Here is a 57,671-nt window from a genome sequence, read left to right as displayed (position 1 = left end):
CAAGGCGGTTTTCTGTATAAAAAAATATATTCTTCTACAGCAGCTAATTTTAGAAAATATATTGTAGGATCAGCTGCCGAAAGAAATGATGTATTCTTTATGAGAACTTCACAAAACACCATCATATTAAGATATTCTGATGTTTTACTAATGAACTCCGAAGCTATTCTGGCCGGAGCGCCTTCTACTACTTCTGCATCTGCTTTAAGCTCTTTTAATGAAGTAAGAGCAAGGGCTGGCTTACCTGCTAAAACAGTATTGACAAGAGATGAATTGTTTAACGAAAGAAGAGTTGAATTTGCACTTGAAGGACAGTATTTCTTTGATTTAAAACGCCGCGGTCTGGCCGAAGCAACAGCAATCATTTCACAGCAGGAAGTTGGTTTTTATTCAGATGATGCCAGAACAGATTTGATTTCGAGAAAAATAACTCCGGGAAGCAATTATTTTGAACTGCCATTACCGCAGTCTGCTATTGATACTAACCCATCATTATTAGAGCCTCCGGTTCCTTTTAACTTTAACTAACTTATTATGATCAATAAAATAAAATATACAATTCTAATTCTTTTCGCATTGACTGCTTTTACAGCTTGCGATAACGACGATTCGGTTACTGCAAACGTAGATGCAATGGTTGCAGAACCGGGAGATTTACTTAATCAGGCTTTTCCATTAAATAAAGTCAGAGTAGAAGGAAAAGGTTTAGAAGGATTAAAAAAGATTACGCTGGACAACAAAATTGACATCAGTTTCAATCCAAACTACAATTCAGATAAATCGTTTATTTTCACTATTCCTTTTGATGAAAAACTAGGAAGCAGATTTGGAGTACAGCCTATTACATTTGTAACCGGATCTGGTTCGCTGACCAAAAACATTGAAATTTTACAGCCTGTTCCAACCATTACAAAAACAATTCCAGCTGTAGCAACTCCGGGATTTCCGTTAGAAATTGAAGGCACATGGTTTTATAATATTTCATCGATAACCTTAGGAGGAAAAGAGCTGAGTTATACGGTAAAATCATCTACTTCTGTTATTATCGGTTTACCTGCAAATGCAGTTTCAGGATCTGAACTGGTGATTACTACACCGGGAGGTGCCGCCAAACAAACAATAAATTTTGCTACAATCGTTTTGGTGTCTGATTTTGACGGAAATGGTGTAAGAACCGAGTGGACTTCTTATGGAGATATAGAGAGTTTTAATGCTAGTACTCCCGACGGGCCAACAGGAAATTACACCACATTAGTTTGGGGCGGTTCAACTGCAAATGGTTATAACGGAAGCAGTGCCGGCGGCGGAGCTGGTTTCCTAAGTTCATCAAATACAGATGCGACAAAAACTTTTATCGATATTGATGTAAGTGCAAATGTTGTCGGTGCTCAGTTTGCTATTCAGCTAAATACTATCGACGGTGTAAACTATGGTTATAATTTTAAAATCACCGATGTAAACTGGGCTACCAAAACCATATCAATTGCTGATTTTAAAGATAATTACGGTTTCGGTTCAAACACTGCTGCTGCACTAAATGTTTCTAAAATTAATGAAATTAAGGTAGGAGTCGCTCAGGGAGATTCGCCTAATCCAAGTGCTATTAAATTTGATAATATTAAAATTCGTTACCAATAATTGATTGGTTTTGTATTTAAACTTTAAAGAAGAGGCAGCGATCAAAAGCACCCTCTTTATAAAAAGTAAACCAAATAAATAACTATAAATAAGGACATTCTCCCTAAAAGAATATTCTATAATAAAAAACAGTATGAAAATTAAATTTTTATTAATGCTGACCAGCGTCGTCTTCTTTTTAAATGCCTGCTCAAAAGACGACAATGAAGTTGTTGAAACTTTAGAAACACCAGTTGCAAACGCTCCAAAAGATGTAAATGATAATGGTTTTAAAGCAAAATGGAATTATGTTTCCAATTCAAAAAGCTATCTTTTGGATGTTTCAACCACCGAAAATTTTGCGAGTTTTGTCCCAAATTACAATGCAAAAGAAGTTACTGATTTAAACGAAGTTGTAACAGGTTTAACCGGAGGAACTCAATATTATTACCGAATAAGAGCTAAAAATGAAACAGAAATTTCAGGTTATTCAAATGTAATTAGTGTTGTAACGACTGGTTCAAGCGGAATTCCTGAAGATCCTACTTTTTTAAAGGTAAAAGCAAATAAATTATCCAATCCGTTTTTTGTAGGTATGGCTATAAAAGCTTCTCAATTAACCAATGGAAGCCCTTATGATATCATTTTGAAAAATGAATTTAGCAGTATTTCTGCCGAATACGAAATGAAAATGGATCAAATTTCGACTTCAAGCGGTGTTTACAACTGGACTGTAGCTGATAAAATCGTGGCTTACGGAAATGCCAATAATATCAATGTTCACGGACATGCTTTAGTTTGGCATAATTCGGTACCGCAATGGCTAAAAGATTTTTCTGGTACAGATGCCGAATTTGCAGCTGAAGTAAAAAAATACATTACGGATGTTGTTACGCATTATGCAGGAAAAGTAAAATCATGGGATGTGGTTAACGAAGCTGTAGATGACAATGGCGGTACTATGAGAAATACTATTTTCTTGCAGCGAATGGGACCTAATTATGTAAAAGACTGCTTTCAATGGGCAAGAGCTGCTGCGACTGCTGCAGGCGACACGTCTTTATTATTATTTTACAATGATTATGCCACCTCAACTAATATTGCAAAACAAGATAAAGTTTTTAGTATTGTAGATGATTTAAAAGCAAATACTGTGGTTGATGGTCTTGGTTTCCAAATGCACAACATATATTTAAGCCCGACAAAAACTCAAATAGAAACGGATCTTAACAGAGCAGTATCAAAAGGATTGAAAATTCATGTTTCTGAATTGGATATACAAGTAAACCAGTCTAATGACATCTCTACTTTTACAAACGAAAGAAGATTAGCCCAAAAAGAGAAATACAAAGAAATGGTGAAAATTTATAATGGGCTTCCAGCAGCAAATAAATATGCCTTAACCATTTGGGGAATGAAAGATAATGAATCATGGATTCCATTTAACGCAGAACTGAATCATCCAGGAAATGACTGGCCTTTATTGTACGATTCTAATTTTGCAATCAAAAGTTCACATACCGGATTTCTTGAAGGTTTAGACTAAATTTGAGATTACTTATTAAAAATGAAATAAAAAGTAAAAGCCTGCGAAACATATATTTCGCAGGCTTTTTTATTCAATAAACTGTGTTTGTTTAGCTATTCTATTAGATTGGTCTTTTGTAAACCGTAACATCATCTACCCACATCATTACAGTAGTAAATAAGTTTAGTTTATTAGGATCTATAAAATTCGAATCTTTTGAACCTACATTCACATTAAAAATAATCGAATGTGCTCCGAAATTATTAAAATTAAGATTCGATACACTGCTATTTGTATAAGTTGCAACTGTTACATTATCAACCTTAATGGTTACGGTAACTACGTTGTTTTGCATTTTCCAAAAAGATTCATATAAATGCCATCCGTTATTTCCGTCTACATTAAAATTAGCCGGATAATTTCTTTCGGCTGAATTTCCTAATAAGTTGTTTCCAACAGAAGTTCCGTAAAAAATATTCGAAGTAAAACGACTTGCATTGGGCGCAAACGAATAACCTTCCATGATATCGATCTCCCCTTTTGTCGGCCAGGCATTTCCTTGTACAGACCAAAAAGCCGGCCACGCACCATAAGTATCTTTAAAAGACTTATAAGTCCCGCCATCCATCGCTATTAATTTAATATTAGCCGAAAGCATATACTCTGTGTTATTTTCTGGTTTGTATTGGTAATTAGAAGTAATGAAACCAGATTGGTATTTGTACGTGCTTAATTTTGTAGTCTTGATTTCTAAGCATTGTTTTCCGTCTCGCCATTGTGTGGTAGGAACTGAACTAGCATAGTCACAATACCAGGAATTGTAATCTGCTCGTTGTTCTTTTGTCCATTGTGAGAGAGTGGAGCCTACATCGAATGTATCTTCAAATTGTTTTACCCAGGGCGATCCAGCGACTTTTTTAGTACTCCCATTTGTACTCATTTCAGCCGGATTTTTTTCTGTTACAGAATTTTCAGCGCAAGAAGAAAATCCTAAAACGCATGTCAGCAATAATGTAATGCTACTTAATTTTTTCATAATTTGTGGTTTAGACGTTAGTAATTAATCCTAATACATTGCTGCCTTTTGATTTCTTTTAATTTCAAAATCAACAGCAAAAGTATTAGTGATAAAAGTAAGTTTATACGAAAAAACTGAATAGAAAGTTTGAAGCAGTTAATAGCATAGATGTTGTATTTTAATGCCGCAAACTTCAAAACTACCTTGTATAAGCTTCACACAGTAGTTTAAGTTATAATATTAGGATACTTAACATCAAATCTACAATTCAAATCTTTAAATGCCTTTGTTCAAAAATTTTCTAACTACATTTGTTTCACTTTTCTAAACAATTATGTCAAAAATATGCTTTCAATATCAAATTTGGTTGTAGAAGAAGAGATTAAAAATTCATTCTCTATACTTTTTCTTGAAGACAAGAAATATACACAGAAATCAACGTACAGACTTCTTTATAACAGAATTTTACTGATTGAATCAGGTATTGGGGAAATAATTATAGACGACCAGATTTTTCAAATTTCATCTTCACAATTATTTTTAGCAGCAAAAGGACAATTTATAAGTTTTAATACCGAAACAAAATTTACAGGTTACGAACTTAGTTTTGGCGATTGTTTTTGGGAAAGAACACCTTCTAGTGCCAACAACTGTAAAGCTGTTTTGTTTAATAATGCTTCTGCCAATCAAACTATTCCACTAAATCAACAAGATAACATCGAACTTATTTCTATTTTTAAGTCTTTGTGTTATGAATATCAAAAGGAGGAATACATCAATCAATTAGATGCACTGGCTGCTTATCTAAAAATTATAATGATTAAGATTGCAAATGTAAATCACTCACTCTCAAAAGGATTTGACAGCTACGAAAATCAAATCTATACACAGTTTTTAGAATTAATCAGCAAAAACTATAAAACTTCCAGAGAAGTTGCAGACTATGCCGGGCTTTTAGGAATTTCGGCGCGTAAACTAACTGATTTATGCAAACGCTGCAGCAACAGAGGTGCAAAAGAATTAATAAACGGGCAAATTATTGCAGAAGCAAAAAGAGCATTGCAATTTACTTCTAACCCCGTAAAAGAAATTGCTTTTCAACTCAATTTTACTACTGCGGAGCAATTCAGTCATTTCTTTAAAAAGAATGCTCAGGTCTCCCCTCATGAATACAGGTTACTTTTTTTAAATATTGGAAATTAACTCCTCAACAATACTCCTGTAGCTTTTGACATGCGCTTGACGTAATTTGACATTCCTCAAACAAGTTTCTCACGATACCTTTGAAAAAAACAAATTATCATGTCAGTAAACAAACTAAAAACAGTTGCAGGAATAATTATTCCGGACAGTTCTATTGCGCAGCAGGCTACAGAACTTTTATTAGAACACGGCACAGAATTTATCTACAATCATTCGCTTCGTGTATTTTTATTTTCTTCTTTAAACGGAAAAAGAAAACAGCTTAAATATGATGAGGAATTATTGTATGTAGCTTCCATTTTTCACGATTTGGGTTTAACAACACAGTACAGCAGTACCGATCTTCGTTTTGAAGTAGACGGTGCCAATGCAGCCAGAGATTTCCTGAAAAGTCATAATTTACCCAAAGAATCGCTGCAATTAGTTTGGGATACTATCGCACTGCATACCACAATTGGTATTGCTGAACATAAAGAACCAGAAGTCGCCCTTATGTATTCCGGAGTGGGTTTGGATGTTATGGGAGAAGGATATGAATATTTAAGTGATGAAAACAGAATTTCAATTCTGGAAGCTTTTCCTCGTAATGATTTCAAGAAAAAAATTATTCCCACTTTTTTCAGCGGATTTGAACACAAAACAGAAACTACCTTTGGAAACATAAAAGCGGATGTCTGTGCTTACATGATTCCGAATTTTCATCGCAAGAATTTTTGCGATTGTATTTTACATTCTCCTTGGAAAGAGTAATCAATTAATTTACAAATAAAAAGATGAAAATTTAATAACCCATTTTCAAAATTGTATAAAATAGATAGCAGTAAAAAAATTAATTTTAAGTTATTCTAATTGAAAAGTTAGATAAATCTTAAGCTATAAATTTAAACCTATCAATTATGATTTTTGACGATTACTATTATATTCCTGAAGAATCTACAGGTGATATGACTTCTTACGAAGAACAGCTGCTTTTGAATTATGATGATTACTTACAAGGAAATCTTTCCAACACCTTAACATCTCATAAACATTTCAATCTTGAATTGGATGATCTTGAAGATGAATTCCTCGACGATGATATGGAATCTGAATACGACGAAAATGACTGGGAAGAATTGGAAGACGAGCAACCTGAAAACAATGAAGATGATGCTGCGCCTGAAACTTTTTTAATGAAAAGCTGAACGTGGATGGACAAATATTGGTAAAGGAGCCGATGAAAATATTCTTTGGCTCCTTTATCTTATAAATTAATTATGATTGAAATTATACCAATGAAGTACCTCCATCAATAATTAAAGTCTGTCCTGTGCTATATTCCTGCTCCAATAAATACACAAATGTTTTAGCAATATCTTCGGTCTCACCTACTCTTTTTACAGGCAATGCGTTTCCAATATTAGCATACATTTCATTTCTTTCATTTTCAGACATACCGCCCCAAAGCTCTGTTTTTACAACTCCAGGCGAAACAATATTCACTCTTATTGGTGCTAATTCCATCGCTAATGCTCTTGTAAATCCTTCCATAGCTGCGCAGATACTGGCACCCAATGCCCATCCTTTATTAGGTCTGTTGCTTGCAATACCGCTCGTTAGTACAATTGAACCTGTAGAATTGATAAATGGCGCTGCATATTTTACGGCTGTAAAAGCACCCCAATAACGAATATTAAAATAATTTTTCGCTGTTTCCAAAGCAGTATCTTCAACATTTGAAAGCATAATATTTTCGCCCGCAGTAAAAATCAAATGATCAAACGGGCCAATTTTTTCAAAAAAACTTTTGACTTGAAATTCATCAGTCACATCAATAACAAAACCATTTGCCTGATCTCCAATTTCCTGTAAAGCTTTGTGTATACGTTGTTGATTACTTGAAGCAATAATTACATTTGCTCCTTTTTGTACAATTGATTTTGCTGTAGCCAAACCAATTCCGGCACTTCCCCCTATTATAACTACTTTTTTGCCTTTTAGATTTTCCATTTCTTCCTTGTTTACTATTATTAACTGAACAAAAGTAGAAAGTCACTTATGGAATGGATTTAACAAATGTTAAAAAAGAAATTAGAAAGCATTTTTTTTAATTCTGCTTAAGGATTGTTTGGCGATGCCAAGATAAGAGGCAATATCAGTTTGTGACACTCTGGATGCAATATTGGGTTGTCGTTCTATAAACTTTTGATAACGTGATGTTGCATCCGTACCAAGATAAAAATTACGCAGTTCTACTTTATTAAGCAAAGCTTGCTGAAAAATAGTATCCAGCATTGTTTTGAAATAGGGCAAATCCTTAATCAAAGAATCTAATTTATTTTTTTTAAGAACAATTATTTCTGAGTCACAAGCAGCCTGAACAATGTCTTGAGATACTATATTTTCGGTAAAACTTTTTAAAACAGTACAAAAATGATTTTCGCTGAAGAAGAAATGGATAACTTCATTTCCTTTTTCATTAACATTCATAATTTTCAATACGCCATTGCAGACAAAAAAGATTTCGTTTGCTATTTTATTTTCTTCAATTAAGACCTCTCCTTCTTTTACGCTTCTATATTCTAAATATTGTCCAATACTATTTCTATCTTCTAAAGTAATTTTATGAAAAAAATCTAAATGGCTACAGAACTGTTCCAGCATATTATTACAATCTTCTTTTAGCATTTTCAATATGTTTTTACTTTATCAAAGTTAGAAATATTAATCATCATTGGTCAAAAAAAAATCCAAATCCCAATTTTAAGATTGGAATTTGGATTTTAATACTATTGGAATTTTATTATTTAGTCCAGAATAAAGCTCACACTAACATTTGCAGTAATTTCGATTTCTCCAATTGCTAATGTTTCGTTTGAAGCTCCTGCATTATCAGCTTCCATTGATTTCATAGCTGCATACATTGGCTGTGGATGATAAATTTGTGAGTTATCTGAAATAACATAAGCTTTACCTACTTTTTGACCTAAAACCGAAACATAATCTTCTGCTTTTGCTTTAGCATCTTTCATCGCTAATTTTCTGGCTTCTGATTGTAATGATGTTAATTTAGAAGATTCAAAAGAAACTCTGTCAATACGATTAATTCCTTGCTGCACTAAACCTTCCATCAATTCATCATATTTAGATAAATCTTTTAAAACGATTTCTACAGTTTGTGTTGCATTGTAACTTGTTTTCTTTTTTTCGTAATCGTATTGCGGATTAAGTGCAACTTGTTTTGTTTTGAAATCTGCTGTTGGAAGATTCATTTTTTTAATGAATTTTAAAACCGCATCCATTTTTTCGTCATTTTGCTTTTTGACATCTTTAGCATTATTCCCTTTTGTTTCAACCGTAGCTGAAATACAAACCTGATCAGGTGCTACTTTTACTTTTCCTTCTCCATTTACATTAATTTGAGGAATTTGTTTGGTTTCTTGGCCGTAAGACATAGTCATAAACATGATTGTTAAAAATAATACTAGTTTTCTCATTTTTGTGATATTTTAAGTTATTGATAAAGGCATTCAAAAGTTATGCCAGCATTATAATTTTCCCAATTTAGCCATTCCAAAAAGAATCAAAATTGGGACTAAAAGTAAAACAACAATAAAGGTTTGATCGTAAACTAATGAAGGTTCTTTTATCAAAGTAATTAAGTATCCGCCAATTGCACCTCCAAAGTGCGCTGTATGTCCAATATTATCATTTTTAGCTTTCATTCCATAAATAGAATACAATAAATAAAGAATTCCGAAAATATAACCTTGAATGGGTAAAAGTCCATATATCCACAACTCATTATTTGGTTCTAATAAAATTGCTGAATATAAAACTCCAGTTACAGCTCCTGAAGCTCCAACAGCACGATAACTATAATCGTTTTTGTGAAATATCATAGTAAGAAGACTTCCGAAAATCAGACTTCCAAAATATACTAAAGCAAAAGAAAAATTTCCAAGTCCATTAATAACTACTGGTGCAAAAAACCAAAGTGTCAGCATATTAAAAGCCAAATGCATAAAATCAGCATGCAAAAAACCAGACGAAAGCATTCTGATTTGCTCTCCGGCACGTATGCTCCCAATATGAAATTCGTATTTTCTAAAAAAATAAAGATCGTTAAAACCTTTATAACTAATCAGTACATTGGCCACTATAATTCCAATTAAAATGATATTCATAAATAATATTTAATGTGAAGGGTAAAGATAAACAATATCAAACATAAGTTGATGAGAATCCAAAATATCGAGCTTATTCATTTTTACATTATATTTGTAGAAAAAAATTTTAGATGCAATTTATTGTTTATATAATAGCCTTCCCTTTACTTTGGCTAATCTCTATACTCCCATTCCGCTTATTTTATTTATTTTCAGATTTCGTATACTTTCTCGTTTACAGAATTATTAGATATCGTAAAAGTGTAGTACGCGAAAATCTGGCACTTACTTTTCCTCATTTAAGCAAGGCTGAAAGAAAAGTCATTGAGAAAAAATTCTATCACCATATGTGTGATATGTTTTTAGAGATGGTAAAAACAATAAGCATTACACCTGAAGAAATGGAAAAACGATTCCAAGTAACTAATATCGAATTAGTTCAGGATTATGCAAAACAGGGTAAAAGTGTAATTCTTGTCGCTTCACATTATGCAAGTTATGAATGGCTTTTAACAATAAACCGTAAAATTGGTTTTCAGGGAATTGCGGTTTATAAAAAAATTGCCAATCCTTATTTTGACAAATTAATTAGAAAAATCCGTTCAAAATATGATACTGAATTAGTTGAAACCAGAAAAGCGATTCCAACAATGGCCCAAAATCAGCGTGACGGAAAACTAAGCATGTACGGACTTGCAAGTGATCAATCGCCTAAACTGGACAGAATTTTTCATTCGATGGAATTTATGGGAATTGAAGTTCCCGTGCATACAGGAGCCGAAATGCTTGCAAAAAAATATGACTTAAGCGTAATAATGGTAAAAGTTAAAAAGGTTTCAAGAGGTCATTATGAAGCTACTTTTTTATCTATTGCTGATAATCCGCATGATTATAAAAATTTTGATATTACAGAGAAATACCTAAAAGAAGTAGAAAAACAAATTCTTGAAGCTCCGGAATTTTATCTATGGACGCATAAAAGATGGAAACATCGCGTGAACAAATAATATACAAAAGAAAATCCAAAAAGTAATGACCGCTTTTTGGATTTTCTTTTTTACTGAAACCTGCAAATTTTCATCATGAGCTTTTAAAGACTTTAAAATATATCTTGATGGGTTTTTGTAATATTTTTTTTTGACTTAAAAACTATACAAACCACATAAATTTGGAGTTAACTAAATCGAATAAAAAAACCTTACCAAAATTTTAATCATGATTAAAAAGTTACTTTTTACATTTTCGCTAATAACCGTTTCAATTACAGCATTTGCACAAAGTCCGAAACGCGGAATTGCGTATGGAAATAATTCAACGGCTGATTTATTAGCACTTAAACCCGGAATTTCCTGGTGGTACAATTGGGGATCACTTCCTGAAAATGACGTTAATGCGAATTACGCAACTCTTGGAGTTGAATATGTTCCAATGGTTTGGGGAAAATTAAGCGATGCCGATTTACAGGCTTTTATAAATCGTATTAAACCCGGTGCTAAATATTTATTAGCCTTTAATGAGCCTAACTTTAATGACGGTGCAAGATTGACTCCGCAGGAAGCCGTTAATGCCTGGGTAAACGTAGAAAAAGTTGCAGCTGCAAAAAACTTAGAAATCGTAAGCGCATCTCCAGCCTTTAATGGTCCTGATAATTATGGCGGTTACAGCAGTCCTACCGCATGGCATGATCAATTTTTTCTTTTGTGCCCTACTTGTAAAGTCGATTATATTGCCTTTCATACTTATGACAGTTCTTCTGGCGCCGTTATTGGCGTAACCGGACTTCTAAAAAAGTACAACCGCCCAGTTTGGGTCACTGAATTTGCAAACCGCGTAATTCAGTCTGAAGCAGATAAAATTGCTTTTATGAAACAAATCCTGAACAGTTTTGAAAACGATCCCGACATTTACAGATATTCATGGTTTACAGGCCGTGTTCCTGCGGAATGGACAGATATGCAGGAAGGGCAATTATTAAGCCCGACAAGTGGTGTGTTAAAACCAATTGGAACAGAATATATTAATGTTAGCTACACAGCAAAAAAATTAAATGTTCCTGGAAGAATTACAGCTAATCAACATTACAGAAGAAAAGGAACCGGACTTCAAAACACTACAGATTCTGGAACGGGACAAAATGTATGCTTTATAGACAGCGGTGACTGGAACGAATTTATGCTTAATGTTGCCAATGCAGGAACTTATAATTTAACGTTTAGAGTTGCATCACCAACTATTCCGGGGAAATTTGATATTCTGGTTAATGATGTTGTAGTAAAAACAGATGAAACTTTTCCTGTAACTGGTGGATATCAGACTTATGCAGACAAAGTTGTAAACGGAGTTACGCTACCAAAAGGTGAAGTTTATTTAAAAATTAAATTCAAATCAAACGATATGAATTTTAATTATATTGATGTAGCTTCAGGGAACTTAGGAGTAAATGATCCTAAAACAGATAATGATTCTTTTACTATTTATCCAAATCCAATTAAAGTCGAGTCTACGCTTCATATAAAATCATTTACAACAGAACCTGTATCTCTAAAAATAGTGGATATGAAAGGAAGTATCTGCTTCTCTTCTAATGATTACTCAACAAATGAAGATATTAAGATTGGCGATAAATTAGCAAGTGGAATTTATATTGTAAATGTTTCGTATGGTTCGATTAAAAAATCAATGAAAATTATAAAAAACTAATTTTTAACTATACAAAAAGCGCCTTCCATAAATTTGAAAGGCGCTTTTTTATTTGGCTTTGCAAAAATTATATTCCTGCAATCTCTTTTATTTCATCAATAATACGAAGTGCTAAAGTATCTGCTTCTTTTTGTGAAGGCGCTTCTGTATAAATTCGAATAATTGGCTCTGTGTTCGATTTTCTTAAATGAACCCATTCATTGGCAAAATCAATTTTCACACCATCAATTGTCGAAATATCTTCGTTTTTGTATTTCTCTGTCATAGCCGTTAAAATCGCATCAACATCAATTTGAGGAGTTAATTCGATTTTGTTTTTACTCATGTAATATTCCGGATAAGAAGCTCTCAAGGCCGAAACTGCTATTTTTTTGTTCGCTAAATGCGTTAAAAATAAAGCAACTCCTACCAAGCTGTCACGTCCGTAATGCAATTCAGGATAAATAATTCCACCGTTACCTTCACCACCAATAACTGCATTATTTATTTTCATTAATTCAACAACATTTACCTCACCAACTGCACTAGCTTCATACTTTCCGTTATGTCCGTTTGTTACATCACGCAATGCACGAGACGAAGACATATTCGAAACCGTATTTCCAGGAGTTTTACTCAAAACATAATCAGCGCAGGCAACTAATGTATATTCTTCACCAAACATTTCACCATCTTCACTAATAAAGGCCAAACGATCAACATCTGGATCAACAACAATTCCTAAATGCGCTTTTTCTTTTACAACCAATTCAGAAATATCAGTTAAATGTTCTTTTAAAGGTTCTGGATTATGAGGAAAATGTCCGTTTGGTTCGCAGTATAATTTTACAACTTCAACGCCCATTTGTTCTAATAAATTCGGAATTATAATTCCGCCAGAAGAATTCACACCATCAACAACAACCTTAAACTTAGCATCTTTTACCGCCTGAACATCTACTAAAGGCAAATTCAGAACTTCGTCAATATGAATATCCATATAGGCATCATTAAGCGTAATTTCTCCAAGATTATCAACATCAGAAAAATCAAAAGCTTCAGCTTCGGCAATTTCAAGAATTTTAGCACCATCATCTCCGCTTAAAAATTCTCCTTTTTCATTTAATAATTTTAAAGCATTCCATTGTTTTGGATTATGAGATGCCGTTAAAATAATTCCTCCATCTGCTTTTTCAAGAGGAACTGCAACTTCAACCGTAGGAGTTGTCGAAAGTCCAAGATCAATTACATTAATTCCTAAACCTATTAAAGTATTTACAACAAGATTATGAATCATTGGCCCGGAAATTCTTGCATCGCGGCCAATTACAACTGTTAGTTTTTCTTTTGAAGTATTGTTTTTAAGAAAAGTTCCGTATGCCGATGCAAATTTTACAGCGTCAACAGGAGTCAGGTTATCTCCCACTTTTCCACCGATTGTTCCTCGTATTCCTGAAATCGATTTTATTAAAGTCATCTTTGTGAGTTATGGTTATTTTATTACAAATATAGAAAAGTTACTAATGTTCTGAGTCGCTAAGAGGCTAAGATTTTTTTTATATCGTAATTTTTCAGGTACAATGTCTGATTATTTTACAATAAATACCGAGGTTCTCAGATGTTAAGATACTAAGCTTTTTTAATACCATAAATATTTAAGTAAAATGCTGCTTATTTTATAGCAAAATGATTTAAAAAAGTTTTTATACATTTACTAAAATAACTTAGTGACTGAGTAACTCAGAACCTTAGCAACTTTAAAAAAAATGAATTTCTTAGCCCATATATATCTTTCCGGTGAAAATGATTTAATTAAAATTGGCAATTTTATGGCCGATGGCATTCGCGGAAAACAATTTGAACATTTTCCGCAAGATGTTCAAAAAGGAATTCTTTTACACCGTTTTATAGACACTTATACAGACTCACACGATATTTTTAGACAAAGCACAAGACGTCTTCACGAAAAATACCATCACTATTCCGGAGTGATCATAGATATTGTTTACGATCATTTTTTAGCCAAAAACTGGGCAAATTATTCAGATGAAAAATTAGAAGATTTCATTAATCGTTTTTACAATTCACTGCACGAAAATTATGCTGTTTTAACCGAAAAAACCCAAGGCTTAATGCCTTACATGATAGAAAGAAACTGGCTTTTAAGCTATAGAACTGTCGAAGGAATTCATCAAATTTTAACCCAGATGGACAGAAGGTCAAGAAATGTTTCAAAAATGCAGTTTGCCAGTGAGGAATTAAAAGAATTTTATACCGAATTTGAACAGGAATTCACTCTCTTTTTTGAGGATATTCAACAACAAGCCAAACAAAAATTACTTTCCTTATAAACCTAACCATTTTATAAAATATGTTCTTGTTATGAAAAAAATTTCACTTCTATTTTATTTTATATCCCTTTACAGTTTTGCACAGCATAGTGCAGCACCGACTGGTTTAACAGCTTCAAAAGCAATGGTCGTTTCGGCCCGCATAGAAGCATCAAAAATTGGTATCGAAATAATGAAAAAAGGCGGAAATGCATTTGATGCCATGGCCGCAACCGAGCTGGCTCTGGCAGTTGCCTATCCGTATGCGGGAAATCTTGGCGGCGGAGGATTTATGGTTTACAGAAAAGCAAATGGCGAAGTTGGAAGTTTGGATTATCGCGAAAAAGCACCGCTTGCTGCAACAAAAAATATGTTCCTTGATAAAGACGGAAATGTAATTCCCGGAAAAAGTACTGAAACTCCTTTAGCAATTGGCGTTCCCGGAACCATAGCCGGAGTTTTTGCCGTTCATAAAAAATTTGGCTCTCTGCCTATTTCAGAAATCCTGAAACCAGTTATTGCACTTGCCGAAAAAGGCGTTGTCGTAACTCTAAAACAGCAAAAACAACTTGAAAATTATCATGATGCTATTGTGAAGGCAAATGGACCAACTACCTTAATGGCCGGAAAATTTAAAGAAGGCGATACAATCAAATATCCTGCACTTGCCAGCACGCTTAAACGAATTTTAAAAGGCGGTAAAGACGAATTCTACAAAGGCAAAACGGCTCAGGTTTTAGTGGATTATCTTAAGAAAAAAGGAGGTATTATTACACTTAAAGATTTAGCATCTTACGAAGCAAAATGGAGAAACCCATTGCAGTTTGATTATAAAGATTTAAAAATTACTTCGATGGCTCCTCCAAGCAGCGGCGGTATTTGTCTGGCGCAGATTTTGAAAATGATTTCTCCATTTTATTTATCAAAAATGGGACATAATTCAGAGCAGTCTATTCAAGTTATTGTTGAAGCAGAAAGAAGAGCTTACGCAGACAGAAGCCAGTTTTTAGGGGATCCTGATTTTGTAAAAATTCCAATTAAAGGTCTTTTATCTGATTCTTATTTAAAAGAAAGAATGTCAAATTTTGACTCTGAAAAAGCTTCATTATCATCAGAAATAAAAGAAGGAAAAATTACGTATAACGAAAGTACTGAAACAACGCATTATTCTATTGTTGATCAATTTGGAAATGCTGTTTCTGCAACCACAACAATAAATGACGGTTTTGGATCTAAATATTATTGTGATGAATTAGGCTTTTTCTTAAACAACGAAATGGACGATTTTAGTGCAAAACCTGGATCGCCAAATATGTTCGGGCTGGTTGGAAACGAAGCAAACAGTATTGCACCTCAAAAAAGAATGCTCAGTTCAATGACGCCAACAATTGTTGAGAAAAACGGAAAACTTTTTATGGTAGTAGGTTCTCCGGGCGGGTCTACAATTATTACTTCAGTATTACAGACCATCCTGAATGTTTACGAATATAATTTAAGCATGCAGGCGGCTGTAAATGCACCACGTTTTCATCATCAATGGCTTCCGGATCTTATTACGTTTGAACCAAATACGTTCAATTATAATACTATCGAAAGTTTAAAAGCCAAAGGTTATTTGATTAACGAAAAAACGACGCCTGTAATTGGCAAAGTTGACGCCATTTTGGTTTTGCCGGACAATACTCTTGAAGGAGGTGCCGATTTTCGTGGTGATGACAAAGCTGCGGGATTTTAAAGCAAAAATATTTTAGTAGAAAAATTTGACAAAATCGAATGTTTAAAGCTAAATTTGTATTCTCCGTAACTTTTTAAAAACACAATGATAAAAAAACTTTTCCGAAGATTAGAAAGCATTATTGCTTTGGCTCAATCTATTTTGACACCAAAGCAATTCATTTTTTTATCCAGTGTTTTGGTCGGAATTTCTTGTGCATTTGCGGTAATCATTTTAAAAACATTTGCCCATAGCGTTTTTTCATTTGCCACTTATCTTAGCGGAATTTTAAAATTAGGTTTCATTAATAGTATTCTGCCCATAATTGGTATTTTATTGACTGTTTTGGTGGTAAAAAAAGTTTTAAACGGAACCATTCAAAAAGGAACTTCTCAAATTTTATACGCTGTAGCCAAAAAGGCAAGTATAATTCCGAAAAAGCAAATGTATGCGCAGATTGTTACAAGCTCTTTGACCGTTGGTTTAGGAGGTTCAGCAGGTTTAGAAAGCCCAATTGTGATTACAGGAGCTGCTTTTGGTTCAAATTATGCCCAAAATTATAAATTAGCCTACAAAGACAGAACTTTACTCATTGGCTGCGGAGTTGCGGCAGGAATTGCAGCTGCTTTTAATGCGCCTATTGCCGGAGTTCTTTTTGCGATAGAGGTTCTCTTGGTTGATGTTAGTATTTCTGCCTTTACACCTATTATGATTTCGGCAGCGACCGGGGCTTTGGTTTCGGCAATTGTATTAGACGAAAGCATTCTTTTATCTTTTAAAAAACAAGAAACTTTTGATTACCACAACATTCCTTTTTATATAGTTTTAGGCTTATTAACCGGATTTATAGCGGTTTATTACGCACGAAATTTTCAAAAAGTTGAGCACTATTTTTCAGAACTAAAAATGGGTCCTTATAAAAAAGCCCTGATTGGTTCTTCGCTTCTGGCGCTTCTTATTTTTATATTCCCAACGCTGTTTGGTGAAGGTTATGAAAGTATCAAAATTCTATCAGAAAGTGATCCCGGACAATTATTAGACAATACCTTATTTGCCAGCTGGAGAAACAATCATTGGGTTTTACTTCTTTTTGTAGGATGTACGATGATGATAAAAGTATTTGCTTCAGGGCTTACAATTGGAAGCGGTGGAAACGGAGGTAATTTTGCTCCTTCACTATTTTTAGGATCTTATCTGGGTTATTTCTTTTCTAAATTCATCAGCTTAACTGGTTTATCAAAATTACCAATCAGTAATTTTACTATGGTTGGAATGGCCGGAATTTTGAGCGGATTATTTCATGCACCTCTTACCGCAATTTTCCTTATTGCAGAAATTACAGGAGGTTACGGTTTAATGATTCCACTTATGATTGTTTCATCAATAAGCTTTGCCATTTCAAAACGTTTTGAAAAATATTCTCTTGACGTAAAAAATCTGGCAAAAAAAGGTCATGCTTTTACCAGCAATAAAGACTCGAATATCTTATCGACTTTAGATATCGATACTATCATCCAAACCGATTATTTAACGGTTTCTCCAGAAGAACATTTAAGTAAATTAGTAGATCTTATTTCACACTCTAATCAGGTAATTTTTGCAGTTGTAGATAATGACAGAGAACTTGTTGGTGTCGTACATTTTAATGATATTAGAGAAATTATCTTTAATGCTTACCGCGTAAAATATACTTTAATTAAAGATGTAATGAAAACTCCTCCTGCAACCATTTCTTCCAATGACAGCATGGAGATTGTAATGACCAAATTCGAAAGATCTAAAACTGCCTTTCTTCCCGTTTTACGAAATGACAAATATTTTGGTATGATTTCAAAGTCTATTGCACTTGAGGCTTATCGAATGAAATTGCGTTCTATGACGATAGAATAGTTTTTTAAAGATTAAAACCTAGTAGATATCAATACAAAAATGTACTATATTTAGTTTTAATTTACATCTAAAATTATAAGCTAAACCATAAACCAATCAAATGAAAAACTATTTTATTCTTATTCTGCTGCTTGCAGCTTTTCAGAATGTACAATCGCAAAAAACAGATAAAAAACAACTAATTAAAGAACTTGCTAATGATGCATGTTCATGTATAGATTCCATTCCAACATACAATAGAATAAAAGATTCAATCACAGCAAATATACATTCTTGCATAGACTATAGGGTTGTAGCCTATCAAATCACAGATCAATTATCCAATATTGATTTATCAGACAACTCGCAAGAAAAAAAAGAAATAAAAGTACCCATCAATACAGATAAAAATCCCAAAGAATATCAGGACATCTATTATGATTTAGAACGCTATCTTATGGAAAACTGTGAAGCCATAAAAAGTAAAGTTGCTTCAACAGATAAGGAGAACAAAAATTCTGTCTCCAATAATAAAGAGGCAATGAAATATTATGAGTTAGGTATTGAGGAAAGCAAAAAAAATAATTTTAAAGAAGCAATTGAAAATTACAAAAAGGCTGTGAAAATTGATCCTAATTTTGCATTTGCCTATGACAATATGGGAATTTGTTACCGAAAATTAGAACAATATGATGAAGCAATTGATGCTTATGAAAAATCTCTAAAAATTGATCCTCAAGGTTTATTGCCACTGCAAAATATAGCTGTAGCTTATTCATATAAAAAAGAATATAAAAAGGCAATTAAAACTTATGAAAAATTAGCTTTAATAGAGCCTAACAATCCAGAAGTTTTTTATGGAATTGGCCAAATGTATTCAATGTATATTAAAGATTATGAAAAAGGTTTAGATAATATGTGTAAAGCCTATAGCCTTTACGTTGCACAAAAATCTCCTTATAGAACTGATGCTGAAAAAATTATTCAGATGCTTTACGATCAAATGAAGAAAGATGGAAATGAGAAAAAATTTAATGAAATTTTAGAAGCAAACAACATTAGCCAGAACTAGAAATTTGTTACAATTTTTAACATAAACTTCTATACTCTAGTACTAAAAGAACAAATCAAAGTGGTAACTTTGCGTTTTGCTCAAATTTATGCTAGATAAAGACAATACTATTGAAGTTCTTGGCGCAAGAGTTCATAATCTAAAAAATATCGATATTTCTATTCCGCGTGAAAAACTGGTTGTAATAACAGGTCTTTCGGGTTCGGGAAAATCATCATTAGCGTTTGATACGATTTATGCTGAAGGTCAGCGTCGTTACGTAGAAACTTTTTCTGCATATGCGAGACAATTCCTTGGTGGGTTAGAACGTCCAGATGTTGATAAAATCGACGGCCTTTCGCCGGTTATTGCAATTGAACAAAAAACTACCAGTAAAAGCCCGCGCTCAACTGTTGGAACTATTACTGAAATATACGATTTCCTTCGACTTTTATACGCTCGTGGTGCTGACGCTTACAGTTACAACACCGGCGAAAAAATGGTTTCTTATTCTGATGAGCAAATTAAAGATTTGATTATCCAGGATTATAATGGTAAACGTATTAATATTCTTGCTCCGGTAATTAAAGCCCGAAAAGGACATTATGCCGAATTATTCCAGCAAATTACCAAACAAGGATTTTTGAAAGTCCGCGTAAATGGTGAAGTTCAGGATTTAGTTGCAGGAATGAAACTGGATCGTTATAAAACTCACGATATTGAAATTGTAGTCGACAGAATGTTGATTGAAAATACCGAAGACAATCAAAAACGATTGGCTGAAAGTATTAATACAGCCATGCATCATGGCGAAAACGTATTAATGATTTTAGATCAGGATACAAATGAAGTTCGTTATTTCAGTAGAAACTTAATGTGCCCAACAACCGGAATTTCGTATCAAAATCCAGAACCGAATTTATTCTCTTTTAATTCACCAAAAGGTGCTTGTCCGCATTGTAATGGATTGGGAACGGTTCACGAAATTAATGTTAAAAAGATTATTCCGAATCCGAAATTATCTATTAAAAGCGGCGGATTTGCTCCGCTTGGCGAATATAAATCTTCATGGATTTTTAAGCAGTTAGAAACTATTGGAGAAAAATTCGGGTTTAAGATTACAGACTCAATTGAGAAAATTCCGGAAGAAGCCATGGAAATGATTTTGTATGGCGGAAAAGATAAATTTACAGTAAGTTCCAAAGATCTTGGCGTAACTCGAGATTATAAAATTGATTTTGAAGGAATCTCAAACTTCATCAAAAATCAATATGACGAAAGCGCAACAACTAGCATAAAACGCTGGGCAAAAGATTTCATGGACGAAATTAACTGTCCTGTCTGTGAAGGTTCGCGTCTTAAAAAAGAAGCTTTATTTTTTAGGGTAAATGAAAAAAATATCACGGAATTGTGTGATATGGATATTTCAGATTTAACGGCTTGGTTTCAGGATTTGAATAGTCATTTAACTGATAAACAGCTTTTAATTGCTTCCGAAGTTGTAAAAGAAATTAAAGATCGTTTGAACTTTTTGATGAATGTTGGTTTGAATTATCTGGCTTTAAGCCGAAGTTCAAAATCACTTTCGGGCGGTGAAGCGCAGCGTATTCGATTAGCAACACAAATTGGTTCACAATTGGTTGGTGTTTTATATATTTTGGATGAGCCAAGTATTGGTTTACACCAAAGAGATAATGAAAAACTGATTCATTCTTTGGAACAATTACGTGATATCGGCAACTCGGTTATTGTGGTTGAACACGATAAAGACATGATCGAACGTGCCGATTATGTTATTGATATTGGTCCGAAAGCCGGGAAATATGGGGGAGAAATTATCAGTATCGGTACTCCTGCTGAAACTTTAAAATCAAACACCATTACCGCTCAATATTTGAATGGTAAAATGAAATTGGAAATTCCGAAAGAACGCCGCAAAGGAAATGGCAAGTTCTTGAAACTAAGCGGAGCAACTGGAAATAACTTAAAAAATGTTTCTATTGAATTGCCTTTAGGACAAATGATTTGCATAACTGGGGTTTCAGGAAGTGGAAAATCGACATTGATAAACGAGACGCTCTACCCTATTTTGAATGCTTATTATTTTAATGGCGTAAAAAAACCACAGCCTTATAAAAAGATTGAAGGTTTAGAACATATTGACAAAGTAATTGATATTGACCAAAGTCCGATTGGAAGAACACCACGTTCAAATCCAGCGACTTATACAGAAGTTTTTACTGAAATCAGAAACTTGTTTACAATGACTTCCGAAAGTATGATTCGCGGTTACAAAGCAGGACGTTTCAGTTTTAATGTAAAAGGCGGGCGCTGCGAAACCTGTGAAGGTTCTGGCGTAAGAACCATTGAAATGAACTTTTTACCAGACGTTTATGTAGAATGCGAAACCTGTCAAGGGAAGCGTTTTAACAGAGAAACACTGGAAATTCGATACAAAGGAAAATCAATTTCTGATGTTTTGGATATGACGGTTGATGAAGCGGTTCCGTTTTTTGAAAACATTCCGAAAATTTACAGAAAAGTAAAAACGATTCAGGATGTTGGATTAGGTTATATTACACTTGGACAGCAAAGCACAACACTTTCGGGTGGTGAAGCTCAGCGTATCAAACTGGCCGGAGAATTATCTAAAAAAGACACAGGAAATACTTTCTACATTCTTGATGAACCTACAACAGGTTTACATTTTGAAGATATCCGAGTTTTAATGGATGTTATCAATAAATTAGTTGATAAAGGAAACACAATCCTGGTTATCGAACATAATATGGATGTGATTAAACTTGCAGATTATATTATCGACATTGGTCCTGAAGGTGGAAAAGGCGGTGGACAACTAATAGCTAAAGGATCTCCTGAAGAAGTAGCGAAAAATAAAAAAAGTTATACGGCTAAGTTTTTGAAAAAAGAGTTAGAATAAAAATATCTTCATTAATGAGATGGATTAAAATCCGTTGTGTCAAAATCACAGATTGAAATCCGTTTCTACAATATGTACCGTTCCTTCGGAACTCTATTATTGGGGCGAATCGACATTTTCAACGGATTAAAATCCGTTGCTACTGATATTTCGTTCCTACGGAACTTTCTTTACGATGAGTTTATCAAACTACGGATTTCAATCCGTTGACGATTTTTGATGCACTGAATTTTATGATATACCTCAATTCAATTCTAACAAAACTATTTCTATTTACACTAGTTTTTTAATCTATTGATTATTAATCTTCAAGCAAAAGAACCAACAAAGAAATGTTACATTTCAATTAATAAATGTACATTTTTATAACAATTCTTAAAAAAAGCACTAATTTAGTACGCCCTTTTTGTCAACGCTTTTTCATTTTGGCAAAAACTAAGATAAAAATCTATGAATCTAAAAGACAAATTCAGTAATGTAGACCAATATTTTTCGCCTAAAATAATTGACGAAGTGAACGATCAATATATTAAAGTGGCCAAAATAAAAGGTCAGGAAGTTCCATGGCATAATCATGAAAATGAGGATGAATTATTTTATATTGTCGATGGTGAACTTTTAATGGAAATTGAAAACAAACCTGCTGTTACAATGAAAAAAGGTGATTTATTTGTTGTAAAAAAAGGTGTAAATCACAGGGTTTCGTCGGTAGAAGAATGTTTAATAATGCTGATAGAATCTAAAACTACAGAACATACCGGAAAAGTTAAAAGTAACATTACGAAATCAATTGAAGAACAAACGTATTAATAAAAACTTCTTCTAATAAACTAAACATCTATTGAAACCAAATGCCCTAGCCCTGATGGGAGCGGCATCCTTTTGTGGCGGGGTTCGCCACAAAAGATATAGTGGACAGCAGGATTCAGCTCCTTCCTTCGACTATGCTCAGGATGACATAAAAGAAACAGCTTAATAAAATATAAATAATTAAAATACCTAAAATGAGATTAGAAGATTTTGATAATGATGAGGATAAAGTAATCCAGGACAGTTTAAAACAAAAAACCTGGAATGAAATTCGAACTAATGACAGCTGGGCGATTTTTAAAATCATGTCCGAATTTGTAAACGGTTACGAAAGCATGGGGCGTATTGGTCCGTGTGTATCTATTTTTGGATCGGCGAGAACAAAACCAGATGACAAATATTATTTACTGGCTGAAAAAATTGCTTTTAAAATTAGTAAAGCCGGTTATGGTGTAATTACGGGAGGAGGCCCGGGAATTATGGAAGCCGGAAATAAAGGTGCACATTTAGGCGGCGGAACTTCGGTTGGTCTAAATATCGAACTGCCTTTTGAACAGCATTTTAATCCGTATATCGATCACGATAAAAACCTGAATTTTGATTATTTCTTTGTGAGAAAAGTTATGTTCGTAAAATATTCGCAAGGTTTTGTGGTTATGCCGGGAGGTTTTGGAACGCTTGACGAAATGTTTGAAGCGATCACTTTAATTCAGACTAAGAAAATTGGTAAATTTCCAATTATTTTGGTTGGAGTTGAATTTTGGTCTGGTTTATTGGATTGGGTAAAAACAGTTTTAGTAGAAAAAATGCACACTGTAAGTCCTGAAGATTTGAACTTATTCAAAATCGTAGATACTGAAGATGAAGTGGTTGACGTTTTGGATAAATTCTATAAGAAATACGACCTGAGTCCGAATTTCTAAAATATTTGCAGGGTAAATAAATTTTGTAAGATTAAGTATTCTTAAAAAAATCTGTATTTATTTTGCCTATAAGGTTAAATTTACACCTATTACGATATAAAAATTGAAAGCTGTTTTTTAAAACAGCTTTTTTTATGCTATTTTTACATAAAGCCATGAATAAATTTATGCACGTAATTTTAGGTATATTTATAATTTTTACGCCATTTCTTGAAATCAATATATAAAATTATAATTCTCTTTTTTGTTTTATTTAGTTCGATAAAACAGTATGCACAACATCAGTCTAAGATGGAAGTGGCGGTTAATCTTGAACTAAAAACGCTGAATGTAAAACAGGATATCACTTATTTTAACACTTCAAACGACACGTTGGTTTCGATTGTTTTGAATGATTGGAATAATGCATTTTCGGATAAAAATACGCCTTTGGCAAGACGCTTTTCTGATGAATTTTATCGTGGTTTTCATTTAGCAAAAGCTATCGAAAGAGGAAATACGACAATTTTAAACTTAACCGATTCGGGCTTTACGGCACTTGAATGGGAAAGAACAGATAAAAACCCAGATTTTATTGTGGTTAAGCTAAACCAAAAATTACTTCCGGGAGAACAAATCACTTTACATGTCAATTATATTTCGAAGATTCCGAGTGATAAATTCACGCATTATGGATTTAATCAAAACGGAATGAATTTAAAAAACTGGTTTTTAAATCCTGCACGTTATGAAAATCATCGTTTTATAAGATACAATAACTTTAATCTTGACGACATTGCAAATTCGGTTGTCGATTATGAAGTCGAAATAAAAATCCCTAATGATTATTCCATTACGACGGATTTAAATTCGGTTTCGAAAGATATTTCAAATTCGGCGTTTACTAATTATTCTTTTTCCGGAAAAAACAGATCAGACTTTAATTTATTTATCGAAAGACAAAATAATTTCAAAAGCTATGATAATGGAACGATCGAAGTTCTTTCGGATTTAAAAAACAAAAAAATCAGCGAAGTTCAAAAAGCGATTATAATTGACAGGGTTGCTGCGTTTGCAAATGAGTTCCTTGGTAAATATCCGAATGAAAAAATTACTGTTTCACAGGCAGATTATGAGCGAAATCCTTTTTATGGATTGAATCAGCTGCCTTCCTTTTTGAGTCCGTTTTCTGATGAATTTATGTTTGAAGTAACTTTCTTCAAAACCTATTTAAATAATTATTTAAAAAATTCACTTCGACTTGATCCTCGAAAAGATAATTGGGTTTATGACGGAATCCAGATTTATGCCATGATGAAGTACATGGAAGAAAATCATCTGGATGAAAAAATGCTGGGAAAACTTTCGAGAATGAAACTTTTTAAAAGCTACAATATTACCAACCTGACTTTTAATGAGCAATACAGTTATTATTATATGCTGATGGCTCGTAAAAATCTCGATCAGCCGCTGGGAGATCCAAAGAATACGCTAATTAAATTTAACGAACAGATTGCGAGTAAATACCGTGCGGGTTTAAGTTTAAGTTATCTTGATGATTATTTGAATCATAATATTGTTCCAGAGAGTATTCAGGAATTTTATAATTTGAATAAAACGCAACAAACAAATCGTTATGATTTTGAAAAAATCCTGACCGAAAAAAGCCCGAAAAATATCGACTGGTTTTTTAAAACTATAATCGATTCACGAGAAATTATCGACTATAAATTTACACATGTTTCTAAAACGGCAGACAGCATACAATTTTCGATAAAAAACAAAACAAATATTTATGCCCCAATTCCGGTTTATGGTTTAAAGAAAAATGAAGTTGTTTTTAAGGAATGGATTGAACCTAAAAATACAGATTCTGTTTATCAATTTGACCGAAAAAATGCAGACAAATTAGTGATTAATTACGATAACGAAGTTCCTGAATTCAATCAGAGAAATAACTGGAAATCCCTAAAAAGTCTGGTCATTACCAATCGTCCTATAAAATTTAATTTTGCCAAAGATCTGGAAGATCCTTATTACAATCAGATTTTATATATTCCAACGCTTACGTATAATTATTATGACGGATTAACACCGGGAATTCGTTTTCATAATAAAACAATACTCGACAAACCTTTTACTTTTGATATTAATCCGGCCTATTCGATAAAAGCGGGAACAATTTCCGGTTCATCGGCTTTTTCGTTAAATCAGTTTTACCGAAACAGCACACTGTATAATGTACGCTATTCTATAAGTCAAAACTATTTTCATTATGCTCCGGATGCCACTTACCTGCGATTAAATCCTATGATTCAATTGCGCATTCGTGAAGAGAACTTTAGAGATAATAGAAAACAGCTTATTTTGTTTCGTCAGGTAATTGTAAACAGAGAAGCAAGCCAATTTATTACGGATAATTCTAAACCGAATTATTCTGTTTTTGACGCACGTTATGTAAACACAAAAACAGAATTGGTTAATCATTTTAATTTCATGACTGACGTTCAGTTTGGCGGAGGTTTTGGAAAAGTTTCGGGAGAAGTTGAATACAGAAGATTATTTGAAAATAATCGTAAACTAAATTTAAGATTGTTTGCCGGAAGTTTCTTGTACAATAAAACAAATTCAGATTATTTTAGTTTTGGATTAGACAAACCAACAGATTATTTATTTGATTATAATATTTTGGGAAGATCCGAAAGTACAGGGATTTTCAGCCAGCAATATGTAATTTCCGAGGGTGGTTTTAAATCAAAATTAGATCCTGCATTTGCCAATCAATGGATGACAACTTTAAACGCCAGCTATGCTTTATGGGACTGGGTTGAAGTTTACGGCGATGTTGGTTTGGTAAAAAATAAACATCAAAATATCTATTTTGCTTATGACAGCGGGGTACGGTTAAATCTGGTTCCTGACTATTTTGAACTTTATTTTCCAGTCTATTCGAATAACGGGTGGGAAATTTCTCAAAAGAATTATAACGAAAAAATCAGATTTGTTATCACTTTAGCCCCAAAAGCATTAGTTACTCTTTTTACCCGAAAATGGTTTTAATTAAATAAATTTTAATCAAAAACATAAATTATTATCACAAAAAAGACAAAAATAATAAAAATAACACAATTAAAATACGTAGTTTTTTGATTTTAAATACAAATAATTAAATTATATTTATTTTAAAGAATTATGATTATTGATTGTTTTTAAGTAATTTCGCAGTCTTAACATGACCCCTACAAGATTATGATAACAGAAAAAAGCAATACAACTTTAACTTTTGAAGATTTCAAAACTGAGGTATTGAACGACTATAGAATTGCTATAACAAGCAGAGAATGTAGTCTTTTAGGTCGTAAAGAAGTATTGACAGGAAAGGCCAAATTTGGAATATTTGGTGACGGAAAAGAAGTTCCGCAGCTTGCAATGGCAAAAGCCTTTAAAAATGGGGATTTCCGCTCTGGTTATTATCGCGATCAGACATTTATGATGGCGATTGGCGAATTAACTTCTAAGCAGTTTTTCGCAGGTTTATACGGTCATACTGATTTAAATCATGATCCAATGTCAGCCGGAAGGCAAATGGGCGGACACTTTGTAACGCACAGTTTAAACGAAGACGGATCGTGGAAAGACTTAACAAAACAAAAAAATTCAAGTTCAGATATATCGCCTACAGCAGGACAAATGCCAAGATTATTGGGATTAGCTCAGGCTTCTAAAATTTACAGAAACGTTAATGGAATTACCATTAAAGATAAATTTTCTGTAGATGGAAATGAAGTTGCCTGGGGGACAATAGGAAACGCAAGTACTTCTGAAGGTTTGTTTTTTGAAACTATAAATGCTGCCGGAGTTTTACAAGTTCCGATGGTAATGAGTGTTTGGGATGATGAATACGGGATTTCAGTTCACGCCAAACATCAAACTACAAAAGAAAACATTTCTGAAATCCTTAAAGGATATCAAAGAGATGAAGATTCTAAAGGTTATGAAATTTTTAGAGTAAAAGGATGGGATTATGCAGAGTTAGTTTCGACTTACGAAAGAGCGGGCGCAATTGCACGTGAAGAACATATTCCGGTTTTAATTCACGTAAACGAATTAACGCAGCCTCAAGGGCATTCAACTTCTGGTTCTCACGAACGTTATAAAAATGCAGAAAGATTAGCCTGGGAAAGAGATTTTGACTGTATTCGTCAGATGCGTTTATGGATGATCGCCATTAACATTGCATCTCCAGAGGAATTAGCAGAACTTGATTTTGAATTAAAGAAAGAAGTCCTTGAAGCTAAAAAAGATGCCTGGAACGATTTCATCAATCCGATAATTGAAGATCAAAAAAATCTTTTGGATTTATTGGAGCAAATCGCAGAAGCAAGTATCAATCATAAAGATAGAATCAGAAAATATATTTCAGAATTAAGTGCGATAAAAGCGCCTTTAAAGAAAGAAATTCTGGTTTACGCAAGAAAGATTCTTCGTTTTATAGAAGTTCCAAACAGTAAAGTTCTTTTATCAAACTGGATTACGAATTTTATTGGAGCTACTCAGGGAAAATTCAGCAGTAACCTGCATTCAGAATCTGCACAAAATGTATTTTCTGTAGAAAAAGTACTTCCTGAATATGCCGAAAATGCAAAACCGGATTTAGACGGAAGAATGATTCTTCGTGATAATTTCGACGCTTTGTTTAGTAAATATCCTGAAACATTGATTTTTGGGGAAGATGTTGGAAACATTGGCGACGTAAATCAAGGTCTAGAAGGCATGCAGGAGAAATACGGTGAACTTCGTGTTGCCGATGTCGGAATTCGTGAAGCGACTATTATTGGTCAGGGTATCGGAATGGCATTGAGAGGTTTACGTCCGATTGCCGAAATTCAATATCTTGATTATTTATTGTATGCTATTCAAATCATGAGTGATGATTTAGCTACTTTACAATACAGAACAGTTGGAAAACAAAAAGCACCATTAATTATCAGAACCCGCGGACACCGTTTAGAAGGTATCTGGCATTCTGGTTCTCCAATGGGAATGATTATAAACGCTATTCGCGGAATCCATGTTTTGGTTCCGAGAGACATGACTCAGGCTGCAGGATTTTATAATACTCTTTTAGAGTGCGACGAGCCAGCATTAGTTATTGAATGTTTGAATGGTTATCGTTTAAAAGAAAAAACGCCTTTAAACTTTGGTGAATTCAAAACTCCGATTGGTGTTGTTGAAACCCTAAAAGAAGGTGCTGATATTACTTTAGTTTCTTACGGATCGACTTTAAGATTGGTTCAGCAAGCAGCTGAAGAATTATTGGTTTTAGGAATCGACTGTGAAATTATTGATATTCAGTCTTTACTTCCGTTTGATATTAATAAAGATATTGTAAAAAGTGTTGCTAAAACAAATCGTCTTTTAGTAATCGACGAAGATGTTCCTGGCGGAGCTTCAGCTTACATTTTACAGCAGATTCTGGAAGAACAAGATGCTTATAAATATCTTGACAGCAAACCACAAACCCTTGCTGCAAAAGCGCACCGACCAGCTTATGGAACTGACGGTGATTATTTCTCTAAACCTTCTGCAGAAGATATTTTTGAGAAAATTTACAGCATGATGAATGAAGTTAATCCTTCTAAATTTCCTAGTTTGTACTAAGAATTTAGATTACTTAAATAATATAAAAGCTCCAAGTCAATTTTGATTTGGAGCTTTTTTTATTATATACAAAGTGAAAGTCATTGCAAGGAACGAAGCAACCTTACTAATAATTATCGACAAAGCAAATGAGATTGCTTTATTCTTCGCAATGACCCGCATAAATCAGCGCTTTCGCGAAAGAGAATCTGTAAAATCCGTGAACCATTAAACCCGCAATCTAAGACTTCAAAATAGCCCTAGCCTTCTCTAAATCTTCAGCCGTATCGATCCCAATTCCAACATGTGTTGTCTCGACCATTTTTATGCGTTTTCCGAACTCTAAATATCTTAACTGCTCCAATTTCTCAGAAGCTTCCAAAGATTTCATAGGAAGGCTGTAAAAATCTAATAAAGCCTGTTTTCTAAAAGCATAAATCCCGATGTGCTGAAAATAACGAACACCGACATCTTTATCTCTAGGATATGGAATTACTGAACGTGAAAAATACAATGCAAACTGCGACTGATCTACCACCACTTTTACATTATTCGGATTATTGATTTCCTCTTCATTTGTGATTTCACGCATCAACGAAGCCAAATCAATCTTTTTATCTTCATCGTTTTTAAAAACAGACAAAACTTGTTCTAAAGGTCCCGCTTCAGTAAAAGGTTCATCGCCTTGCACATTTACAACAATATCAACATCGAGATTGGCAACAGCTTCGGCAATTCGGTCACTTCCAGATTCGTGTTCTTTGATACTCATAATAGCTTTTCCACCATTTGAAACAATTTCATCGAAAATTAAATCAGAATCGGTTACAACAAAAACATCGTCGAATAAGTTTGTTGAAACCGCAGCTTCGTATGTTCTTAAAATTACTGTTTTACCTCCCAAATCCTGCATTAGTTTTGCAGGAAAACGTGTTGATGCGTATCGCGCCGGAATTACCGCTATTATTTTCATTTTTTATATCATTGCGAGGAACTAAGCAATCTCATCCTCATTATTAATTTATTCTTTTGTGAATCTCTGTGCAAATCTTAGCGAATCTCTGTGAAAGTTATTACGCAAAGATGCACAAAGGTTTGGCAGAGATTCGCAAAGTCTTTTACAATATTTTTACCGAAGTCATACTCAACGAACCAGCTAAAAGTTTATCATTAAACAAGTTCAATTCTTCTGACTTTTCTTTTAAACCTAAAGTGTACAACAAAGGCAGATAATGATCTGGAGTTGGAATTGCAATTTGAACCGCTTTACTCATTTTTTCGTACTCAATTAAAGGCTGGAAATTTCCATCCAATAAATAATTATTTACAGTTTCTCTGGCTTCAATTGCCCAATCGTAGCCGTAATTGTCTTTATCAAAATTCCTGAAATCAACTAAACGAAGATTGTGCACAATATTGCCGCTGCCAATAATCAAAACTCCTTTATGACGCAGTGACTGAAGTTTTTGTGCAAGTTCAAAATGATATTGTCCAGATTTTGTATAATCAATACTCAACTGAATTACCGGAACATTTGCTTCCGGATATAAATGTTTAATAACACTCCACGCGCCATGATCTAACCCCCAATGTTCGTCTAAATCAACATGAACCGGTTCTAATATTTTCTTTGTTTCAACTGCCAATTCCGGGCTGCCTTTTGCAGGATACTGCACATCAAAAAGTGCCTGCGGAAAACCACCAAAATCGTGAATGGTTCTCGGCATTTGCATCGAAGTTACCTTGGTTCCGTTCGTAAACCAATGCGCTGAAATACACAAAATAGCATTGGGCTGCGGCAATGTTTTAGCCAGGTTTCGAAAACCAGCCACAAACTGATTTTCTTCAATAGCATTCATTGGGCTGCCGTGTCCTAAAAACAAAACCGGCATTTTATCTGTATTCGAAAACGTCGATGAAATCGAATGTAAGTCGTTTAGTGTTGTCATTATAAAATAATTTAAACACGGATTACACAGATTTGCACTAATCTAAATTAAAAAAATTCGTGCTAATTCGTGAAATTAGTGTTTTATTCCTCAAAACTCTCGTCTTTAAATCCTATCAAATATAATTTATTTTTGGCACGTGTCATTGCTGTGTAAAGCCATCTTATATAATCATGATCGATTCCGTTTGGTAAATACGGCTGTTCTACAAAAACCGTATTCCACTGTCCTCCCTGCGATTTATGACACGTTATGGCGTAGGAGAATTTCACCTGCAAACCATTAAAATATTCGTTTTCTTTTACCTTTTGAAATTTCTTATATTTTGTCGATTCATCTTCATAATCCTTCATTACTTCTTCATACAAACGATTTGATTCTTCGTAGGTTAACGATGGAGATTCACTCTTTATCGTATCTAAAATCAATACCGTTTCAAAAGGTTTTTGATCCGGATAATCGACCATTCTTATTTTTACTCTTGCAAAAGTAAAACCATACAATTCTTTGATTCCGAACATCTCCAGAACCTCAATAATATCACCATTGGCAATAAATCCTGCTTCATCTGTTTCTTTCAGCCAGAAATAATTATTCTTTACAACCATTAAAAAATCGCCTACAGAAAGCTCACTTTCTTTAAACAAAATTCTGGTTCTGATTTGTTCGTTGTATTGATTTGCTCTTTTATTCGAACGGACAATAAAAGCCGTGTCTTCAATACTATAATTGCTGTAAGCTGTATTTATCGCATCCTGAATATCATATCCATCAGTTAAACGAACGATATCTTTAAATTTTTTTACATTGAATTTAAACTCCGTAATAAAGCTTTCTTTCAATAGTTCGCGTAATTCGGTTGCATTGAATAAAATTCCCGAACTTTCTTCCTGACGCATTACTTCATCCAATTCAATATGTTCGATTTCTTTATCGTAATGCACGCCCAAAGTATGCGTATCTAAAGCCGGGCTGATATCTAAATTTACCGGAGGAAGCTGCGCTGTATCTCCTAAAAGAATCATTTTGCAGTTGGTTCCAGAATAAACATAATTAATCAAATCATCGAGAAGCGAACCACTATCTAAAGTACTGTCTGAAATCATCGAAGCCTCATCGACTATAAAAATGGTGTTTTTATGTTTGTTGACTTGTTTGGTAAAAGCCACTCCTCCACCCGATGCTTTTTTAGGAAAATAGATCTTCTTGTGAATTGTAAAAGCCGCTGTATTTGAATAATTTGCAATTACTTTTGCCGCGCGTCCGGTTGGTGCTAGCAGGACAAACTTTTTATTAATATCGCCAAGATTGTTTACGATTGTCGAAATCACCGTTGTTTTTCCGGTTCCTGCATATCCTTTTAGAACAAAAATGGTATTGTTTGCGGGTTCGGTTAAAAAAATGGCAATTTTTTGAAAAAAAATATCCTGCTTATAAGTGGGTGCAAAAGGAAATCTTTTTTGCAAAACGCCGTAAAACGATGCTGAATTCATAAGGTAAATTTGAAACACAAAGTTCGTTCTTTTTAATGGCAATAACAATGACAAAAATCAATGACAATGTTTATATGTTTATAAAGTTAAAGCCGAAATCTCTAATCTCGAATTATTTATGTAACTTATATCATTCAAAAGAATAATAAAAACATAACGTGATGCTAACCTTCTTGTAATATTGTTTTTTAAAATTGCAATTATATTAGTTGCTTTTTAATTTGTAAGTTTGCGGTCACCTTAAATTCTTTCTTGAAACACAACAGGTAACGAATTGTAAATCAATTATGTCAATACACAATACTAATATTACATCAAAAAATTACAAAAAACTTTCGATTCAGGTTTCACTGAACGGATTCTCATTTTGTTGTTTTGATACATTAAATAATACGATTACTGCTTTTAATGAAGTTCAGTTTGATACTGCTCAAAAACAAAATAAAATTGAAGATTTATACACTTCAGCATTTAAAAATTATCCTGAATTAAAAGATACTTACGATGATATTTTAGTCATTCACAATAACAATCTTTCGACTTTTGTACCATCGCCATTATTTGACGAGGATTATTTAGGAAGTTATCTGCAGTACACTACAAAAGTATTTGAAACTGATTTTTTTACTTTCGATCAAATCACAAATTACGATATGCATTCGGTTTACATTCCGTACATTAATATCAATAATTTTTTAATTGACACCGTTGGTTCTTTTGACTACAAACACGTAAATAGTATTTTAGTCGAGAAAATTCTGGAAGGCTCAAAAAACAACGACGAGAAAAAAATGGTGGTTAATTTTAATCCGGAACATTTTGAAATTATCGTTGTACAAAATCAAAAGTTACTGTTATTCAATTCTTTTGAATATCAAACTCCTGAAGATTTTATTTATTACATTCTTTTTACAGCCGAGCAATTAAATTTAAATCCGGAAATTTTTCAATTGGAACTGCTTGGAACAATACACCAAAACGATCCGTTTTACGACATTGCTTATAAATATATTCGCAATATTTCTTTTCTGGACGTCAGCACTTTAAAAGAAAAAAACAACTACACAACAGCTCAGAATCAAAAACATTATATCTTATTTCAATCATGAGAATCATTTCAGGAAAATACAAAGGGCGTCGGATTTTTCCACCAAAAAACCTTCCTGTAAGACCTACGACTGATATGAGTAAAGAAGCATTGTTTAATGTTTTGAATAATCATTTTAGTTTTGACGGCTTAAAGGTTTTGGATTTATTTTCGGGAACCGGCAATATCAGTTATGAATTCGCTTCACGCGGAAGCGCTCCAATTACCTCAATCGACGGTGATTTTGGATGCGTTAAGTTTATCAAACAAGTTTCATCAGAATACGATTTTGACATTGCAGCCACTAAAAGTGACGTTTATAAGTTTCTGGAAAACTGCAAAACTTCGTATGATATTATTTTTGCCGATCCTCCTTACGGATTAGATCAGGCCGCTTTTGAGAAAATTGTTCTTACTGTTTTTGAAAAAGAACTGCTTTCGGAAGATGGAATGATGATTATCGAACATTCGAAATATACTAAAATGGATCATTTAAGTAATTTTTCATTTCAGAAAAGTTACGGCGGTTCATTTTTTAGTTTCTTCGAATTGAATTCTACCGATGATGATGAGGAACTTCCGGGTGAATCTCCATTAAAAATTGTTGAAGAAGACGAAGGATAATTTATATCAATTTTCAAATTTTTAAAATCCCAAATTCCAAACTTCAATTGGAATTTGGGATTTTCATTTTGGAATTTTTCATTTTATCGAATTCTATCTGAATTCTCATCAACATTTTTTTCCTTGAATTCAGTATTTTTAATTTTCCCAAAAGAATATTTAACCGAGATCGAAATCTCATGAGCATCAACCACATATCTTGCTCTTGAACTGGTATCATTAATCGTAAATTCTTCCGTTTCGACCACATTTTTAAATACATTATTACAGCTCAAAGTACAATTCCATTTTTTTAAGAATGTTTTAGAAAGTGCCATATCTACAACAAATCTGGGGTTTCTTTCAAAAACACCTTTCTTTTGTTCCGTTAATCCCCAAAAACTTAAAACGAAAGTATATTCTTTTGGAAGCTTAAATTCGTTGTTTGAGTAATAATATAAATACGGTTTTGAGTCTAAAAATTCAGCCGAAGGATCTTCTATCTTTTCGAAAATAAAAACCATCGAATTGGTTGTTGTCCAAAATTTATAGGTAAAAGGCAGTTCAAAATCAAGACTTAAACCCGATTCCTTATCAAAGTTTATATCTTTAAAAGTCATGATGTTTTGATTTTTATCATAAAGAAAACTATTATAAACCGGATTTTTATTTTGGTAATAACTTACTTTAACCGATTTGTCATTGTATTGAAAAGTTGACGAAATTTCATTATTAAATGTCGGTCCCAAATTGATATTACTGGCATATATAAAATACGGATTTATATAAACAGCAACATTACTTAACGAGGAATAATTGGGACGTGAAATGCTTTTGGCATAATTCAAACTAATATTTTTTGTGCTGTCTATTGCCATAGAAAACTGTACTTTCGGAAAAATATTGGTGTAATTTTTATCAATCAAAGGCGAAGCATCTGTTCTGTATTTTCCGCTTACATTTGTATTTTCAACCCGAAGTCCGGCAGAAAAACTGATCTTTTTAATTTTTCCCGAAAGCTGTGTATAAGCTGCTGAATTCTCTTCCTTAAAATCATAATTTAAAGCTGTATTTTCATTTTTTTCGAAATCAAAAATATCAGTATCTGATTTGGATTTTGCTGTAGAATAAAGTCCGCCGTATTCGAGATTCATTTCATTTTTAAACTTTTTCTCCAGATCTATTCTTCCCGAAAAAACATCAACATTAAACTTTTGATTTCGGTTTTGAGCCAGATCAAATTCAGTATCATTATAGTTATTTTCGACCATACTCCCTAAATTCTGCTGAAAATTAGAATATTGAAAACCTGTAAAAAGCTGTGTATTAATCGCTTTTATCTTTTTTGAATAATTCAGAAATGAGTTTACAAAATTCTTTTTACTCGAATTATCACTCCAGGTTAAAACATTGTTTTCAACGTTTTGATTTTTATTATACGTAAAGGTATCAATAGGAAAAGTGTCTGTACGAAGTCTGGAACTAACATTAAACGAAAAATAATCGTCATCATTTATTTTGTAAAACAAACCGCCGCCAAAAACATATTGTTTCCGTTTTGTAGTGGCCGATACATCATATTTAGATGCAATGTCAGCATCTTGAATTTGATAATCGATACTGTGACTTTCCCACGGATTGAGTCGGTTGCAATTAAAATTGGCTTTCCATTCGAATTTGTTTTTCTTAAAACTCGAATTAAATCCAAGGTAATTGTTGTAATTTTTCTTAAAAGAGGCAACTTCAGAAATTTCGGTTCTAAAACTATCTTTTTTGCTGAATTTTCGAGTTATTAAAATTACAGAACGACCTTCGGCTTCATATTTTGCAGATGGATTCTGGATGATTTCGATCGTTTTAATATCGGCGGGAACCAAAGCATTTACATCGTTTATTCCCACTTTTTGGTTGTCGATATAGATCAGCGGATTTCCTTTACCTACAACGGTAATATTTTCTTTGTCTGAACTAAGCTTAACGGTTGGCAGTTTTGCCAGTAAATCAACTGTATTTGGAATTGAATTATAAACCGAATTGGCAACATCAATTTTAATATTCCCGTTTGTATTGGTAAAAGTTTTTTTGTTTTGACTGATAACAACTTCCTCTAATTGCTGATTTGAAATGGAATCTTTTGGTGTTTCATTTTGAGCTTTTGCAGCAAATGAAAGACAAAAAAGTAAAAGCGCAACAAGAAGTTTTAACGGCAGATAAATATTCATTTTTTAAAGTTTTTTGTTTTGAGATGATGCAAAAATGCTTCTAAAAAAGTACTGCGAAGGTTAATTGAAGGTTAATGCGGAGTTAATGTCATTTTTGTTTCATAAAAGCATTATTTTTGGGTGGAGGAATAGACCACGGATTTTACGGATTAAACGGGTTTACGCTGGAAGGTTTGATTAAACAAAATCTTTGTAAATAGGCTTCATCCGTGCCATCAGTGTGCCATAACTTTCAAACTATGAAACAAAGAATCAATTTATTAATAGCATTTTCGGTTGTCGCGCTGATCGTTTTATCGACTGTGCAATGCTATTTGGTAAAAACCGCTTATGATTATAAAGTGGCGCAGTTTCATACACAGATTAAAAATGAAATCGCTCAGATTTCTAATAATTACAGCGATATTGATTCGGTTTTAGTTTCCAGAAAAGAAGCACTTTATACCCATTTATCCGAGAAATATATTCAGGGAAAAAAATCTAAAATTGACATTAAAAAAGGGATTTTAGAAAATGAATATCGAAGTGCATTAACGGCAGAAATTCAGCGAAAATTTGAAAGGGATTTACCTAATTTCAAAATTGATTTTGCGATTGTTCTCAACAAGTTTATTTTATACAAAAACACAAAAAAGGCTGATACTATTTTCTCTGAAAAACCTTTTATTCAAAACAAATTATACGGAAATCTGGCTTCGCTAAATCATGCTTTTTTGGTTCGAAATTATGTTGGAACTACAAACGGAACTTTTGAAAATCAGGAATATCAATTACTGACCGAAGATTCGATGTATGTTTCGGTTATCGACTGGGAAATGATTATTTTAAGGCGAATGACTTTTATTTTGATTTTGTCTTTATTCTCGATTCTTACGCTTATTACGCTTTTTGTAATTGCGCTTAAAGCTTTAATAAAACAGAAAAAAGTAAGCGATGTAAAAACTGATTTCATCAATAATATTACGCATGAACTCAAAACACCTTTGGCTACTTTAGGTATTTCGACCAGAATTCTGGAGCAGAAAAACATTCGTGAAAACGATGAAAATTTCAATGCAATTGTCAATACGATTTCTCGTCAAAACAATCGCCTTCAAAGCTTAATCGATCAGGTTGTGGCAAATTCTCTGGCAGAAAATGAAATTGAACTTCAGAAGGAAAAAATTGAAACAGAAGATTTTCTGAAGACGATCATAAATGATTTTAAAATTACTTTTCCAAAAATCAATCTTAAAACCGATTTTCAAACTCAAAAAACTATTTTAGTTCTTGATAAATTTCATTTAACAACGGCTCTTTTAAATGTTTTGGAAAATGCCGTAAAATATGGTTCGAACACAATTACAGTAAAAACAAAAATCGTAGAAAATCAGTTTTCTATTTGTTTTGAAGATGACGGAATAGGAATTGCAAAAAACAAACAATCACTTCTTTTTGAGAAATTTTACCGTGTAGAACAAGGAAATCTTCATAACACAAAAGGCTTAGGCTTAGGATTGTATTATGTTGATCAAATCGTAAAAGCACATCAGGGTTCTGTTAATGTGATTAGTGATTTAGGAAAAGGAACTCAGTTTACTATTTTATTAAAAGTTTAATTACCTTATTTTGAAAAAATTACTTTTAGCTGAAGACGATCATGATTTTGCAGCAATTTTAAAACAATATTTAGAGCTGCATCAATTTGAAGTAATCTGGGCAGAAAATGGAGAAATAGCTTTAAATTATTTTAAAAACCAGACTTTTGACATTTGTGTTTTTGATGTAATGATGCCCAAATTGGACGGATTTTCATTGGCCGAAAAAATAATTACAATCAATCCCGAAACTCCATTTATTTTTTTAACGGCAAGAAAGTTAAAAGAAGACAAAATCATTGGATTAAAGCTAGGCGCAGACGACTATATAGTGAAACCTTTTGAAGTCGACGAACTGGTGCTGCGTTTGCAGAATATATTGAATAGAATCGAGCAAAAGAAAAGCCTGGACGGAAACAATACCATTGAAATTGGTTCGTATATTTTTGATAACGAACGCTTAACACTTAATAATAAAAATCACGTGCAGCAGCTTACAGAGAAAGAAGCAGCTCTTATTGAGTATTTATATCTAAATCATAATCAGTTATTAAAGAGAGATGAAATCTTAATGTCTGTCTGGAAAAAAGACGATTATTTCTCAGGCCGAAGCATGGATGTTTTTATCAGCAGACTTAGAAAATATTTTAATTCAGATCCAAAAATCAGTATTGAAAGTGTTCGAAATATTGGTTTAGAATTTAAGATTCAAAAGTAACCCTGCAAATCATATAAGTTTCTTAAACAATTGTATAACAATAATTAATAGTTATGATTATACATTTGTTAGGAACTTAAAATCAAAAATCATGAACCTAAAAAGATTTTTCGGAGGATTATTGACTATCCTCGGAATTGTAGGACTTATTTATACTGCCGTTATTTTTGCAGGCACATCAGGCGAAACCAGAGATGTTAAATCATTAATTATTTACGGTATTTTAGGAATCGTTTTTTTTATGTCAGGAATCAGTCTGGTTCGTACAACAAAAGATGAATCTTAGAATATTATTTAACTAAAACGGCGGCAATCTTTTCGTAAAGAGGAGTTTTTACGCCGTATTTTTTTCCTTCGTTTACCACAAATTGTGTCAGCGACAGGGCTTCGGTATTTTTTCCTGCCAGTAAATCTCTGTGCATAGACGAAGTCGCTTCTTTTGGCGATTTTTCTAATTTTTGAATTGTCTGTGCTACAATATCATGCGGTAGTTTTAAACCTTTTGCCTGGGCCACATCTTCAATTTCATGAAGCAGTTCTATATAGGTTACTTTCGATTCTGAATTGCTTAAAATTTCACCAATATTTTGATTCAAATAAGATGTCGCCGAAGCCAGGGCAGATATAAAAATGAATTTTTCCCAAACGGTTTCGTCAATATTTTCGACTAAATAACTTTCGATTTTTGCTTTTTGAAAGATGTTTTGTAATTCTTCCATTTTTGAAAACGAAGCAGTTTTTGATCCAAAAAACAATTTTTCATAAAATCCGATTCTACGAATGGTTCCAGGTGAAAAAATCATCGAAACAATGTAAACGCAGCCTTGTAAAACTTCATTATCAGGTACTATTTTTTTAATTCTTTCCTGCGCGTCAACACCATTGTACAAGGGGAGAATTAAGGTTTCTTTTTTAATACAGCTTTTTAACGAAGTAAAACTTTCTTCAATATCATATGTTTTTGTTGCGCAGATTAAATAATCCAAAACACCAATTTCTGACGGATTATTCGAAACTAAATTCGGGTGAACAATCATTTCAGAATCATCAGTTACAATCTTTAATCCATTTTCGGCAATCGCTTTTTGAGTTTCGCCGCGTGCGATAAAAATGATTTCAACATCATTAGATTTTTGATAGGCTTTCGCCAAAAGTCCGCCGAAATAACCTCCAACGCCTCCAAGTCCTAAAATTCCAATTCTTTTCATAATAAATCTATTTAATGCCATAAATTAATGCCACAAAGGCGCTAAGTCACAAAGTTATTTTAATCTCGCAAAGTCGCTGAGACGCAAAGAAATTCACTAAGCTTTAAAAAACTTTGTGACTTCGCCGCTTTGCTAACAATTTTAAGCCAAAAAAGAAAAACAAAAACTTAGTGCCTTTGTGTCTTAGTGGCAAAACAAAATTATTCCTCTAAAACAGGATTCAAATCAAGTTCTGTAAAATCGTGTTCTGTTTTAGAAATTATAATCGTTGCGACTGTATTTCCAATCAAGTTTGTAATGGCTCTCGCCTCGCTCATAAATTTATCAACTCCTAATAAAAAAGCCAAACCTTCTACAGGAATTTTATGCAGCGCTGTTAAAGTTGATGCTAAAACAATAAATCCGCTTCCGGTTACTCCCGCTGCGCCTTTTGAAGTAATCATCAAAATCCCGATAACTGTCAGGATTTCGAAGAAACTCAAATGTACATCATACAACTGCGCCAAAAATATTACCGACATTGACAAATAAATCGAAGTTCCGTCGAGATTAAAGGAATATCCTGTTGGAATCACTAATCCCACAACCGATTTACTGCAGCCCATTCTTTCGAGTTTAACCATAATACTTGGCAGAGCTGCTTCTGAAGAGGAAGTTCCTAGAACCAGTAAAAGTTCTTCTTTGATGTATTTTAAAATCGAAAGTATACTTATTTTATAATAGCGCAGAATAGTTCCTAAAATTAGAAAAACAAACAATGCCATGGTGAGATAAACGCAGAGCATTAATTTCCCAAGTGGAATCAAGGTTTCTAATCCAAATTTTCCAATAGTATAGGCCATTCCTCCAAAAGCACCAATTGGAGCGAGGTACATTACATATTTTAAGCCGAGAAAAACGACTTTTGAAATTCGTTCTAAAACTAAAATGGTCTGCTCTCTTTTTTTATAAAAGTTCAACGCAATTCCGCAGACAATTGCTGCCAGTAAAACCTGCAGTGTAAAATTGGAAAAGAAAAACTGAAGCCACGAAAAATCTTTTGCACTTGAGTTTGTATATTGGCTTGCATCGCCAAGAGTCAATCCCGATTTGTCAATTTTTCCGGGCTGAAACAAATAAGCAACTGCAACACCAATTGCCAATGCAACGGTCGAAACTACTTCAAAATAGGCTAAAGCCTTAACTCCAATTCGCCCGACTTTTTTTAGATTTCCCATTCCGGAAATTCCTAAAACAATTGTCAAAAAGATAATTGGCCCAATAAATAGTTTGATAATATCAACAAATCTTTCGCCTACAATTTTCATTTTCACACCATTATCTGGTGAAAAATGTCCGAGTAAAACACCGGCAATAATGGCTATTAAAACCCAAAATGTCAGGTTGGTAATTATGGTTTTAAAAAGGCTTTTGCTCGCTTTTGAAGCAGGATTTGGAGTGGTTATATTCATGAAGATAGATTAGAGTCTTTCACAAATATATAAAAAAAGCAGACCTATAAGCCGGATTCTGTCCCTGATAAATCAAGGCCTTATCATTTATCTAGATTCCGCATTACTGCGGAACTCAAGCTACCTACCCTTCAACAACGGACGAGAAGCCCTTAAATGCTGATATACTTGGTATTTCACCGCATAGAGTTTACCTGGTTTCACTACAGCATTACCTGTACATACTTTCTGCTGCACTTGTCCTAATCCTCTCGTTCCAAAAAACGAGAGAACCGACGGGCGTTACCCGCTATGCTTCTCTGTGGTGTCCGGACTTTCCTCCCTCCCGACAAGTCGGGACGGCGATAAGGCGGTCTGCGCTGCAAAAGTAACACTTTATAGACTAACAATAATAATTTTAAATTTCTGATTTTCGCTGTGTTTTCGTAACATTTTAATTTTAAAATAGTTATCTTTAAAATTCCATAATTTTTAAATTCGGTCTATCATGAAAAGAATGTATCACTACGCAACTGTTTCAAAGGCTTTAGATCAATTGAATGAGAAAGGATTTACTTGTGATTTTAATCGAAATGCAGACGCGATTAAAAAGAATCCTGAGAAATTTGAAATTGTTCATGTGTATCGATACGAAGGGGAATCTGACCCAGGCGATGAGGCAGTTGTATACGGAATTAAGTCCGTTAACGGTAAAAAGGGCGTTTATGTAGCAGGTTTTTCCGCCGATTCAGATCAGGAAACTGCCAAATTCTTATTTGATTTAAGTATTAGGGGAAGGTAATTATGATTACATCCAGTTTTGTCATTTCGACGAAGTATTATTTGTGCAGAATTTCTAGTGCGATTTCTCTTCGTCGAAATGACATAAAACATGGAGAATTATTGCGGGTATTGCTTCGCTCCTCACAATGACTAACAAAAAAAGCCCATCATCAAAGACAGGCTTTTCAAAACAGTAAAATTACGCTGTTGGTATTTTTAATTTCCAGCCGGGCTGAATTAAGTCGGGGTTTGTAATTATATCTTTATTAGCTTCATAAATATCCTGCCAGGAAACTCCGTAGACTTTTCCAATCTTCGAAAGAGAATCTCCCACTTCAACCGTATATTCTCTTGAAACACCTTCTTCAACTTCAATATTCATAACCACATCTGCCGATCTAAAATCAGGGTCAATTTTATTGTAAGCGTTCCAAATTTTTTCTTTGTCTGCTGCAGATTTTGCTGTTCCGTCAATGTATAAAACATTATCCTGTTCTCTAACTTGTAAATTAGCTATTTGTAATTCGTCAGCTAAATTAGTTATTTCTCTGTATTTATCTTGTAAACTCATAACTGCTTATTTAATAGTTAATTTGTTATCAACTTTTTTAGGTTTTAATTCTTGTACTCTTTGAATTAAAGATTGCAGTTGATCTCTTTTAATTTCTCCCGAAAGAGTTACTACACCACCTACTACAGTTGCACTCACTCCATCATATGCTTTTACTACTTTAGCAACTGATGTATCTAAATCTGCATCTGAATTGATTATTACTGCCGCTGCCGCCGGTTCTACATTTGGTTCCGGAATCTGGCAGTTATTCACTACTGTTTTAACTCCTTTTACTGATTTAACAGATCTTTCAATATTTTTTTTGAAAGCTTCATCGTCACAAGTTCCCACGATAGTAGCAACACCTTCATGTACCGTAACGTGTATTCCTGGCGTATTGCTTAATTTTTCATTGATTTCTTTTTCTATATCTGCATCTTTAGGACTACAAGCCAATAGAGATGCAGCGAGTCCAATTCCGAATAAAATTGATTGAATTTTCATAATACATTACTTTAATAATTTAACTACCTAAAATTAAATAGATTAAAAACTAAAATATTATACGATGCACCTCAGGTTTTATATCTTTCCTATCACCATTACTAATACTTGTGCTGGAAAATCTGACATATTAGCCTGCTTTAATTACCTCTGAAAAAACATTTAAACAAGAGAAAGAAAATTAGAATTTGGATAATTATTACATTATTAGCCTGAATGTAATCTTGATTTTTAATGCTTTTACGGTATACATAAACATTTAATAGAAATGGAAGAATAATTAAAACAGATAGACAAGCAGAAAAAAGAAACTTAGATTTTGAAATACAAACAGCAAAAAACATATACCAAACAGAGCAATAAGCTGCTTCAAGAATAAGAAGTCTGGAAAAAAATTTAGATTTTATTCGTATTTTATTAACCTCCTTTTTGTCTTTCATTTTAATATACTCCATTATTTGTTTTTTATTAACTTGAGATATTCCAGTAACAAATCAGAAATTTTATCAAAGCCAGCCTGATAAACGTTTACAAAATAAACTTCGTTTTCCTGCATTCCGTTTTGAATTCCTTTTTTTGAAGCCTGAATATCTCCTTTTCTAACAATCAAAATTTTATAATAGTGATCATTATCTTTTAAAGTCAATTCATTAAAATCAGATATTTTGGGGTCATTGTAAATATTTTGCTGTCCAATGTCAGCTCCTAAATAACCTTGAAATTTTCCGAAATTATGATACGGATTATTGTTATCGAAGTTTCGATAGGTTTTTGTGTTTCCTTTTTCTAAAATAAATTCTTTGACTTTTTCAAAATCCTCTACCGAAAATTGATTTGTAATTTTCAAGAAATTAGTTTGACTGGAATTCATGGTTTGGGATGCAATTTTTATGGAACAGAATAATATCAGTAGAAAAATAATCTTTTTTGAAATACTTGAAGATTTCATGATTTGAGTTAAATATTATAGAGCTACAGTTTCAACTCCAACCGAAATTTTACTTTCTTTTAGAATCAAAATCAATTCTTCAACCTGAGCCATTGGCATTTTGACAGCTGTTTCTATTTCAGAATTTTCACAAGTTATAACTAAAACGGCTTCATTATCTTCTTCATAACCAACCGATTTAAACGAATATTGAGGAAGAATTAATTCTATTTCTTTTTTAGCATCTTTAAACCAGCCGTAATTGGCTTCATAAATAATTTTATTGGGCAAGAAGTCTATAATTTCTTCTCCGTATGTATTCCACAATGAAACTCTCAAAAGATAAAATCCTATAAGCCCAAATACACCAATTGCAATGAAATAACCTATATGCATTCCGCCTCCGCCTGCAATACTTAAAATAACTCCTAATACAGGAAAAACAAAAAAAGAGAAAGCAAGAAGAAACATTATTAACCTAATTATAAATGGTGATTTTTTTACTTTTAAGTTTAGAGTATTAAATTCCAGAGTGTATTGTTTCATATAGGTTTGCTTGATATTGATTAGGTTAGATATTTTTTCTGATGCTGAACATTTAAAATTTTACTTCCGTTGGATAACTAGAAGTTGGAAAGATTAAAGATTTTTGGTTTAAGCTCTCACAGATATTATTATACCTCTTAATATTAGTAAAAATTTGTTTTTCAATTTCTGCTAATTGACCACTAAGATCAATAACCTTTTCATCACTTTTCATTTTAAAATCCGATTCTAAATTAACTAAGATTCTAACTAAATAACTATTTAATTCGCCATTGGCTTGTTTTACTTTATTGACTGATTCTTTATCCAAAACATTATTGTCACATGTTGCTTTTAGCTTTCCAGCATTTATCACGGTTTTGTCCAGCTCTGATTTATTTATTTGTTTTGATATCCGAAGGTTATTGGCGAGTTTAAGAACTATTTCTGTTTTTTTAATGTAAGAGTCCTTAACACTTTTCCAACTTTTATCAATATCAGTTTGGGAAAAACAATTTAAGTTTAGAAGAATAAAAAATAATAGATAATACTTTTTCATAAAAAATGATCAATGGAACTTTTGTTCCGTATTTTAATTATTTAGAAATAATATCAAAAATGGTCTTTTGATTTAATCGCTTTGCCTGTAAAAATGGAATTCCGATAGGAAAACACCAAGCTGCCGCGAAATAAAAAAATTCTGGAATGCGAGTGTCATTTTGTAATAAAGTGATTTTTTTACCAACAAAATAGCTCACGTAAATGTAGCTGGCAAATACAATCAATGTGTATAAACTTCCAAGAGCTTCAAGAATAGCCCAAGTTGAATTTTCTAATAAGATTGGATTTTTGGTTATGTCCATTTCTAAACCTAATATGAACCTAATTAAACCGTAAGAAAACAATATCCAAAACGAAATATTAAAATACTTTTTATCTGATACTTCTCTTTCATCGATATGGTATACAACTCCCCAAACCCAAATAAAATATACAATTCCTACTATAGTCGCCGAAATTAAAAGTAATGGAAAGACAAATTCGAAATTGGCAAAAAAGCCTATAAAAGTTATTATTCCCGTAACTATTGCAGAAACAAAAGGTAAAATAATAAATAACAATATGAAGGTAACAGGCTGTAAAGAAAGAATTTTAGAGGTTATTTTTTCCATTTCAAAAAGAGGCTAGTTTATTTTAATGTGTTTTTGGTTATGGCTAAAATAATGCTTTTTTGATTTGAAACTTTAAATAATTTTTTAAAGACGGAATAAATAATTTTCTCAAAATAGTTCTATTCAATCACTTAAAAATCTTTCAATTTTTAAATTTTTAAATCATTAAATTATACTCTATATTTGCTATCGAATAAAAAAGAATATGGAACAATTTGTAGTATCGGCTCGTAAATACCGCCCGCAGACCTTTAAGGATGTTGTGGGGCAGAAAGCCATTACCAACACGTTGTTGAATGCTATTGAGAGCAATCACCTTGCTTCTGCCCTTTTATTCACCGGACCGCGTGGAGTTGGAAAAACCACCTGCGCACGTATTCTGGCTCGTAAAATAAATCAGCCCGGATATGATGATCCAAATGAAGATTTTGCTTTTAACGTTTTTGAGTTAGATGCTGCTTCAAACAACTCGGTTGATGATATTCGTAACCTTATCGATCAGGTTCGAATCCCGCCGCAAACCGGACAATACAAAGTATATATTATTGACGAGGTTCATATGTTGTCTTCGGCTGCTTTTAATGCTTTTCTTAAAACATTAGAAGAACCGCCAAAACATGCTATTTTTATTTTAGCAACAACAGAAAAACACAAAATTATTCCAACGATTTTATCTCGTTGTCAGATATTTGATTTCAAAAGAATTACGGTAAAAGATGCTAAGGAACATTTAGCAGAAGTTGCAACAAGTCAGGGAATCAATTTTGAAGATGATGCTTTGCACATTATTGCTCAAAAGGCTGATGGTGCAATGCGTGATGCTTTATCTATTTTTGACCGTGTAGTTTCGTATTGCGGAACCAACTTAACGCGTCAGGCTGTAACCGAAAATCTAAATGTTTTAGATTACGAAACGTATATCAGCGTTACAGATTTGATTCTGGAAAATAAAATCCCGGATCTTTTAATTGCCTACAACGACATCCTTTCTAAAGGTTTTGACGGACATCATTTTATTGCCGGATTAGCTTCTCATTTTAGAGATTTGTTAGTGAGCAAAACTCCTGCAACTATTGCTTTATTAGAAGTTGGTGAACAGGCGCAACAAATGTATGGCGTTCAGTCTCAAAAATGTTCTCAGGATTTTTTACTGAAAGGGATTGACATTGCAAACGACTGCGATTTAAAATACAAACTGAGTCAAAATCAGCGTCTTTTAGTCGAATTATGTTTGATGCAATTGGCCTCTATCAACTTTGATGGAGAAAAAAAAAAGTTGAGCAATTCATAATTCCGCCTACTTATTTTAAAAACGGTAGTTTTTCTATTGTTGAAGTCCCAAGCCTAAAGTCGAAAGTCGAAAGTCAAACTGAAACTTTAAAAACTGAAGAAAATGTCAATGTCAATCAAAATGACAATGGCAATGACAAACCTGCCGTAAATACTGCGAGTGAAATACCTGTTGCTGAAATTCCAAAAGTTCAAACTCCTGAAACTCCAAGAGCTGAAATAAGTGGAGAGCCTAAAGTTTCTGCATTTTCTTTAGCGAGTATTCGCAAGAAAAAAGAATTAGAACAGAGCAGTAAATCTTACGTTAAACCTACGTCTGTTTTACCTACTGAAGAGTTTACAGAAACGGAAATGTTAGTACAATGGAATAAATATGCAGAGCGTTTAGGTCAAAAAGGTTTAAAGATCATGGAGTCGATCTTATTAATCAACGATCCTGTTTTAAATGGAACCAACATCATTTACGAACTTCCAAACGAAGGTTCTAAGCTGGAATTCGAAAGTCAGATGAATGCGCTCTTAGGACATTTAAGAGGTCACCTGCACAATCATGATATCACAATTGAAGTAATTGTAAATGAAAAAGTTGAAGCTAAAAGAAGTTTCAACGATCAGGACAGATACAATCGTTTGCATGAAATCAATCCAAACATTGAACTTTTGCGTTCTACATTTGGATTGGATTTACCTACTTAATATTTTTTTAAGCCACTAATTACACGAATTCTTACTAATTTCTTTATGTTGAAATCGTAAAAAATAATTCGTGGAAATTCGTGTAATTAGTGGCAAAAATTTATTTATTTTTCAATCCTAAATTGTAGATTTTTTCGAGCCATTTTGCTCTTTGGAGATCGTGAGAGCCTTTTATGATTCCAATGTAACTTACTTTTACGGGTTTTACGCCACAGAATTCTAAAGTTGATTTTTTTAATTGATTCACACTTGGTCTTCCAAAAAACAAGCTGTAATACCAGCTTGGCTGATCAAGGGTTGTAATAATATGTGCTGTTTTACCTTTGAGTAATTTATCCCACCAAACTGAATTTTCTCTATATTGAAAAGCCATGCCGGGCAAAAATAACCGATCTATAAATCCTTTTGTTATTGCCGGAAGACCGCCCCACCAAACGGGGTGTATCCAAACCAAATGATCGGCTCGTTTGATTTTTTCCCAGGATTCTAATAAATCCGGTTCTAATTCTGTTCGTTTTTGGTAACCGAATTTCAAATTCGGACTAAAATTTAGAGAGGAAATTGTAATTGTTTCTACCATCGCTCCAGAAGCAAGTGCTCCTTTTTGATATTCATTAGCAATTGCAAAATTAAAGCTGTCGGGATTGGGGTGTCCGTTTATAATCAGTATTTTTTTCATATCAATCTTTTTTCAAAAATACTATTCGGATTATTTATTTTACTGGACAAATGTCCTGAAAAGCCACTTTTCTGATTCGGCTTAAATGTCTTGGCGTAATTCCTAAATAAGATGCTAAATATTGTAACGGAATTAATTGAATATATTTTTGATGATTTTGATAAAGCTCTTCATAACGCTGGGCTCCGGATAATTTCTGAAAAGAAACCATTCTTTTATGCAAATTTACAAACTCTAATTCTGTCAGCTTTCTTCCTGTTTCCTGCCAGTTAAAACCTGATTGATAGAGTTTTTCTAAACCTTTGCGATCTAAAATCTGCAGCTCCGTTTCGGCTAAAGCCTGAATGCTTTCTTCTGCTTTTTCTTCTGTTATAAAACTGGCGAATGACGCCATGAATTCATTTTCGAAAGCAAAACAATTGGTTATTTCATCACCTTTATGGTTTAAAAAAAAGGAACGTAAAATTCCTTTCTTTATAAATACAATTTCATTGCAAACCTGATTCTCACTCAACAAAAGCTCTCCTTTTTTCAGTGTACGAAAAGTTATTAAATCATCCAGAAGTGATAATTCATCTTCAGAGAAATCCTGAATAGACTGGAAAACAGCTCTCATTATAAATTAATTTAAAAAACATTGTCCCGAATTTCACAAATTTCCCCGAATTATTATCCTGCACGAGACATAAAAAATTCGTGCTTATTCGTGAATTGCTGCATCTGTTCGCTATCGTTTCGAGTCGTTGCAAAAAAATATTTCGTTTATGTTTGAATGTTAAATTTTACCGTAATACATTGCTTTTACAATTCCATCAGAAAGTCCAATTTTTGGAACATAAATCTGGCGAGCTCCGCTCCATTTCATTGCATTTAAATAAATGCGTGTTGCGTGGATAATAACGTCGGCACGGTCAGAGTTTAAGCCTAATTCGGCAATTCTTTGCTCGTAAGTCAATGAATTTAAAAAGGCATATTGTGAATTGATGTAAATGTATGAAAGTGGTTTTTCTTGTTGTTTTCCGGACATTTTAAACAACTTATTGATGTTTCCTCCAGAACCAATCAATGTAACTTCCTCATAATCTGCTGTATTGATTTTAATCCATTTTTCAATTTCATCCCAAACAACATCGTGAACCATATTATTTAGTAAACGAACAGTTCCGGCCTTAAAGGATCTTGAATTGATCATTTTTCCGTCAGAGAACAAAGTAAATTCGGTACTTCCACCTCCAACATCAACAAACAGATAGGTTTCATCAGTTTTTAGTAAATGATGTAAATCTGTAGAAGCAATAATTGCTGCCTCTTTTTTACCATCAATAATTTCGATTTTAATGTCGGCTTTTTTCTTGATTAAAGCCACAACTTCTTTGGCATTATAAGCTTCACGCATTGCAGAGGTTGCAAATGCCATATAACGTTCTACTTTATGTACTTTCATCAAAAGGTTAAATGCTTTCATGGCATCAACCATTCGATCTATATTTTCTTGTGAAATCTCTCCTACTGTAAAAGCATCTTGTCCCAAACGAATTGGCACACGAACAAGTGAACTTTTGTTAAACTGTGGTTCTTTTCCATCTTGTTCTACAACATTCGATATCAGAAGCCTCATGGCATTTGACCCAATATCTATTGCTGCAAATTTCTTTATATTAATCATGCTCACTCTATGATTTTGTAATTGAATTTTAAATTATTTAGTCGACTTTTTGAGGAACCTCTTCTTGTACCGCAATTTTATTTTGATAATATCTATAGGTTTCAAATTGTGCTCTAAATGGGGCATGATGATTTCTAGGCTTATATTTATTATCTAATTTATAGGAATGATATCTTACTTTTACGTTTCCTTTCCAGGCAATATTGAAATTGTCAATTAGTTCTTTTTTGATTTCGTGATCATAAACCGGACAGGTTACTTCTACTCTTCCGTCAAGGTTTCGGGTCATGAAATCAGCTGAAGAAATGTATACTTCGTTTAGACCTGCGTTTCCAAAAATGTAAACTCTCGTATGTTCCAGATAATTATCGACAATACTTATGGCTTCAATATTTTCGCTCATTCCCGGAATTCCCGGAATCAGACAGCAGATCCCTCTTACATTCAACTGAATTTTAACTCCGGCATTACTTGCTTCATATAATTTATCGATCATTTTAAAATCAGATAAACTATTCATTTTTAATTTGATAAATGTTTTTCTTCCGGCTAATGCGTGGAGAATTTCACGATCTATCAGTTTTATAAATTTTGTTCTTGTATAATGCGGCGAAACTATTAAGTGCTTGTATCTGTGAATTCTGTAATTGATATCAAAGAATTCGAATATTTTTGAAATATCTTTTAAAATTCCCTGATGACATGTAAAAAGTGTTACATCAGTATAAATTTTAGCTGTTGCTTCATTAAAATTCCCTGTTGAAATAAATCCGTAACGACGATTTTTTCCATCTTCGGTTCTTTCGATTACACATATTTTACTGTGTACTTTAAGACCTTTTATCCCGAAAATAAGTTCAATTCCTTCGGTCTGCATCTGCTCTGCATACGAAATATTCGAAGCTTCGTCAAAACGTGCCTGAAGTTCAATTTGAACGACTACTTTTTTTCCGTTTTTAGCGGCATTAATCAATGAACTAATAATTTGTGAGTTCTTCGCTAAACGGTATAAAGTAATTTTTATACTTGTCACTTTTGGATCTAAAGCGGCTTCTCGCAAAAATTTCGTCAAATACGAAAATGACTGATATGGAGCATGTAACAGGTAATCTTTTTTATTTATTTTTTCCAGAATACTTCCGTCAAGACTTAAACCCGGAACCGGTAAAGGTTCATTTGGTTTATAAAGTAAATCGTAACGGCCTAAGTTTGGAAAATCCATATAATCACGTCGGTTATGATATCTTCCTCCGGGAATTATACTATCTGTTTCTACGATTTTCATTTTATCTAAAAAGAAACGCAGCGTATCCTCTTCAATCAAACTGTCATAAATAAAACGAACCGGTTCTCCTATACGGCGGTCTTTTACAGATGTAGCAATTTTCTCAAGCATACTTTTACTCAAATCACTGTCGATATCTAACTGTGCATCACGTGTAATTTTGATCATATGTGCCGAAACACTTTTGTAATCGAATATATTAAAGATGTTTTTTAGTTTATAACGAATAACATCATCAATTAAAATCACATATTGTTTATCATCTTCAGAAGGAAGTACGACAAACCTGTTTATAGTTTTAGGAATTTCAATTAAAGCGTAACGAACCTCATCATTTTTTAATTCGAGACGAACGGCTAAATATCCTAAAGTATCTTTTAAAACCGGAAAAACAGCCAGGTCATTTAAGATAATAGTCACTAACTCCGGACTTAATTTTTGCATAAAAAAGTCCTTTAGAAAACATTCCTGTTTTGCTGTAATCTGATCTTCGTTTATAATGAATATATTTTCTGCTTCAAGTTCAGCTTCAATATTTCCCAGAATACGTAAGCTTTCTGATTGCTGCTGAATTACAATTTCTGTAATATCTTTAATTAATTGATGAGCAGAAACTCCGCCTAAATATTTTTCGCCTGAAATTCCGGAAAGACTCAATCTTCGAATTGCGGCATATCGAACTCTAAAAAACTCATCTAAATTGTTTGAAAAAATTCCAACAAAACGCAATCTGTCTAAAAGCGGAACCGTATTGTCTGCGGCTTCCTGAAGTACTCTTGCATTAAACGCTAACCAACTTTTCTCTCTATCGATATATTTCTGTTCGTACACTTGATTTATTTTAGGTCTTTGGGGAATAATGTTTTATTGGTTTTGCCTTTATTGATTGAATCCCAGCTTTCTGAATCAAACTGCAATGAAACAAAGCCTGAAGTTGGGACATTATCGATAAAAACATCCCCAAATTTATTAACAAAATTTGTAATAGCCTCGTTATGTCCAAAAAGAATAACGCTTTCTAAACTATTATCACATGATTTGATAACTTTTTCGAGTTGTTTGTCATCAAAAGTATATAGATCGTCTTTATAAATAATGCTTTCTATGGGGTATGAAATGTTTTGTGCAAAAATTAAAGCTGTTTCTGAAGCACGTGCGGCTGTACTGCTCCATATAATGTAAGTTTTAGGAAGATATTTTGAAATATTTATCGAAACTTCATGAGCATCTAAAATCCCTCTCTTCATTAAAGGTCTGTCGAAATCTTTTAGAGGAGCTTCCCAGCTTGATTTAGCATGACGTATTAAAATTAAATTTTTCATAAACAGGAGGTTTAAAAAAACGCAAAAATTGACTGCGATTTTATTTAAGTTCTAATTTACAAAAGATATTTTAATACTTCTCTTTTTTTTATTTCTGTTAACATTAAATAAAAATTTTAACAAGAATTAATAATCTTCAAAACTTTAACAATCCATTTTTTTTGATTTTTCTGATTCTAAAAAAATGTACTTCGTCTAGTAAAACTGCATTTAGTCGACATTTTGAAATTGACAATAAATTAACCAAATAATTGATTATTAACTATTTAACATCGACTAAGTAATATAGTTTTTATCAAAAAAGAAAGAAAAATCAGTAATAATTTTTTACCGTACAAGTTAAAAAAAACTTTTTTTGAGCCAATTTTTGATCAAAAAAGAGTAGTTAAACGAGTTTTTAGGTTAGTTACAGATAAAAAAAATCAATTAGAAAAACTCTAATATAATTTTGATTATGTTAAAATTTCAAGAATATCACAACTAAATTCTTTAAGTTATGAAAAGTAAATCTACTCTTAAAAAAGCCGTAAAATTTGTGAGCAATTGTAAGTATATTTTTTTACTATCTAAAAATATCTTTCAAAAAAGCATTTTTTCATTAACGCTCTTCCTGATCTCTACTATTTCATTTGCACAGTCGGGTGCATGTAAAACGACATTAGAAGTTGAGAAAAACAGAAACTATAGTAATGCTGGCGAAGATGGTGCTTATTTTACACTTGTTTTAACTAATGAAGGTAATTCGACAGATATCTACAATCTGAATGCCTTTAATGTAAATTCTAACTGCTCAAATAATGATGGAACCAGTACCACTGATAATGTTAATCTAAATAGTATTTTTTTGGATAACGATTCATCTCCGATAACTTCTATTACAGTTCCATCACATCAAACTGCATTTTTTTCAATTCATCTGACAGTTCCACAAGGCACGTCATTTAACAAATGGAATTGCACGCAAATAAACGCTGTGTCTACAAACTGCTCTAACTACACAGTTAACACTGTGGTACATACGATTGTAAATAATCCTTCTGAAAATTAAATATTCTGAAAAAATATTTAGCTGTTTTTCAATTTAAACTTGCATAAAATGAAAAAAACTTTACACTCTTTCAAGTTTACAAAAAAGATTAACAAAACATTTTATCATCTGTTGTTGTTTTTACTTTTTTCCATAATAGGCTTTGCACAAACCATTACACCAACAAAAATTGTAACTGTAGCTCCGGGAGTCTGCGGTGCATTAGATGTCGAATTAAAAATTCAGGGATCAAATCCAGTGGCAAGACCTTTAGAAGTTGTTTTAGTAATTGACGTATCAGGAAGTATGGGAGACGGGAGCAATCCTAAACCATTATCCCGGGCGCAAGATGCTGCTATTGATTTTATCAACAAAATGTTTTTACCTGCAAATAATATAACAAACAAAAACAGAGTAGCTATTGTAACTTATGGTAGTACAGCATCAATACGAAGAAATTTAACCCTTGCTTCAGGACAGGCAGATTTAATATCTGTTATTAATGGACTTTCTGCAAATGGAAGTACTAATATCCAAGATGGTCTTGTAAAAGCAAAAACAGTTTTAGACGGGGCTACTTATGACTGCGCCACTGCCAGAAGTATTGTTTTATTAACTGATGGAGTTGCTAACGCAACAGGAACCAATGGCTCAAGCTGCTCTGATGGCCAGCAGGGAACATGTATTCAAAGTGCTATAACGGCTGCGACGGCTGCAAAAACGGTGACTGTTTCTGGTACGAGCTATAATAATCAAATTTTTTCTGTTGGTTTGTTTGGTGCTATTTCCGGCAGCGAACAGACTAATGCGCAATATGCCTTAAATCAGATTCAGTCTGGAGGTTCCTTTTTTACAGAAAATGCAGCTGATTTAACGGGGATTTATAGCCAGATTTTCACTCAATTATCTTGGGTTGCAAAACAAATACCCGCCACAGCTTTTGAAAAAGAGACCGTTGACAGTAATTTTATAATTGGAACGGTTACACCATCAAAAGGTACGGTAACAATTGTGGGGCAACAGATCAATTGGAACATTGACTTTTTGAATGTAGAAACTATCACTTTAAAATACCGATTAACTCCAAAACCAAATACTTGCGGAAATCAATTAGTAAGCACATCAAGACTAGATTTTCAAAATGCTGCTTGTGTCACCACATTTCAGAATATAACTTCGCCTACTACTAATGTGCCTTGTCCAATTATAACATTGGCATCGCAAACAAATGTAACCTGTTTTGGAGGAAGTAACGGGGCTATTACCTTAAACACTCCTACGGGCGGACAAGCTCCTTATACTTATAAATGGACGAAAAATAATGTTGATTTTGCTACTACAAAAGATTTAGCAAATTTAAGTTTTGGAACTTATAAAGTAACAGCTACAGATAATAATGGATGTGCGACAGGAATTTTGACCGTTGAAATAATACAACCTAGTGCGCCGCTGGTTCTTGCTGCTTCTTCTAAAACTGATGTTTCTTGTTTTGGAAAAAGTACTGGAACTGTGAATGCTGGAACAGTAACCAATTCCGTTGGAACTGTAACTTATTCATGGATCAACTCTTCAAACGCTGTTGTCGGAACTACAGCTTCTGTATCAAATCTTCCGGCAGGAACTTATACTTTGACGGTTTCTGATGATTGTTCTTCTCAATCAAATTCCGTTACGATTACCCAGCCAAGTGTCGCTTTAGCACTTTCCGCTTCATCCAAAACTGATGTTTCTTGTTTTGGAGAAAGTACTGGAACTGTGAATGCAGGTGCGGTAACCAATGCTGTTGGAACTATAAATTACTCATGGACAAACTCTTCAAACGCTGTTATGGGAACTACAACTTCTGTATCAAATCTTCCGGCAGGAACTTATACTTTGACAGTTTCTGACAGCTGTTCTTCACAATCAAATTCAGTTACTATTACGCAGCCAAGTGCATCTTTAGCTTTAGGAAACTCTTCTAAAACTGATGTAACTTGTTATAACGCAAGTACTGGAACGGTAACTGCGGGAACGGTAAGTAATGCTGTTGGAACTGTAACTTACTCATGGGCAAACTCTTCAAACGCTGTTGTCGGAACTACAGCTTCTGTATCCAATCTTCCGGCAGGAACTTATACATTAACAGTTTCTGATGATTGTTCATCTCAATCAAATTCAGTTACGATTACTCAGCCAAGTGCCGCTTTAGCACTTTCTGCTTCATTCAAAACTGATATAGCTTGTTATAACGCAAGTACTGGAACTGTGACTGCGGGAACGGTAANATTGTTCATCTCAATCAAATTCAGTTACGATTACTCAGCCAAGTGCCGCTTTAGCACTTTCTGCTTCATTCAAAACTGATATAGCTTGTTATAACGCAAGTACTGGAACTGTGACTGCGGGAACGGTAAGTAATGCTGTTGGAACTATAAATTACTCATGGACAGACTCTTCAAACGCATCAGTTGGAACTACAGCTTCTGTATCAAATCTTTCAGCAGGAACTTATACATTAACAGTTTCTGATGATTGTTCATCTCAATCAAATTCAGTTACGATTACTCAGCCAAGTGCCGCTTTAGCACTTTCTGCTTCATATTGTTCATCTCAATCAAATTCAGTTACGATTACTCAGCCAAGTGCCGCTTTAGCACTTTCTGCTTCATTCAAAACTGATATAGCTTGTTATAACGCAAGTACTGGAACTGTGACTGCGGGAACGGTAACCAATTCCGTTGGAACTATAAATTATTCATGGACAAACTCTTCAAACACTGTTGTGGGAACTACAGCTTCTGTATCAAATCTTTCAGCAGGAACTTATACATTAACAGTTTCTGATGATTGTTCATCTCAATCAAATTCAGTTACCATTACCCAGCCAAGTGAAGCTTTAGCACTTTCTGCTTCATTCAAAACTGATGTTTCTTGTTTTGGAGAAAGTACTGGAACTGTGAATGCAGGCGCGGTAACCAATTCCGTTGGAACTATAAATTATTCATGGACAAACTCTTCAAATGCTATTGTCGGAACTACAGCTTCTGTATCAAATCTTCCGGCAGAAACTTATACTTTGACGGTTTCTGATAATTGTTCTTCTCAATCGAATTCTGTTACCATTACTCAGCCAAATGCCGCTTTAGCTTTAGGAAATTCTTCTAAAACCGATATTTCTTGTTTTGGAGAAAGTACTGGAACTGTGACTGCTGGAACGGTAACCAATTCCGTTGGAACTATAAATTATTCATGGATCAACTCTTCAAACGCTGTTGTGGGAACTACAGCTTCTGTATCAAATCTTCCGGCAGGAACTTATATTTTGACTGTTTCTGACAGCTGTTCTTCACAATCAAATTCAGTTACTATTACGCAGCCAAGTGCCGCTTTAGCTTTAGGAAACTCTTCTAAAACTGATGTAACTTGTTATAACGCAAGTACTGGAACGGTAACTGCGGGAACGGTAAGTAATGCTGTTGGAACAGTAACTTACTCATGGGCAAACTCTTCAAACGCTGTTGT

General features: G+C 33.3%; 49 protein-coding genes, 1 other RNA gene and 2 pseudogenes (1 of these 52 running past the window's edge). 28 read left to right on the top strand and 24 right to left on the bottom strand.

Features of this window, described 5'->3' with window-relative positions; genetic code table 11:
• From ASD98_RS03040 to ASD98_RS03030, 3 genes are all read left to right on the top strand, one after another.
• Positions 1 to 528 carry the 3' end of a RagB/SusD family nutrient uptake outer membrane protein gene (locus tag ASD98_RS03040; RefSeq protein ID WP_056200062.1) on the top strand. It extends 996 nt beyond the left edge of the window, so only the last 528 of its 1,524 coding nucleotides appear in the window; the start codon falls outside the window, past its left edge; the stop codon is at positions 526 to 528.
• A gap of 6 nt (positions 529 to 534) precedes the next feature.
• On the top strand, positions 535 to 1,638 hold the full coding sequence (locus tag ASD98_RS03035; protein WP_056200059.1) for a hypothetical protein: 1,104 nt from the start codon (positions 535 to 537) through the stop codon (positions 1,636 to 1,638).
• 133 nt (positions 1,639 to 1,771) lie between these two features.
• Positions 1,772 to 3,163: an endo-1,4-beta-xylanase gene (locus tag ASD98_RS03030; RefSeq protein ID WP_056200056.1), complete on the top strand. Its 1,392-nt coding sequence runs from the start codon at positions 1,772 to 1,774 to the stop codon at positions 3,161 to 3,163.
• A gap of 103 nt (positions 3,164 to 3,266) precedes the next feature.
• Here the strand turns inward: ASD98_RS03030 and ASD98_RS03025 are convergent, their stop codons facing one another.
• Positions 3,267 to 4,181 carry a family 16 glycosylhydrolase gene (locus ASD98_RS03025; protein ID WP_056200053.1) on the bottom strand — a complete coding sequence of 305 codons (915 nt, stop codon included), beginning with the start codon at positions 4,179 to 4,181 and terminating at the stop codon, positions 3,267 to 3,269.
• 327 nt (positions 4,182 to 4,508) lie between these two features.
• On the opposite strand from ASD98_RS03025, the gene ASD98_RS03020 reads away from it, so the two are divergent.
• From ASD98_RS03020 to ASD98_RS03010, 3 genes are all read left to right on the top strand, one after another.
• The gene (locus ASD98_RS03020) at positions 4,509 to 5,366 is read left to right on the top strand and encodes an AraC family transcriptional regulator (RefSeq protein WP_056200049.1); all 858 of its coding nucleotides are present in this window, start codon (positions 4,509 to 4,511) and stop codon (positions 5,364 to 5,366) included.
• A gap of 99 nt (positions 5,367 to 5,465) precedes the next feature.
• On the top strand, positions 5,466 to 6,116 hold the full coding sequence (locus ASD98_RS03015; protein ID WP_056200046.1) for an HD domain-containing protein: 651 nt from the start codon (positions 5,466 to 5,468) through the stop codon (positions 6,114 to 6,116).
• 146 nt (positions 6,117 to 6,262) lie between these two features.
• Positions 6,263 to 6,550 carry a hypothetical protein gene (locus tag ASD98_RS03010; RefSeq protein WP_056200044.1) on the top strand — a complete coding sequence of 96 codons (288 nt, stop codon included), beginning with the start codon at positions 6,263 to 6,265 and terminating at the stop codon, positions 6,548 to 6,550.
• Between the two features lie 82 nt (positions 6,551 to 6,632).
• On the opposite strand, the gene ASD98_RS03005 is transcribed toward ASD98_RS03010, so the two are convergent.
• The 4 genes from ASD98_RS03005 to ASD98_RS02990 all read right to left on the bottom strand — a co-directional run bounded on the left by ASD98_RS03005 (position 6,633) and on the right by ASD98_RS02990 (position 9,532).
• A complete protein-coding gene (locus ASD98_RS03005) occupies positions 6,633 to 7,355 on the bottom strand; it encodes an SDR family oxidoreductase (RefSeq protein ID WP_056200041.1) in 723 nt (240 codons plus the stop codon).
• Positions 7,356 to 7,436: 81 nt separating this feature from the next.
• A complete protein-coding gene (locus ASD98_RS03000) occupies positions 7,437 to 8,033 on the bottom strand; it encodes a Crp/Fnr family transcriptional regulator (RefSeq protein WP_056200038.1) in 597 nt (198 codons plus the stop codon).
• A gap of 119 nt (positions 8,034 to 8,152) precedes the next feature.
• On the bottom strand, positions 8,153 to 8,842 hold the full coding sequence (locus ASD98_RS02995) for an SIMPL domain-containing protein (protein WP_056200035.1): 690 nt from the start codon (positions 8,840 to 8,842) through the stop codon (positions 8,153 to 8,155).
• Between the two features lie 51 nt (positions 8,843 to 8,893).
• A complete protein-coding gene (locus ASD98_RS02990; RefSeq protein WP_056200033.1) occupies positions 8,894 to 9,532 on the bottom strand; it encodes a rhomboid family intramembrane serine protease in 639 nt (212 codons plus the stop codon).
• 113 nt (positions 9,533 to 9,645) lie between these two features.
• On the opposite strand from ASD98_RS02990, the gene ASD98_RS02985 reads away from it, so the two are divergent.
• Positions 9,646 to 10,521: a lysophospholipid acyltransferase family protein gene (locus ASD98_RS02985; protein ID WP_056200029.1), complete on the top strand. Its 876-nt coding sequence runs from the start codon at positions 9,646 to 9,648 to the stop codon at positions 10,519 to 10,521.
• A gap of 208 nt (positions 10,522 to 10,729) precedes the next feature.
• A complete protein-coding gene (locus tag ASD98_RS02980; protein WP_056200026.1) occupies positions 10,730 to 12,214 on the top strand; it encodes a glycosyl hydrolase in 1,485 nt (494 codons plus the stop codon).
• 67 nt (positions 12,215 to 12,281) lie between these two features.
• Here ASD98_RS02980 and glmM read toward each other — a convergent pair whose 3' ends face one another.
• Entirely contained in the window at positions 12,282 to 13,670 is a 1,389-nt protein-coding gene (gene glmM / locus ASD98_RS02975) for a phosphoglucosamine mutase (protein WP_056200023.1), read from the bottom strand.
• Between the two features lie 289 nt (positions 13,671 to 13,959).
• Between glmM and ASD98_RS02970 the strand changes: the two genes are divergently transcribed.
• The 9 genes from ASD98_RS02970 (at position 13,960) to ASD98_RS02930 (ending at position 29,471) form a co-directional block, all read left to right on the top strand.
• On the top strand, positions 13,960 to 14,544 hold the full coding sequence (locus ASD98_RS02970; protein WP_056200020.1) for an ACP phosphodiesterase: 585 nt from the start codon (positions 13,960 to 13,962) through the stop codon (positions 14,542 to 14,544).
• 31 nt (positions 14,545 to 14,575) lie between these two features.
• Positions 14,576 to 16,258, top strand: a complete 1,683-nt coding sequence (gene ggt, locus ASD98_RS02965) for a gamma-glutamyltransferase (RefSeq protein WP_056200017.1) — start codon at positions 14,576 to 14,578, stop codon at positions 16,256 to 16,258.
• Between the two features lie 84 nt (positions 16,259 to 16,342).
• Positions 16,343 to 18,127 (top strand): chloride channel protein, encoded by a 1,785-nt coding sequence (locus ASD98_RS02960; RefSeq protein WP_056200014.1) that lies wholly within the window; start codon positions 16,343 to 16,345, stop codon positions 18,125 to 18,127.
• Positions 18,128 to 18,227: 100 nt separating this feature from the next.
• Positions 18,228 to 19,178, top strand: coding sequence for a tetratricopeptide repeat protein (locus ASD98_RS02955; RefSeq protein ID WP_056200010.1), 951 nt, complete (start codon positions 18,228 to 18,230; stop codon positions 19,176 to 19,178).
• 88 nt (positions 19,179 to 19,266) lie between these two features.
• Positions 19,267 to 22,098: an excinuclease ABC subunit UvrA gene (uvrA, locus tag ASD98_RS02950; RefSeq protein ID WP_056200008.1), complete on the top strand. Its 2,832-nt coding sequence runs from the start codon at positions 19,267 to 19,269 to the stop codon at positions 22,096 to 22,098.
• Positions 22,099 to 22,548: 450 nt separating this feature from the next.
• Positions 22,549 to 22,908 carry a cupin domain-containing protein gene (locus tag ASD98_RS02945; RefSeq protein WP_056200006.1) on the top strand — a complete coding sequence of 120 codons (360 nt, stop codon included), beginning with the start codon at positions 22,549 to 22,551 and terminating at the stop codon, positions 22,906 to 22,908.
• A gap of 194 nt (positions 22,909 to 23,102) precedes the next feature.
• Positions 23,103 to 23,831: a TIGR00730 family Rossman fold protein gene (locus ASD98_RS02940; protein WP_056200002.1), complete on the top strand. Its 729-nt coding sequence runs from the start codon at positions 23,103 to 23,105 to the stop codon at positions 23,829 to 23,831.
• Between the two features lie 291 nt (positions 23,832 to 24,122).
• Positions 24,123 to 26,870 (top strand): hypothetical protein, encoded by a 2,748-nt coding sequence (locus ASD98_RS02935; protein ID WP_056199999.1) that lies wholly within the window; start codon positions 24,123 to 24,125, stop codon positions 26,868 to 26,870.
• 189 nt (positions 26,871 to 27,059) lie between these two features.
• On the top strand, positions 27,060 to 29,471 hold the full coding sequence (locus ASD98_RS02930) for a thiamine pyrophosphate-dependent enzyme (protein ID WP_056199996.1): 2,412 nt from the start codon (positions 27,060 to 27,062) through the stop codon (positions 29,469 to 29,471).
• Between the two features lie 220 nt (positions 29,472 to 29,691).
• Here ASD98_RS02930 and kdsB read toward each other — a convergent pair whose 3' ends face one another.
• The 3 genes from kdsB to ASD98_RS02915 form a co-directional block, all read right to left on the bottom strand.
• The gene (kdsB, locus tag ASD98_RS02925) at positions 29,692 to 30,423 is read right to left on the bottom strand and encodes a 3-deoxy-manno-octulosonate cytidylyltransferase (RefSeq protein WP_056199993.1); all 732 of its coding nucleotides are present in this window, start codon (positions 30,421 to 30,423) and stop codon (positions 29,692 to 29,694) included.
• Positions 30,424 to 30,568: 145 nt separating this feature from the next.
• Positions 30,569 to 31,399 (bottom strand): 4,5-DOPA dioxygenase extradiol, encoded by an 831-nt coding sequence (ygiD, locus tag ASD98_RS02920; RefSeq protein ID WP_056199991.1) that lies wholly within the window; start codon positions 31,397 to 31,399, stop codon positions 30,569 to 30,571.
• An 83-nt stretch (positions 31,400 to 31,482) separates the two neighbouring features.
• Positions 31,483 to 32,892 carry an ATP-dependent RecD-like DNA helicase gene (locus ASD98_RS02915; protein ID WP_056199988.1) on the bottom strand — a complete coding sequence of 470 codons (1,410 nt, stop codon included), beginning with the start codon at positions 32,890 to 32,892 and terminating at the stop codon, positions 31,483 to 31,485.
• Between the two features lie 287 nt (positions 32,893 to 33,179).
• Between ASD98_RS02915 and ASD98_RS02910 the strand changes: the two genes are divergently transcribed.
• A complete protein-coding gene (locus ASD98_RS02910) occupies positions 33,180 to 34,001 on the top strand; it encodes a DUF3822 family protein (RefSeq protein WP_056199985.1) in 822 nt (273 codons plus the stop codon).
• Positions 33,998 to 34,603, top strand: a complete 606-nt coding sequence (locus ASD98_RS02905; RefSeq protein WP_053470668.1) for an RsmD family RNA methyltransferase — start codon at positions 33,998 to 34,000, stop codon at positions 34,601 to 34,603. Before ASD98_RS02910 ends, ASD98_RS02905 begins: the two co-directional genes overlap by 4 nt.
• A gap of 83 nt (positions 34,604 to 34,686) precedes the next feature.
• On the opposite strand, the gene ASD98_RS02900 is transcribed toward ASD98_RS02905, so the two are convergent.
• Complete coding sequence (locus ASD98_RS02900; protein WP_056199982.1) at positions 34,687 to 36,804, bottom strand: outer membrane beta-barrel family protein; 2,118 nt, start codon at positions 36,802 to 36,804, stop codon at positions 34,687 to 34,689.
• A 239-nt stretch (positions 36,805 to 37,043) separates the two neighbouring features.
• Between ASD98_RS02900 and ASD98_RS02895 the strand changes: the two genes are divergently transcribed.
• The 3 genes from ASD98_RS02895 (at position 37,044) to ASD98_RS02885 (ending at position 39,385) form a co-directional block, all read left to right on the top strand.
• Positions 37,044 to 38,402, top strand: coding sequence for a sensor histidine kinase KdpD (locus ASD98_RS02895; protein WP_056199979.1), 1,359 nt, complete (start codon positions 37,044 to 37,046; stop codon positions 38,400 to 38,402).
• A gap of 10 nt (positions 38,403 to 38,412) precedes the next feature.
• Positions 38,413 to 39,099 carry a response regulator transcription factor gene (locus ASD98_RS02890; RefSeq protein WP_056199976.1) on the top strand — a complete coding sequence of 229 codons (687 nt, stop codon included), beginning with the start codon at positions 38,413 to 38,415 and terminating at the stop codon, positions 39,097 to 39,099.
• A gap of 91 nt (positions 39,100 to 39,190) precedes the next feature.
• Positions 39,191 to 39,385, top strand: a complete 195-nt coding sequence (locus tag ASD98_RS02885) for a hypothetical protein (RefSeq protein WP_056199974.1) — start codon at positions 39,191 to 39,193, stop codon at positions 39,383 to 39,385.
• 4 nt (positions 39,386 to 39,389) lie between these two features.
• Here ASD98_RS02885 and ASD98_RS02880 read toward each other — a convergent pair whose 3' ends face one another.
• From ASD98_RS02880 to rnpB, 3 genes are all read right to left on the bottom strand, one after another.
• Positions 39,390 to 40,307: a ketopantoate reductase family protein gene (locus ASD98_RS02880; RefSeq protein WP_056200086.1), complete on the bottom strand. Its 918-nt coding sequence runs from the start codon at positions 40,305 to 40,307 to the stop codon at positions 39,390 to 39,392.
• Positions 40,308 to 40,507: 200 nt separating this feature from the next.
• Positions 40,508 to 41,758 carry a cation:dicarboxylate symporter family transporter gene (locus ASD98_RS02875; RefSeq protein ID WP_056199971.1) on the bottom strand — a complete coding sequence of 417 codons (1,251 nt, stop codon included), beginning with the start codon at positions 41,756 to 41,758 and terminating at the stop codon, positions 40,508 to 40,510.
• A gap of 31 nt (positions 41,759 to 41,789) precedes the next feature.
• An RNA gene (rnpB, locus tag ASD98_RS03095) (RNase P RNA component class A) lies at positions 41,790 to 42,119 on the bottom strand.
• Positions 42,120 to 42,245: 126 nt separating this feature from the next.
• On the opposite strand from rnpB, the gene ASD98_RS02870 reads away from it, so the two are divergent.
• Entirely contained in the window at positions 42,246 to 42,539 is a 294-nt protein-coding gene (locus ASD98_RS02870; RefSeq protein ID WP_053470661.1) for a hypothetical protein, read from the top strand.
• A 180-nt stretch (positions 42,540 to 42,719) separates the two neighbouring features.
• Here ASD98_RS02870 and ASD98_RS02865 read toward each other — a convergent pair whose 3' ends face one another.
• The 6 genes from ASD98_RS02865 to ASD98_RS02835 all read right to left on the bottom strand — a co-directional run bounded on the left by ASD98_RS02865 (position 42,720) and on the right by ASD98_RS02835 (position 46,202).
• The gene (locus ASD98_RS02865) at positions 42,720 to 43,091 is read right to left on the bottom strand and encodes a LysM peptidoglycan-binding domain-containing protein (RefSeq protein WP_056199968.1); all 372 of its coding nucleotides are present in this window, start codon (positions 43,089 to 43,091) and stop codon (positions 42,720 to 42,722) included.
• A gap of 6 nt (positions 43,092 to 43,097) precedes the next feature.
• Positions 43,098 to 43,577 carry a BON domain-containing protein gene (locus ASD98_RS02860; protein WP_056199965.1) on the bottom strand — a complete coding sequence of 160 codons (480 nt, stop codon included), beginning with the start codon at positions 43,575 to 43,577 and terminating at the stop codon, positions 43,098 to 43,100.
• Positions 43,578 to 44,031: 454 nt separating this feature from the next.
• A complete protein-coding gene (locus ASD98_RS02850; protein ID WP_056199959.1) occupies positions 44,032 to 44,448 on the bottom strand; it encodes a hypothetical protein in 417 nt (138 codons plus the stop codon).
• A 93-nt stretch (positions 44,449 to 44,541) separates the two neighbouring features.
• A complete protein-coding gene (locus ASD98_RS02845; protein WP_128414774.1) occupies positions 44,542 to 45,051 on the bottom strand; it encodes a hypothetical protein in 510 nt (169 codons plus the stop codon).
• 52 nt (positions 45,052 to 45,103) lie between these two features.
• On the bottom strand, positions 45,104 to 45,589 hold the full coding sequence (locus tag ASD98_RS02840) for a LemA family protein (protein WP_056199953.1): 486 nt from the start codon (positions 45,587 to 45,589) through the stop codon (positions 45,104 to 45,106).
• Between the two features lie 37 nt (positions 45,590 to 45,626).
• Positions 45,627 to 46,202: a hypothetical protein gene (locus ASD98_RS02835; protein ID WP_056199950.1), complete on the bottom strand. Its 576-nt coding sequence runs from the start codon at positions 46,200 to 46,202 to the stop codon at positions 45,627 to 45,629.
• A gap of 205 nt (positions 46,203 to 46,407) precedes the next feature.
• Here ASD98_RS02835 and dnaX point away from each other — a divergent pair, with 205 nt between their 5' ends.
• Positions 46,408 to 47,493, top strand: coding sequence for a DNA polymerase III subunit gamma/tau (gene dnaX, locus ASD98_RS02830; RefSeq protein ID WP_056199948.1), 1,086 nt, complete (start codon positions 46,408 to 46,410; stop codon positions 47,491 to 47,493).
• Positions 47,494 to 47,843: 350 nt separating this feature from the next.
• Entirely contained in the window at positions 47,844 to 48,188 is a 345-nt protein-coding gene (locus ASD98_RS02825; RefSeq protein WP_082577782.1) for a DNA polymerase III, read from the top strand.
• Positions 48,189 to 48,288: 100 nt separating this feature from the next.
• Here the strand turns inward: ASD98_RS02825 and ASD98_RS02820 are convergent, their stop codons facing one another.
• The 5 genes from ASD98_RS02820 to ASD98_RS02800 form a co-directional block, all read right to left on the bottom strand.
• Positions 48,289 to 48,867 carry an NAD(P)H-dependent oxidoreductase gene (locus tag ASD98_RS02820; RefSeq protein WP_056199941.1) on the bottom strand — a complete coding sequence of 193 codons (579 nt, stop codon included), beginning with the start codon at positions 48,865 to 48,867 and terminating at the stop codon, positions 48,289 to 48,291.
• 34 nt (positions 48,868 to 48,901) lie between these two features.
• Positions 48,902 to 49,483 (bottom strand): Crp/Fnr family transcriptional regulator, encoded by a 582-nt coding sequence (locus ASD98_RS02815; protein ID WP_056199938.1) that lies wholly within the window; start codon positions 49,481 to 49,483, stop codon positions 48,902 to 48,904.
• Between the two features lie 159 nt (positions 49,484 to 49,642).
• The gene (locus tag ASD98_RS02810; protein WP_056199935.1) at positions 49,643 to 50,533 is read right to left on the bottom strand and encodes a Ppx/GppA phosphatase family protein; all 891 of its coding nucleotides are present in this window, start codon (positions 50,531 to 50,533) and stop codon (positions 49,643 to 49,645) included.
• A 37-nt stretch (positions 50,534 to 50,570) separates the two neighbouring features.
• Complete coding sequence (gene ppk1 / locus ASD98_RS02805; RefSeq protein WP_056199931.1) at positions 50,571 to 52,649, bottom strand: polyphosphate kinase 1; 2,079 nt, start codon at positions 52,647 to 52,649, stop codon at positions 50,571 to 50,573.
• A 5-nt stretch (positions 52,650 to 52,654) separates the two neighbouring features.
• Complete coding sequence (locus ASD98_RS02800; protein WP_056199928.1) at positions 52,655 to 53,140, bottom strand: histidine phosphatase family protein; 486 nt, start codon at positions 53,138 to 53,140, stop codon at positions 52,655 to 52,657.
• Positions 53,141 to 53,636: 496 nt separating this feature from the next.
• On the opposite strand from ASD98_RS02800, the gene ASD98_RS02795 reads away from it, so the two are divergent.
• The 3 genes and pseudogenes from ASD98_RS02795 to ASD98_RS24540 all read left to right on the top strand — a co-directional run.
• The gene (locus tag ASD98_RS02795) at positions 53,637 to 54,188 is read left to right on the top strand and encodes a hypothetical protein (protein ID WP_056199925.1); all 552 of its coding nucleotides are present in this window, start codon (positions 53,637 to 53,639) and stop codon (positions 54,186 to 54,188) included.
• A gap of 48 nt (positions 54,189 to 54,236) precedes the next feature.
• Positions 54,237 to 56,433: pseudogene (locus tag ASD98_RS24545) on the top strand (VWA domain-containing protein); the annotation flags it as partial.
• Positions 56,434 to 56,544: 111 nt separating this feature from the next.
• Positions 56,545 to 57,671: pseudogene (locus tag ASD98_RS24540) on the top strand (hypothetical protein); the annotation flags it as partial.

It is taken from the genome of Flavobacterium sp. Root186 (genome assembly GCF_001428525.1).
Taxonomy (GTDB): Bacteria; Bacteroidota; Bacteroidia; order Flavobacteriales; family Flavobacteriaceae; genus Flavobacterium.
The sequence above is the reverse complement of the archived record's forward strand: the minus strand, read 5'-3'. Positions and strand labels throughout refer to the sequence as shown.

Bases quoted from the DNA above. Each gene is read 5' to 3' on its own strand.
- ASD98_RS03000 (WP_056200038.1), bottom strand. From the start codon at position 8,033: ATGCTAAAAGAAGATTGTAATAATATGCTGGAACAGTTCTGTAGCCAT.
- ASD98_RS03030 (WP_056200056.1), top strand. From the start codon at position 1,772: ATGAAAATTAAATTTTTATTAATGCTGACCAGCGTCGTCTTCTTTTTA.
- ASD98_RS02970 (WP_056200020.1), top strand. From the start codon at position 13,960: ATGAATTTCTTAGCCCATATATATCTTTCCGGTGAAAATGATTTAATT.
- ASD98_RS02930 (WP_056199996.1), top strand. From the start codon at position 27,060: ATGATAACAGAAAAAAGCAATACAACTTTAACTTTTGAAGATTTCAAA.
- ASD98_RS02945 (WP_056200006.1), top strand. From the start codon at position 22,549: ATGAATCTAAAAGACAAATTCAGTAATGTAGACCAATATTTTTCGCCT.
- ASD98_RS02870 (WP_053470661.1), top strand. From the start codon at position 42,246: ATGAAAAGAATGTATCACTACGCAACTGTTTCAAAGGCTTTAGATCAA.
- ASD98_RS02815 (WP_056199938.1), bottom strand. From the start codon at position 49,483: ATGAGAGCTGTTTTCCAGTCTATTCAGGATTTCTCTGAAGATGAATTA.
- ASD98_RS02835 (WP_056199950.1), bottom strand. From the start codon at position 46,202: ATGGAAAAAATAACCTCTAAAATTCTTTCTTTACAGCCTGTTACCTTC.
- ASD98_RS02825 (WP_082577782.1), top strand. From the start codon at position 47,844: ATGTTAGTACAATGGAATAAATATGCAGAGCGTTTAGGTCAAAAAGGT.
- dnaX (WP_056199948.1), top strand. From the start codon at position 46,408: ATGGAACAATTTGTAGTATCGGCTCGTAAATACCGCCCGCAGACCTTT.
- ASD98_RS02845 (WP_128414774.1), bottom strand. From the start codon at position 45,051: ATGAAACAATACACTCTGGAATTTAATACTCTAAACTTAAAAGTAAAA.
- ASD98_RS02810 (WP_056199935.1), bottom strand. From the start codon at position 50,533: ATGATTAATATAAAGAAATTTGCAGCAATAGATATTGGGTCAAATGCC.
- uvrA (WP_056200008.1), top strand. From the start codon at position 19,267: ATGCTAGATAAAGACAATACTATTGAAGTTCTTGGCGCAAGAGTTCAT.
- ASD98_RS02865 (WP_056199968.1), bottom strand. From the start codon at position 43,091: ATGAGTTTACAAGATAAATACAGAGAAATAACTAATTTAGCTGACGAA.
- ASD98_RS02840 (WP_056199953.1), bottom strand. From the start codon at position 45,589: ATGAAAAAGTATTATCTATTATTTTTTATTCTTCTAAACTTAAATTGT.
- ASD98_RS02875 (WP_056199971.1), bottom strand. From the start codon at position 41,758: ATGAATATAACCACTCCAAATCCTGCTTCAAAAGCGAGCAAAAGCCTT.
- ASD98_RS02860 (WP_056199965.1), bottom strand. From the start codon at position 43,577: ATGAAAATTCAATCAATTTTATTCGGAATTGGACTCGCTGCATCTCTA.
- glmM (WP_056200023.1), bottom strand. From the start codon at position 13,670: ATGACTTTAATAAAATCGATTTCAGGAATACGAGGAACAATCGGTGGA.
- ASD98_RS02910 (WP_056199985.1), top strand. From the start codon at position 33,180: ATGTCAATACACAATACTAATATTACATCAAAAAATTACAAAAAACTT.
- ggt (WP_056200017.1), top strand. From the start codon at position 14,576: ATGAAAAAAATTTCACTTCTATTTTATTTTATATCCCTTTACAGTTTT.
- ASD98_RS02985 (WP_056200029.1), top strand. From the start codon at position 9,646: ATGCAATTTATTGTTTATATAATAGCCTTCCCTTTACTTTGGCTAATC.
- ASD98_RS02960 (WP_056200014.1), top strand. From the start codon at position 16,343: ATGATAAAAAAACTTTTCCGAAGATTAGAAAGCATTATTGCTTTGGCT.
- ASD98_RS02980 (WP_056200026.1), top strand. From the start codon at position 10,730: ATGATTAAAAAGTTACTTTTTACATTTTCGCTAATAACCGTTTCAATT.
- ygiD (WP_056199991.1), bottom strand. From the start codon at position 31,399: ATGACAACACTAAACGACTTACATTCGATTTCATCGACGTTTTCGAAT.
- ASD98_RS02935 (WP_056199999.1), top strand. From the start codon at position 24,123: ATGGAAGTGGCGGTTAATCTTGAACTAAAAACGCTGAATGTAAAACAG.
- ASD98_RS03035 (WP_056200059.1), top strand. From the start codon at position 535: ATGATCAATAAAATAAAATATACAATTCTAATTCTTTTCGCATTGACT.
- ASD98_RS02955 (WP_056200010.1), top strand. From the start codon at position 18,228: ATGAAAAACTATTTTATTCTTATTCTGCTGCTTGCAGCTTTTCAGAAT.
- kdsB (WP_056199993.1), bottom strand. From the start codon at position 30,423: ATGAAAATAATAGCGGTAATTCCGGCGCGATACGCATCAACACGTTTT.
- ASD98_RS02850 (WP_056199959.1), bottom strand. From the start codon at position 44,448: ATGAATTCCAGTCAAACTAATTTCTTGAAAATTACAAATCAATTTTCG.
- ASD98_RS02800 (WP_056199928.1), bottom strand. From the start codon at position 53,140: ATGAAAAATTTAATTTTAATACGTCATGCTAAATCAAGCTGGGAAGCT.
- ASD98_RS02995 (WP_056200035.1), bottom strand. From the start codon at position 8,842: ATGAGAAAACTAGTATTATTTTTAACAATCATGTTTATGACTATGTCT.
- ASD98_RS02795 (WP_056199925.1), top strand. From the start codon at position 53,637: ATGAAAAGTAAATCTACTCTTAAAAAAGCCGTAAAATTTGTGAGCAAT.
- ASD98_RS03010 (WP_056200044.1), top strand. From the start codon at position 6,263: ATGATTTTTGACGATTACTATTATATTCCTGAAGAATCTACAGGTGAT.
- ASD98_RS02895 (WP_056199979.1), top strand. From the start codon at position 37,044: ATGAAACAAAGAATCAATTTATTAATAGCATTTTCGGTTGTCGCGCTG.
- ASD98_RS02940 (WP_056200002.1), top strand. From the start codon at position 23,103: ATGAGATTAGAAGATTTTGATAATGATGAGGATAAAGTAATCCAGGAC.
- ASD98_RS03020 (WP_056200049.1), top strand. From the start codon at position 4,509: ATGCTTTCAATATCAAATTTGGTTGTAGAAGAAGAGATTAAAAATTCA.
- ASD98_RS02820 (WP_056199941.1), bottom strand. From the start codon at position 48,867: ATGAAAAAAATACTGATTATAAACGGACACCCCAATCCCGACAGCTTT.
- ASD98_RS02915 (WP_056199988.1), bottom strand. From the start codon at position 32,892: ATGAATTCAGCATCGTTTTACGGCGTTTTGCAAAAAAGATTTCCTTTT.
- ASD98_RS03005 (WP_056200041.1), bottom strand. From the start codon at position 7,355: ATGGAAAATCTAAAAGGCAAAAAAGTAGTTATAATAGGGGGAAGTGCC.
- ASD98_RS02900 (WP_056199982.1), bottom strand. From the start codon at position 36,804: ATGAATATTTATCTGCCGTTAAAACTTCTTGTTGCGCTTTTACTTTTT.
- ASD98_RS03015 (WP_056200046.1), top strand. From the start codon at position 5,466: ATGTCAGTAAACAAACTAAAAACAGTTGCAGGAATAATTATTCCGGAC.
- ASD98_RS02905 (WP_053470668.1), top strand. From the start codon at position 33,998: ATGAGAATCATTTCAGGAAAATACAAAGGGCGTCGGATTTTTCCACCA.
- ASD98_RS03025 (WP_056200053.1), bottom strand. From the start codon at position 4,181: ATGAAAAAATTAAGTAGCATTACATTATTGCTGACATGCGTTTTAGGA.
- ASD98_RS02990 (WP_056200033.1), bottom strand. From the start codon at position 9,532: ATGAATATCATTTTAATTGGAATTATAGTGGCCAATGTACTGATTAGT.
- ASD98_RS02880 (WP_056200086.1), bottom strand. From the start codon at position 40,307: ATGAAAAGAATTGGAATTTTAGGACTTGGAGGCGTTGGAGGTTATTTC.
- ASD98_RS02885 (WP_056199974.1), top strand. From the start codon at position 39,191: ATGAACCTAAAAAGATTTTTCGGAGGATTATTGACTATCCTCGGAATT.